This window comes from Allobosea sp. 10L417, assembly GCF_056395485.1.
On sequence record NZ_JBFTJP010000004.1, the window covers coordinates 1 to 55771 of the forward strand.

Annotated in this window: 54 protein-coding genes and 1 tRNA gene (1 of these 55 cut by a window edge); 25 read left to right on the plus strand and 30 right to left on the minus strand. The window is 66.6% G+C overall.

Annotated elements, in window-relative coordinates:
* The coding region (locus AC1DE3_RS12350; RefSeq protein WP_476852408.1) for a hypothetical protein at positions 1-234 on the plus strand (234 nt) is incomplete at its 5' end.
* 97 nt (positions 235-331) lie between these two features.
* Here AC1DE3_RS12350 and AC1DE3_RS12355 read toward each other — a convergent pair.
* Positions 332-973: an NrsF family protein gene (locus AC1DE3_RS12355; RefSeq protein WP_476796829.1), complete on the minus strand. Its 642-nt coding sequence runs from the start codon at positions 971-973 to the stop codon at positions 332-334.
* Positions 974-1048: 75 nt separating this feature from the next.
* A complete protein-coding gene (locus AC1DE3_RS12360) occupies positions 1049-1633 on the minus strand; it encodes a sigma-70 family RNA polymerase sigma factor (RefSeq protein ID WP_476852409.1) in 585 nt (194 codons plus the stop codon).
* A 157-nt stretch (positions 1634-1790) separates the two neighbouring features.
* Between AC1DE3_RS12360 and AC1DE3_RS12365 the strand changes: the two genes are divergently transcribed.
* From AC1DE3_RS12365 to AC1DE3_RS12390, 6 genes are all read left to right on the plus strand, one after another.
* The gene (locus AC1DE3_RS12365; RefSeq protein ID WP_476796831.1) at positions 1791-2681 is read left to right on the plus strand and encodes a CE1 family esterase; all 891 of its coding nucleotides are present in this window, start codon (positions 1791-1793) and stop codon (positions 2679-2681) included.
* A 71-nt stretch (positions 2682-2752) separates the two neighbouring features.
* Positions 2753-4399: a thiamine pyrophosphate-binding protein gene (locus AC1DE3_RS12370; RefSeq protein WP_476796832.1), complete on the plus strand. Its 1647-nt coding sequence runs from the start codon at positions 2753-2755 to the stop codon at positions 4397-4399.
* 17 nt (positions 4400-4416) lie between these two features.
* Positions 4417-5595, plus strand: a complete 1179-nt coding sequence (locus AC1DE3_RS12375) for an OpgC family protein (protein WP_476796833.1) — start codon at positions 4417-4419, stop codon at positions 5593-5595.
* Between the two features lie 71 nt (positions 5596-5666).
* Positions 5667-7064, plus strand: coding sequence for a tetratricopeptide repeat protein (locus tag AC1DE3_RS12380; protein WP_476796834.1), 1398 nt, complete (start codon positions 5667-5669; stop codon positions 7062-7064).
* A gap of 21 nt (positions 7065-7085) precedes the next feature.
* A complete protein-coding gene (locus AC1DE3_RS12385) occupies positions 7086-7577 on the plus strand; it encodes a hypothetical protein (protein ID WP_476796835.1) in 492 nt (163 codons plus the stop codon).
* Complete coding sequence (locus AC1DE3_RS12390) at positions 7577-8074, plus strand: YHS domain-containing (seleno)protein (RefSeq protein ID WP_476797095.1); 498 nt, start codon at positions 7577-7579, stop codon at positions 8072-8074. Before AC1DE3_RS12385 ends, AC1DE3_RS12390 begins: the two co-directional genes overlap by 1 nt.
* Before the next feature lie 95 nt (positions 8075-8169).
* Here AC1DE3_RS12390 and AC1DE3_RS12395 read toward each other — a convergent pair whose 3' ends face one another.
* Positions 8170-8496 carry a hypothetical protein gene (locus AC1DE3_RS12395; RefSeq protein ID WP_476796836.1) on the minus strand — a complete coding sequence of 109 codons (327 nt, stop codon included), beginning with the start codon at positions 8494-8496 and terminating at the stop codon, positions 8170-8172.
* 116 nt (positions 8497-8612) lie between these two features.
* On the opposite strand from AC1DE3_RS12395, the gene AC1DE3_RS12400 reads away from it, so the two are divergent.
* Complete coding sequence (locus AC1DE3_RS12400) at positions 8613-11150, plus strand: arylsulfatase (RefSeq protein ID WP_476852410.1); 2538 nt, start codon at positions 8613-8615, stop codon at positions 11148-11150.
* A 517-nt stretch (positions 11151-11667) separates the two neighbouring features.
* Here the strand turns inward: AC1DE3_RS12400 and AC1DE3_RS12405 are convergent.
* The 3 genes from AC1DE3_RS12405 to AC1DE3_RS12415 form a co-directional block, all read right to left on the minus strand.
* Positions 11668-11744, minus strand: a tRNA-Arg gene (locus tag AC1DE3_RS12405).
* A 137-nt stretch (positions 11745-11881) separates the two neighbouring features.
* The gene (gene hisE / locus AC1DE3_RS12410; RefSeq protein ID WP_476779392.1) at positions 11882-12256 is read right to left on the minus strand and encodes a phosphoribosyl-ATP diphosphatase; all 375 of its coding nucleotides are present in this window, start codon (positions 12254-12256) and stop codon (positions 11882-11884) included.
* Positions 12257-12379: 123 nt separating this feature from the next.
* Complete coding sequence (locus AC1DE3_RS12415; protein WP_441511850.1) at positions 12380-12586, minus strand: hypothetical protein; 207 nt, start codon at positions 12584-12586, stop codon at positions 12380-12382.
* A 305-nt stretch (positions 12587-12891) separates the two neighbouring features.
* Here AC1DE3_RS12415 and ykgO point away from each other — a divergent pair, with 305 nt between their 5' ends.
* The gene (ykgO, locus tag AC1DE3_RS12420; RefSeq protein ID WP_038363015.1) at positions 12892-13017 is read left to right on the plus strand and encodes a type B 50S ribosomal protein L36; all 126 of its coding nucleotides are present in this window, start codon (positions 12892-12894) and stop codon (positions 13015-13017) included.
* Between the two features lie 188 nt (positions 13018-13205).
* The gene (locus AC1DE3_RS12425) at positions 13206-13856 is read left to right on the plus strand and encodes a tetratricopeptide repeat protein (RefSeq protein WP_476796838.1); all 651 of its coding nucleotides are present in this window, start codon (positions 13206-13208) and stop codon (positions 13854-13856) included.
* Between the two features lie 33 nt (positions 13857-13889).
* On the opposite strand, the gene pyk is transcribed toward AC1DE3_RS12425, so the two are convergent.
* The 3 genes from pyk to AC1DE3_RS12440 form a co-directional block, all read right to left on the minus strand.
* Positions 13890-15329: a pyruvate kinase gene (gene pyk / locus AC1DE3_RS12430; RefSeq protein WP_476796839.1), complete on the minus strand. Its 1440-nt coding sequence runs from the start codon at positions 15327-15329 to the stop codon at positions 13890-13892.
* Between the two features lie 124 nt (positions 15330-15453).
* A complete protein-coding gene (locus tag AC1DE3_RS12435; protein WP_476796840.1) occupies positions 15454-15903 on the minus strand; it encodes a DUF1036 domain-containing protein in 450 nt (149 codons plus the stop codon).
* Positions 15900-17204: a glycerate kinase type-2 family protein gene (locus tag AC1DE3_RS12440; RefSeq protein ID WP_476852411.1), complete on the minus strand. Its 1305-nt coding sequence runs from the start codon at positions 17202-17204 to the stop codon at positions 15900-15902. The genes AC1DE3_RS12435 and AC1DE3_RS12440 overlap by 4 nt, the downstream gene beginning before the upstream one ends.
* Before the next feature lie 238 nt (positions 17205-17442).
* Between AC1DE3_RS12440 and AC1DE3_RS12445 the strand changes: the two genes are divergently transcribed.
* Positions 17443-17685 (plus strand): DUF2312 domain-containing protein, encoded by a 243-nt coding sequence (locus AC1DE3_RS12445; protein ID WP_038363023.1) that lies wholly within the window; start codon positions 17443-17445, stop codon positions 17683-17685.
* A 34-nt stretch (positions 17686-17719) separates the two neighbouring features.
* Here the strand turns inward: AC1DE3_RS12445 and AC1DE3_RS12450 are convergent, their stop codons facing one another.
* Positions 17720-18439, minus strand: coding sequence for a ribonuclease activity regulator RraA (locus AC1DE3_RS12450; protein ID WP_441511846.1), 720 nt, complete (start codon positions 18437-18439; stop codon positions 17720-17722).
* A 201-nt stretch (positions 18440-18640) separates the two neighbouring features.
* On the opposite strand from AC1DE3_RS12450, the gene AC1DE3_RS12455 reads away from it, so the two are divergent.
* From AC1DE3_RS12455 to AC1DE3_RS12465, 3 genes are all read left to right on the plus strand, one after another.
* Entirely contained in the window at positions 18641-19324 is a 684-nt protein-coding gene (locus tag AC1DE3_RS12455; protein WP_476796842.1) for a FadR/GntR family transcriptional regulator, read from the plus strand.
* 258 nt (positions 19325-19582) lie between these two features.
* Positions 19583-20548: an ABC transporter substrate-binding protein gene (locus AC1DE3_RS12460; protein ID WP_476797096.1), complete on the plus strand. Its 966-nt coding sequence runs from the start codon at positions 19583-19585 to the stop codon at positions 20546-20548.
* A gap of 34 nt (positions 20549-20582) precedes the next feature.
* Positions 20583-22319, plus strand: a complete 1737-nt coding sequence (locus AC1DE3_RS12465) for a cache domain-containing protein (protein WP_476852412.1) — start codon at positions 20583-20585, stop codon at positions 22317-22319.
* Between the two features lie 6 nt (positions 22320-22325).
* Here the strand turns inward: AC1DE3_RS12465 and AC1DE3_RS12470 are convergent, their stop codons facing one another.
* Positions 22326-23030, minus strand: coding sequence for a Crp/Fnr family transcriptional regulator (locus AC1DE3_RS12470; protein ID WP_441511843.1), 705 nt, complete (start codon positions 23028-23030; stop codon positions 22326-22328).
* Between the two features lie 156 nt (positions 23031-23186).
* Between AC1DE3_RS12470 and AC1DE3_RS12475 the strand changes: the two genes are divergently transcribed.
* The 4 genes from AC1DE3_RS12475 to AC1DE3_RS12490 all read left to right on the plus strand — a co-directional run bounded on the left by AC1DE3_RS12475 (position 23187) and on the right by AC1DE3_RS12490 (position 27501).
* The gene (locus tag AC1DE3_RS12475) at positions 23187-23435 is read left to right on the plus strand and encodes a hypothetical protein (protein WP_441511842.1); all 249 of its coding nucleotides are present in this window, start codon (positions 23187-23189) and stop codon (positions 23433-23435) included.
* 250 nt (positions 23436-23685) lie between these two features.
* Positions 23686-25440: an adenylate/guanylate cyclase domain-containing protein gene (locus AC1DE3_RS12480; protein WP_476796844.1), complete on the plus strand. Its 1755-nt coding sequence runs from the start codon at positions 23686-23688 to the stop codon at positions 25438-25440.
* Positions 25441-25490: 50 nt separating this feature from the next.
* Positions 25491-26495 carry a phosphatase PAP2 family protein gene (locus AC1DE3_RS12485; RefSeq protein WP_476779400.1) on the plus strand — a complete coding sequence of 335 codons (1005 nt, stop codon included), beginning with the start codon at positions 25491-25493 and terminating at the stop codon, positions 26493-26495.
* A 10-nt stretch (positions 26496-26505) separates the two neighbouring features.
* Positions 26506-27501, plus strand: a complete 996-nt coding sequence (locus AC1DE3_RS12490) for a G1 family glutamic endopeptidase (protein ID WP_476796845.1) — start codon at positions 26506-26508, stop codon at positions 27499-27501.
* A 38-nt stretch (positions 27502-27539) separates the two neighbouring features.
* Here the strand turns inward: AC1DE3_RS12490 and AC1DE3_RS12495 are convergent, their stop codons facing one another.
* On the minus strand, positions 27540-28493 hold the full coding sequence (locus AC1DE3_RS12495) for a carbohydrate kinase family protein (RefSeq protein ID WP_476796846.1): 954 nt from the start codon (positions 28491-28493) through the stop codon (positions 27540-27542).
* Positions 28494-28890: 397 nt separating this feature from the next.
* Between AC1DE3_RS12495 and AC1DE3_RS12500 the strand changes: the two genes are divergently transcribed.
* Positions 28891-29727, plus strand: a complete 837-nt coding sequence (locus tag AC1DE3_RS12500; protein WP_476796847.1) for an alpha/beta fold hydrolase — start codon at positions 28891-28893, stop codon at positions 29725-29727.
* A gap of 65 nt (positions 29728-29792) precedes the next feature.
* Here AC1DE3_RS12500 and AC1DE3_RS12505 read toward each other — a convergent pair whose 3' ends face one another.
* The 5 genes from AC1DE3_RS12505 to AC1DE3_RS12525 all read right to left on the minus strand — a co-directional run bounded on the left by AC1DE3_RS12505 (position 29793) and on the right by AC1DE3_RS12525 (position 35643).
* Positions 29793-31571 (minus strand): ABC transporter ATP-binding protein/permease, encoded by a 1779-nt coding sequence (locus AC1DE3_RS12505; RefSeq protein ID WP_476796848.1) that lies wholly within the window; start codon positions 31569-31571, stop codon positions 29793-29795.
* Positions 31572-32075: 504 nt separating this feature from the next.
* Complete coding sequence (locus AC1DE3_RS12510; protein WP_476852413.1) at positions 32076-32765, minus strand: ankyrin repeat domain-containing protein; 690 nt, start codon at positions 32763-32765, stop codon at positions 32076-32078.
* Between the two features lie 74 nt (positions 32766-32839).
* The gene (locus tag AC1DE3_RS12515; RefSeq protein WP_476852414.1) at positions 32840-33331 is read right to left on the minus strand and encodes a GlcG/HbpS family heme-binding protein; all 492 of its coding nucleotides are present in this window, start codon (positions 33329-33331) and stop codon (positions 32840-32842) included.
* Between the two features lie 156 nt (positions 33332-33487).
* Positions 33488-34093 carry a response regulator transcription factor gene (locus AC1DE3_RS12520; RefSeq protein WP_476796851.1) on the minus strand — a complete coding sequence of 202 codons (606 nt, stop codon included), beginning with the start codon at positions 34091-34093 and terminating at the stop codon, positions 33488-33490.
* Positions 34090-35643: a sensor histidine kinase gene (locus tag AC1DE3_RS12525; RefSeq protein ID WP_476796852.1), complete on the minus strand. Its 1554-nt coding sequence runs from the start codon at positions 35641-35643 to the stop codon at positions 34090-34092. The genes AC1DE3_RS12520 and AC1DE3_RS12525 overlap by 4 nt, the downstream gene beginning before the upstream one ends.
* 168 nt (positions 35644-35811) lie before the next feature.
* Between AC1DE3_RS12525 and AC1DE3_RS12530 the strand changes: the two genes are divergently transcribed.
* The 4 genes from AC1DE3_RS12530 (at position 35812) to AC1DE3_RS12545 (ending at position 40122) form a co-directional block, all read left to right on the plus strand.
* Positions 35812-36834 carry an amino acid ABC transporter substrate-binding protein gene (locus tag AC1DE3_RS12530; RefSeq protein WP_441511872.1) on the plus strand — a complete coding sequence of 341 codons (1023 nt, stop codon included), beginning with the start codon at positions 35812-35814 and terminating at the stop codon, positions 36832-36834.
* Positions 36835-37018: 184 nt separating this feature from the next.
* On the plus strand, positions 37019-38191 hold the full coding sequence (locus tag AC1DE3_RS12535) for an amino acid ABC transporter permease (RefSeq protein ID WP_476796853.1): 1173 nt from the start codon (positions 37019-37021) through the stop codon (positions 38189-38191).
* Position 38192: 1 nt separating this feature from the next.
* Positions 38193-39314 carry an amino acid ABC transporter permease gene (locus AC1DE3_RS12540; RefSeq protein WP_476796854.1) on the plus strand — a complete coding sequence of 374 codons (1122 nt, stop codon included), beginning with the start codon at positions 38193-38195 and terminating at the stop codon, positions 39312-39314.
* A gap of 124 nt (positions 39315-39438) precedes the next feature.
* Positions 39439-40122 (plus strand): lysophospholipid acyltransferase family protein, encoded by a 684-nt coding sequence (locus AC1DE3_RS12545; protein WP_476796855.1) that lies wholly within the window; start codon positions 39439-39441, stop codon positions 40120-40122.
* A gap of 21 nt (positions 40123-40143) precedes the next feature.
* Here AC1DE3_RS12545 and AC1DE3_RS12550 read toward each other — a convergent pair whose 3' ends face one another.
* On the minus strand, positions 40144-40824 hold the full coding sequence (locus tag AC1DE3_RS12550; RefSeq protein WP_476796856.1) for an EipA family protein: 681 nt from the start codon (positions 40822-40824) through the stop codon (positions 40144-40146).
* Between the two features lie 198 nt (positions 40825-41022).
* Between AC1DE3_RS12550 and AC1DE3_RS12555 the strand changes: the two genes are divergently transcribed.
* Positions 41023-42366 (plus strand): ATP-binding protein, encoded by a 1344-nt coding sequence (locus AC1DE3_RS12555; protein WP_476796857.1) that lies wholly within the window; start codon positions 41023-41025, stop codon positions 42364-42366.
* A gap of 6 nt (positions 42367-42372) precedes the next feature.
* Here the strand turns inward: AC1DE3_RS12555 and AC1DE3_RS12560 are convergent, their stop codons facing one another.
* The 8 genes from AC1DE3_RS12560 to AC1DE3_RS12595 all read right to left on the minus strand — a co-directional run bounded on the left by AC1DE3_RS12560 (position 42373) and on the right by AC1DE3_RS12595 (position 50511).
* Positions 42373-43056, minus strand: a complete 684-nt coding sequence (locus AC1DE3_RS12560) for a response regulator transcription factor (protein ID WP_476779413.1) — start codon at positions 43054-43056, stop codon at positions 42373-42375.
* Between the two features lie 144 nt (positions 43057-43200).
* Positions 43201-43845: an outer membrane protein gene (locus tag AC1DE3_RS12565; protein ID WP_476796858.1), complete on the minus strand. Its 645-nt coding sequence runs from the start codon at positions 43843-43845 to the stop codon at positions 43201-43203.
* A 225-nt stretch (positions 43846-44070) separates the two neighbouring features.
* Positions 44071-44946, minus strand: a complete 876-nt coding sequence (locus AC1DE3_RS12570) for an alpha/beta hydrolase family protein (RefSeq protein WP_476796859.1) — start codon at positions 44944-44946, stop codon at positions 44071-44073.
* Positions 44943-45962, minus strand: coding sequence for an ABC transporter ATP-binding protein (locus AC1DE3_RS12575; RefSeq protein ID WP_476852415.1), 1020 nt, complete (start codon positions 45960-45962; stop codon positions 44943-44945). The genes AC1DE3_RS12570 and AC1DE3_RS12575 overlap by 4 nt, the downstream gene beginning before the upstream one ends.
* Positions 45959-46939, minus strand: a complete 981-nt coding sequence (locus AC1DE3_RS12580; RefSeq protein WP_476796861.1) for an ABC transporter ATP-binding protein — start codon at positions 46937-46939, stop codon at positions 45959-45961. Before AC1DE3_RS12580 ends, AC1DE3_RS12575 begins: the two co-directional genes overlap by 4 nt.
* Positions 46936-47844 (minus strand): ABC transporter permease, encoded by a 909-nt coding sequence (locus AC1DE3_RS12585; RefSeq protein ID WP_476796862.1) that lies wholly within the window; start codon positions 47842-47844, stop codon positions 46936-46938. The genes AC1DE3_RS12580 and AC1DE3_RS12585 overlap by 4 nt, the downstream gene beginning before the upstream one ends.
* Positions 47841-48818, minus strand: a complete 978-nt coding sequence (locus AC1DE3_RS12590; RefSeq protein WP_441511820.1) for an ABC transporter permease — start codon at positions 48816-48818, stop codon at positions 47841-47843. The genes AC1DE3_RS12585 and AC1DE3_RS12590 overlap by 4 nt, the downstream gene beginning before the upstream one ends.
* Positions 48819-48897: 79 nt before the next feature.
* On the minus strand, positions 48898-50511 hold the full coding sequence (locus AC1DE3_RS12595) for an ABC transporter substrate-binding protein (protein ID WP_476796863.1): 1614 nt from the start codon (positions 50509-50511) through the stop codon (positions 48898-48900).
* A gap of 92 nt (positions 50512-50603) precedes the next feature.
* On the opposite strand from AC1DE3_RS12595, the gene AC1DE3_RS12600 reads away from it, so the two are divergent.
* On the plus strand, positions 50604-51476 hold the full coding sequence (locus AC1DE3_RS12600) for a MurR/RpiR family transcriptional regulator (protein ID WP_476796864.1): 873 nt from the start codon (positions 50604-50606) through the stop codon (positions 51474-51476).
* A gap of 117 nt (positions 51477-51593) precedes the next feature.
* Here the strand turns inward: AC1DE3_RS12600 and AC1DE3_RS12605 are convergent, their stop codons facing one another.
* The 4 genes from AC1DE3_RS12605 to AC1DE3_RS12620 form a co-directional block, all read right to left on the minus strand.
* Positions 51594-52571, minus strand: coding sequence for a MurR/RpiR family transcriptional regulator (locus AC1DE3_RS12605; RefSeq protein ID WP_476796865.1), 978 nt, complete (start codon positions 52569-52571; stop codon positions 51594-51596).
* 106 nt (positions 52572-52677) lie between these two features.
* A complete protein-coding gene (locus AC1DE3_RS12610; RefSeq protein ID WP_476779422.1) occupies positions 52678-53523 on the minus strand; it encodes an ABC transporter permease in 846 nt (281 codons plus the stop codon).
* A gap of 10 nt (positions 53524-53533) precedes the next feature.
* Positions 53534-54475, minus strand: a complete 942-nt coding sequence (locus AC1DE3_RS12615; protein ID WP_476796866.1) for an ABC transporter permease — start codon at positions 54473-54475, stop codon at positions 53534-53536.
* Positions 54476-54570: 95 nt separating this feature from the next.
* Positions 54571-55771: the 3' portion of an ABC transporter substrate-binding protein gene (locus AC1DE3_RS12620; protein WP_476852416.1), read on the minus strand. It continues 365 nt past the right edge of the window; 1201 of the gene's 1566 nt are visible here — the last part of the coding sequence; its start codon lies off the right edge, out of view — the gene reads right to left on this strand; it ends in the stop codon at positions 54571-54573.

Genomic DNA, 55771 nt, shown 5'->3' on the forward strand with positions numbered 1-55771 from the left:
CTCTTTCTGTCTTCAATTTTCAAACAGCAGGGCTTCAACAAAACAGCAGGGCTTCAACAAAACCGACAGAACTTCACCCGGCGAACCGGCCTCAGCCCCAGCGTCCTTAGGAAGCGCAGAAGAGGCGCCGCTCAGCGGCGGCGCCGTCTCGATGGGTGGCTTATAGGCGGAACTCGTTTTGCCTGTCAACACGTCTCGATCACGATTCTCGGATTTCTGCTTCTGCGCACATGACGGGCGCTCGCCGCGGCCCGGCCGCTGCAGGGTTTTCACCCGGCCCGGGCTGACGGCACCCGAGATCGACCCGCCGGATAGAGCGGTGAATGGCGGCTCACCACCGCAGTAATCTGGGAAAAGTCAGCGCTCCCAGAACCGTCACCGCCGCGATCGCGATCGTATACCACGTCGCCAGGAACGGGGCGGCGTCATCCGGGCAGTGCAGACTATAGGCGACGGTGGCGAGACCGGCCGAAGCCAGGCCGGCGCAGGCTCCGGTGAGCGCGCCATCCACAGGCGCTCCACGGCGCGCCACCCCGAACAGCACGATGAGCGGCACGAGCGCATAGAGCGGAACTGCGATGAGGCAGGCGCGCCAGTAGCGCCCGAAGATCAGCGCGCTCCATTGCTCGGCGGGCGCCTGCGCCAATGTGAACAGGGCGAAGGCAATCGTGAGCAGAATCGGCAGGGCGATCAGCGGCAGATCCCGGCCTGGCCTCAGGCCGGGGCGAAGGCTGCGCTGGAACAGCGTGAGCGCAATGCTCGCGACGCTGGCGCCGAGCAATACCTTGGCGATCACGGGACCCGAGAACCAGGCGCGGGCGAAATCCGGCCGCAAGCCGAGCGTGAGCACGACAAGCAGGGCCGTAGCCGCCAGCGCCGCCACCGCGCCGAACCAGACGGCGCGGCGCAGCCAAGCCGTATCCACCGGCCGGTGGCTCGCGGTCATCAGTGAAATCAGGTCGTCGGTCTGCATGTCATTCCGTTCCGCTCGGACAGAAGTTCGCCCCGGGCCACCGAAAGGTTACGCGCGTGCGGCATTGCGAGGAGATCACCCCGGCCTCTCCCCGCGCCGCGAGAGAAACCTGGCCATCGCTTGCAGGCCGCGATGGATCGCGACCTTGGCGGCGGTCTCGGTCATGCCCGCCGCGCGCGCTGCCTCGGCCACCGTCGCGCCCTGGAGCTTGACCCGGTCGATCAGGCCGCGCGTGCGCCGCGGCAGCGCCGCCATGGCGCGATCGAGATCGAGCCGCACTTCCGAGGCGGCGCCTTCGGGCGGGCCGGCAAGCTGATGAGCCTCGTCGTCGAGTGGCAGGTTGCCCGCATGGCGCCCCGTTCGGCGCAGATGGTCGACGAGCTTGTAGCGGGCGATGGCATGCGCCCAGGCCGTCACCGGGCTCGCCGGATCATAGGTGTGCTGCGAGAGATGGAGTGCCAGCAAGGTCTCCTGCAGCACGTCTTCGGCCTCGCTGGCCTCCGCGCGCCCGGCACGGGCCAACATCTGGTGCAGATAGCTGCGCAGCCGCGCGCTGATCGTATCGAGGAAGAAGCGGTAGGCGGCAGTGTCGCCGGCAAGGGCGGCGAGGAAAACGGGCCGGAGCTGTTTTTCGAGTTCGTCGAGCGACAAGGCTGCCACGTCTTCCCGGGAGGCCGCGAGGTCCGGCCGGCTTATTCCGTCGCATGCGGATGAACGCCTCACAAGGCCGTGACCGGCCGATGAAGTGGCTCAGGCGGCCCGATACGCTCGCATCTCGGTCGGAGCGCGGACGTCCGGCACGCGCGGGAAATCCGAGATGGTGCCTTCAATTCGCCTGGCCTTGCCCATCGTCTTCACGCTTCTGGCCGGCTCGTCCCCCGGGCCGCAGCCACTTGATGGCCAGCGCGGCGGGGATGCCTGCCCGGCGGCCGACGGCTGCCAGGTCGCGAGCGGCCATTACCGCATCGTCCTGCCGCCCGGCAGCGAGGCGCCGCCGACCGGTGCCATCATGTATTTCCATGGCTATCAGGGCTCGGCGGAGGAGACGATCGCCGATCCCGGCCTCGTCGCGGTCGCGCAGCGGCTCGGCGTCGCGCTGATTGCACCGGACGGCGCAGGCCGCTCCTGGTCGTATCCCGGCTCGCCCGCGCATAACCGCGACGAATTTGCCTTCGTCGGGCAGGTTCTCGACGATGCGGTGCCGCGCTTCGGCATCGATCCCCATCGCATCATGGCGAGCGGCTTCTCGCAGGGCGGCTCGATGGTCTGGTACCTCGCCTGCCGGATGCCCACGCGCTTTTCAGCCTTCGCCCCGATCGCCGGCGCCTTCTGGGAACCGCTCCCCGCGAGCTGCGAAAGCCCGCGACCGCCGTTGATCCATGTCCACGGAACGAGCGATGCCACCGTGCCTATGGCCGGGCGCGCGCTGCGGCAGGGTTACAGGCAGGGCGATCTCTTCAAGAGCCTCGCCATCCTCGCGCCGGCCGGCTGTACGGCAGCATGGCCTGATGCCGCCCGTGCCGGTGCCACCGGAAGCGCCCTCGCCTGCCTGCTTGCGAGCGGCTGCGGCAGCTCGGCACGGCTCGAACTCTGCCTGCATGGCGGCGGCCATATCGCCGATGCGGCCTGGGTCGAGCGGGCCTGGCGCCTGACGATGCCAGCGGGGCGAGCGCCCCTCGCCTCCGGCTCCAGGCTCACGTCTCCGTGATCATGTAACCAAGACGCTCCTCTGCGCGATCTCTCTTGCAGCGCCGCCAAGGCGCCGAGCCGGAGACGACCATGCGCCCTGTAGGGATATCGACCGCGCCGGGGGGAACTGTCCCGAGCGAATTCGTAACGGGCGCCGATCTCCTGGCCGGCCGGCTGGCCGCGGCCGGCGCGACCCACGCCTTCGGCATTCCCGGCGGCGAGGTGCTGGCTCTGGTCGATGCGCTCGAACGCGCGGGCATCCATTTCATGCTCGCCCGGCACGAGAACGCTGCCGGCTTCATGGCCGAGGGGCTCTGGCATGCGACCGGCGCCCTGCCCGTTTTGGTGGCGACGCTTGGGCCCGGCGTCGCCAATGCGGTCAATGTCGTCGCCAACGCGCAGCAGGAGCGGGTCCCCCTGATCTTCGTGACCGGCTGCGTCGATCAGGCGCTCGCTGAGAGCTATACCCATCAGGTTTTCGACCATCAGGCCGTGCTGCGTCCACTGGTCAAGGCAAGCTTCCGCGCCGCCCCCGGAACCGAGGATCTGGTTGCGGCGAAGGCCGTCGCCCTCGCCCGGCGCGGCCGGCCGGGACCGGTCCATATCGATCTGCCGATCGCCGTAGCGGAGGCCCGCACGCCGCCACGCAGTGCGCCTGCCATACCACCTGTCACGCCCTTGATCCCCGCCGATCTCCGGCCCGCGCGAGAGCTGATCGCTGGAGCGCAACGACCGCTGGTTATCGCCGGTCTCGACCTCGTCATCCAGAACGGCGCAGCCGCGCTCGACCGCTTCCTGACCCGCACCGGAGCGCCGCTGCTCACCACCTACAAAGCCAAGGGGCTGGTGCCGGAGGATGACGCGCGCGTCATCGGCGGCATCGGCCTCTCGCCCAAGGCCGATGCGATCGTCCGCCCCTTGATTGAAGCCGCCGATCTGATCGTGCTCGCCGGCTACGATCCGATCGAGATGCGCCAGGGCTGGCGCCAGCCCTGGCCAACCGACAAGCAGGTCGTCGATATCGTGGCCGAGCCCGTTCAGCACGGCATGCATCACTCCAGTCTGCTACTCGAAGGCGATGTCGGCGCGATCCTGACGCGGCTGACCGAGGGGCTCGAAGCGAAGACCGCCTGGCCGGGCGGCGAGCCGGCCACCATTCGCCAGGCCTTCCGGACCGCCTTTGCCGCACCCGCCGGGTGGGGTCCGCACGCCGTCTTCGAAACGCTGCGCCGCATCGCACCGGCCGGAACGGTCGCGACCGCCGATTCCGGCGCGCACCGTATCCTGCTCAGCCAGATCTGGAGCTGCGACGGGCCGCGCCGCCTGCTGCAGTCGAGCGGGCTCTGCACCATGGGCTGCGCCCTGCCGCTGGCGACGGGCGCCGCACTCGGCACCGGTCGCCCGACCCTCTGCTTCGTCGGCGATGCCGGCCTCGAAATGGTCCTGGGCGAGTTGGCGACGCTGCGCGATCTCGGCCTGTCGGTGATCGTCGTCGCACTTGTCGACCAGGCGCTCGGGCTGATCGCGCTGAAGCAACGCCAGCTCGGCCTGCCGCGGGCCGGGGTCGATATCGGCGCAACCGATTTCGCCGCCGTCGCGCGGGCAATGGGCGGTCACGGCGCAACGATCGAAGATCGCGAAACCCTCGCGCGCGAAGCCGAAGCCGCGTTCCGGCGCGAGGGCTTCACGCTGCTCGCCTGCCGGATCGATGCCGAGAGCTATGAGGGGGCCTTCTGATGCCCGCGCTGGCGCCCATGACAAAGAAGCGACCGCGCGACGAGCGGCTCGACCTCTTCCGCGGCCTGACGATGTTGATCATCTTCGTCGCGCATCTGCCGGCGAACAGCTGGAACGCCTGGATCCCCGCGCGTTTCGGCTTCTCCTCGGGCGCCGAGCTCTTCGTCTTCTGCTCCGGCATCGCCAGCGCACTCGCTTTCGGCAGCGTCTTCAAGCGGCGCGGCCTGTGGCTGGGCACCGCGCGCATCGCCTACCGGATCTGGCAGGTCTACTGGGCGCAGATCGGCCTGATCCTGGCGCTGATCGCGCTTGCGGCGGCCCTGGATCGCGTTTTCGGCCTGGCCGTGCTGGCGCAGCAGTTCCCGCAATTGCTCGGCGATCCCGCGCGTGCGCTTCTTGGCCTCGCGACGCTGACCTGGCAGCCGGATTACCTCGACATCCTGCCGATGTATCTCGTCATCCTGGCGCTCGTGCCGATGATGATGCTCGCACACCGCCTCCACGCCACCCTGCCGTTCCTGCTCACCGCAGCGCTCTATGCGGCGGTCTGGTCCACAGGCTTCAACCTTCCCGGCAATCCCTGGAGCGGCGCCGGCTGGTTCCTCAATCCCTTCGCCTGGCAGCTCATCTTCTTCATCGGCTTCTTCATCGCCATGAAATGGCTGCCCTTGCCGCCGCTCGGCGATCGACGGCTGATGATCGCGGCGGCGCTCTTCATCCTGCTTTCGGTGCCGCTCTCCTTCTGGGGCATCCTCGAGCATTGGCCGCTGGCGCAGGCAGCCCGCGAACTCATCATCCCCGCCAGCGAAAAGACCGACCTGCACATTCTGCGCGTGCTGCATTTCGTGGCGCTCGCCTATCTCGTGCTCAGCCTCGTCGAGCCCTGGCGCGAGCGGCTCGACAGCGGCATGGGCCATCTCCTCATCCTGATCGGCCGGCAGTCGCTGGCCTGCTTCCTGGCGAGCGTCGTCCTGGCGCGGCTCCTCGGCGTCGTCGCCGATACGGCCGGCCGCAGCGAACCCCTGGTGGCGCTGCTCAATCTCGCCGGCTTCATGCTCATTCTCGCCACCGCGCTCGCGGTCGGCTGGTTCAAAAGCGCGCCCTGGGCCGGCCCGGCAGCGAGCTTCGCTCCGGGGCCGACAAGCGCCTCTACCGCTGGCGCCCCGCCGACAACACGGGTCCGTGAAGCGAGTTGAACGCCGTTTGATCGGCGCGCTGCGAACTCCCTGAAGAACGCCCCTCGCGGGGCGCCGCAATGGAGCAGCCAATGTCCTACACCACGCATCACGACCTCTCCGGCGACCCCATCAGCGTCGCCAGCGACGGCGCTCGTGCCGCCTGGAACGATACCCTCGAAGCGCTCATGGCCCATGCCGCCTCGACGCCCGAGCATCTCGCCCGGACTCTGGCCGCCGACCCCGATTTCGCACTCGCCCACGCCGCCAAAGGGTTGATGCTGCTCTCGCTGGCCCGCGCCGAGCTGGTGCCTCCGGCACGTGATTGCCTCGCAAGAGCGCGGGCGGCGACACGCCTTCGCCCGGCGACGCGGCGCGAAATGATGGTCGTCGAGGCGCTGGCGCTCTGGCTCGGTGATGCGCCGCGCCAGGCGGCAGAGCTGTTGGAGTCGATCCTCCATGCCCACCCGCTCGATGTGCTGGCGCTCAAGCTCTCGCACGGGCTGCGCTTCATGCTGGGCGATCAGGCGCAGATGCTCGCGAGCCTGCGCCTGATCGCGCCGGGCTTCGGCGAAACCCATCCGCTCGCAGGCTTCGTCCATGGCTGCCACGCCTTCGCGCTCGAGGAACGCGGCTTCTACGCCGAGGCCGAGCGCGCCGGCCGCCGCGCCGTTGCCTTGAGCCCGCGCGATGCCTGGGGCCGCCACGCCGTAGCCCATGTCCTCGAGATGACCGGGCGTGTCGACGAGGGCATCGCCTGGCTCGGTGACGGACACAGCGTCGCTCATGCCAATAATCTGCGCTTCCATATCTTCTGGCATCTCGCCCTGTTCCGGCTGGAGCGCGGCGAAAGCGGCGAGGTGTTGCGGCTATATGACGAGCAGATCCGCGCCGAGCCGACAGACGATTACCGCGACATCGCCAACGGCGCCTCGCTGCTGGCACGGCTCGAATATGCCGGCATCGATGTCGGAGATCGCTGGGAGGAGCTGGCGGCGAAGGCCGAGGGACGTGTCCATGACGGGCGCCTCGTCTTCGCCGATCTGCATTATGCGCTTTCGCTGCTCGGCGCCGGCCGCGCCCACGGGGCCGAGGCGATCGCCCGCAGTCTGATCGAGGATGCAAAAGCCCATCCCAGCGGCGAACGGCGCGATGCGGCGCGCAACGGCGCCCTCGCCGCCTTCGGGCTGATCGCCTTCCATGAGGGTGATTATGAAGAGGCCGCTCGCCTGCTCGCCAGCGCCCGGCGCGGGCTCACCGCCATCGGCGGCAGCCATGCCCAGCGTGACCTGTTCGAGCAGGCCTATGCCGAGAGCCTGATCCGCGCCGGCCAGCATGACCGTGCCGCCGATGTTCTCGACGAAAGGCTGGCGCGACGGGGCGGCGCGAACCGCTTCGCCACGCGGCGGCTGGCGCAGCTGCGCAGCCGTGGCGTCGGACGCCTGGCCGTGCTCGCCGTCGCCTCCACACCCCTCGCAATCGCCCATTGAACACAAGAAAGGACGACAGCCATGACAACCGCAGCCATGACCCACGGCTTCGCATTGCCCTCGACCCGCACCGTGATCAACCTGGCCCTCGGCGGATTCGCCGGCCTCGGTTTCTGGGAATTGTTCTCGGCCGTGCCCACCGCCTGGTTAGCCGAATTTCCGCTGGAGCCGCCGGAGCTGGTGAAGTCCCTGTTCTACCACCAGCTCGGCCTGACGATCTCGACCCCGACCGCCAAGCTGCTGCACTTCACGACCGGATTCCTGTTCTATCCGCTGGGCTACTGGGTGCTGACACGCCGGGTGAAGAGCTTCGGCATGCCGGCAGACGGCTGGATCTGGGGCGTGATCACCTATTTCATCGCGCTCGCCTTCTTCGCGCCGCTGGCCGGGCAGCATTTCCTGCTGAACGACGTGCCGCGCCTCTCCTTCATGAGCCTCGTCGGCCACGCGATCTACGGTTACCTGGCGGCCTATGTCTTCGAGGCGCTCGAGTCTCGGGAGAGCGGGGCGTGATGGAAGAACTCCTGTTGGACAGGCGCGGCCTGCTCATCCTTGCCACAGGCGCGGTTGGCCTGCCCACCCGAGCGCTGGCAGCCGAGCCAGATCGAACCAAGACAACGCCCGTCAACACATTGGGGTCGGACGAGGCCTTCGCGATCCGCGGCTACGATCCGGTGGCCTTTTTTCGCGAGGGCGCGCCTCGACTGGGCCTCGCCGAGCATGCCCTGATCCGGGACGAGGCAGTCTGGCGCTTCGCCAGCGCCGAGAACAAGGCGCTGTTCAAACACGATCCGCAGCGCTATCTGCCGGCCTATGGCGGCTTCTGCGCCTATGGCACGTCGCGCGGCTATCTCGTCAAAATCGAGCCGGAGGCCTGGTCGATCGTCGGCGGCCGACTCTTCCTGAACTACGACCTCGCCACGCGTAGCACCTGGCTCTCCGACACCGAGGCTTACATCACGCGCGCCGACAGGTTGTGGCCGGGGCTTTCGGACCGCGACATCCGCTGAGTTGCGCAGGGCTGCAGAACGCAGCCCCCGCCGGGTGCAATACGAGGCATCCGGCGGGGCATTTTTTTGACGCCTTGCGCCGACAAGAATTCAGCTCAGGCGCTCCGCGCCGTCTGATCGAAGAGGATCTTCTTGCCTTCCTCCGTCACCGCGGGCCGCGACGAAAGGGCCTCGCCCTTCGCCCAGGCGCCGATCGTTGCCTGGGCGAAGGGCGAGGCCGAGCGGTACGGCTTGCCGTTTGCCCGGATCGCGACCGCGCCGGGGAGCAGGATTATGTTCGGCACGCCCAAGAAAGAGGCGGAGACGGGATTCGTCCGGCTATTCTCGACGAGGGCGCCGGGGATGCCGAAACCAAGGATGGGCCCGGTGCGGACCAGTGCGGCTTTCGAAGAGAAAGACAGCGACCGCTGTTTGTCTTTCAATTCGGTTTCCCCTGGGATAACTTAGCGTATTGGCCGGCGGCGTTACGCGCCCGTGAAGAGTTCGCAAGCAGTCAATTCAAATTTTCTCGAACCAACTGCGTTTCAGGAGGCGATCGATGACTTGTCTCTCGAATTGGCATGGCGGATCCGTCTCGCGTGGGTTGCTCACCTCGCTCTTGTTGCTACCGCTGAGTGTATTGAGCGCCCATGGACAGCAGGCCACGGGGGTGTCGGGTTCGCCCAGCGCCACGACGATGATCGACGGAAAGCAACTCCCGCCCCCCGACCCGAAGTTCGGCGGCGTGATCAAGGACGACGCGCTGCAGTCGAAACCATGGTGGGCGCCGCGCGTGGTCCCGCCCAAGAACGCGCCGAACGTGCTTCTGATCATCACGGACGACGCCGGCTTCGGCGTGCCGAGCACCTTCGGCGGCGTCATCCCGACCCCGACGATGGACCGGATCGCGAATGAGGGCCTGCGCTACAACCGCGTCTTCTCCACTGCGTTGTGCTCGCCGACCCGTGCTGCGCTTATCACCGGGCGCAATCATCATTCGGTCGGTTTCGGCGTGATCTCCGAGCAGTCAACCGGCTTCCCCGGCTACAACAGCATCATCGGCAGAGACAAAACGACGGTGGGCCGGACCCTGCTCGACAACGGCTACGCCACGTCGTGGTTCGGCAAGGATCACAACACGCCCGCCTTCGCGGCAAGCCAGGCCGGTCCGTTCGACCAATGGCCGACCGGGATGGGCTTCGAATATTTTTACGGTTTCGTTGGCGGCGACGCGAACCAGTGGGCGCCAAATCTCTTCCGCAACACGACGCAGATCTACCCCTTCCAGGGGAAACCGCCCGGTACTTGGAACCTTGTGACCGCGATGGCCGACGACGCCATCGACTGGATGACGCGATTGCACCAGACCGATCCGTCGAAGCCCCTCTTCATCAAATACGCGCCCGGCGCCACGCATGCGCCGCACCATCCAACCAAGGAGTGGGTGGACAAGATCAGCGCGATGCACCTGTTCGATGACGGCTACGAGAAGCTGCGCGAGCGCATCCTGGAGAACCAGAAACGGCTTGGCGTGGTTCCGAAGGACACGAAGCTGGCGCCTTGGCCGGCAGAGATGCTGAAGCCCTGGGACCAGTTGAGCGCCGACGAGAAGAAGCTCTTCATCCGCCAGGTCGAGGTTTTCGCCGCCTACGCTGCCTATAGCGACCATGAGATTGGCCGCGTGATCCAGCACTTCCAGGATCTTGGCCGGCTCGATAATACGCTGGTCATCTACATCAACGGCGACAACGGCACCAGCGCCGAGGGCGGACCGCTCGGCACGCCAAATGAAGTGGCGTTTTTCAACGGCCTCAATGAATTGCCCGTCGATGTGCAGATGAAGTTCTACGACGTCTGGGGCACCGAGCAGACGTACAACCACATGTCGGCCGGGTGGTCGTGGGCGTTTGACACGCCGTTCGACTGGTTCAAGCAGAATGCCTCCAGGTTGGGGGGCATCAACCAGAACATGGTGGTGTCATGGCCGGCGCGCATCAAGGACAAGGGTGCACTGCGCCAACAGTTTGTCCACGTAATCGACGTCGTTCCGACGATCCTCGAGGCCGCCGGCATCCGTGCGCCCGCAATGGTCGATGGCATCAAGCAGGCACCGATCGAGGGGACAAGCTTCGCCTACACCTTCGACGCGGCAAGCGCGAAGGCCGCCTCGCGCCACAAGACCCAGTATTTCGAGATGTTCGGGCAATGGGCGCTGTATGACGAGGGTTGGATGCTTTCCACCAAGGTCAACCGCGCGCCGTGGCAGGCTTTCGGCCCGGCGAACCCGGATCCGCTCAACAATCAGGTCTTCCAGCTCTACAATCTGAACAAGGATTTCAGCCAAACCGACGACATCGCGGCGCAGAACGCGCAGAAGGTGAAGGAGATGCGGCAAAAATTCCTCGCGGAGGCCAGGAAGTACCAGGTCTTCCCGCTTGATGCGTCGGTCGCAGCCCGCATCGTCGCGCCGCGACCGAATATCAGCGCCGGCCGCACCGAGTTCGTCTACACGCGGCCGATGACGGGACTGCCGCAGGGCGACTCTCCGTCGCTCCTCAACACCTCCTACACGATCACCGCCGACATCGACGTGCCGCAGGGCGGCGCCGAAGGGATGATCCTGACCTCGGGAGGCCGTTTCGGCGGCTATGGCTTCTACCTGCTGCAGGGCAAGCCGGTTTTCCTGTGGAACATGGTCGACCTGGAGCGGATCAAATGGGAAGGGCCGGACGCGTTGTCGCCCGGCCGGCACACGGTCGAGTTCGACTTCAAATACGACGGCATCGGTGACGGTACGCTCGCGTTCAACAATTTCAGCGGTCTCGGCCAGCCCGGCACCGGCACGCTCAAGGTCGACGGCAAGGAGGTCGCAGCGAAGCGAATGCCGAAGACGCTGCCGATGATCCTGCAGTGGGACGAAAGCTTCGACATCGGCTCCGACACGCTCACCGGCGTCAACGATGCCGACTACAAGCCCCCGTTCCCGCTGACGGCCAACCTCAACAAGCTGACGATCAAGGTGGACCGCCCGCAACTTACACCCGCGGACATCAAGAAGCTCCAGGCTGGGATGCAGGAGAAGGCCACGGCCGATTGATCTCACGGCGGCCGGGCACCCGGGGTGTGCCCTCAAAGCAAAGCCCGCGTCCCAGGGCCGCTCGGGCGAAAGGAGCCTTGACCGCTGTCGCGATAGGCGAAGGTCGACGACCCGCACTCGTTAATGTCGAAACGGGACCGACTGCGCATCAAGAGGGGAGGTCTGCTTTCGCGAAGACCCGGTTTCTGCTTCGCCCGGCAGGATGCGGCAAGTGACACGGCGGACGTCCACCAAGGCGGTCGTTTTGGTTTGGCAAGAACTCAGGGGCGCGCTGCGCCATTGGGCTAGTCCGCTATCGCGGCAAGGGAGTCGACGAGAGGCCAAGCGCACAACTCGCCAGCGTCGTTCAGCACCATCGGTGCCCTTCATCATGAAGTAGCGGCTTGGCCCGTGGCGCCGTTCTGCGTTGGCAAGAAGACCAGCCGCGGCTAACCTGCCGAGCTAATGGGCGCACTATCTCTGACTGAGAGCCGGATTATATGCGACCAGTCGCACCAATTGCGACTTACAAGAAAAATGGCGCGCCCGAAAGGATTCGAACCTCTGACCCTCAGATTCGTAGTCTGATGCTCTATCCAGCTGAGCTACGGGCGCGTCTCAGAACGTCAAGACGCTAGTGCGTCTGGCCTGATGAAGGCGGAGATAAAGGCTTCGTTTCGTCTTGGCAACCCTCAAAATAACCGGAGGGCCGAAATCGTCGGTGGCTGTGGATAGTCGGCGATTCCGCATCATCAGGGCAGCGGTGCAATCGCGGTGGAACGCTGTCGCGGTGCCTTCCTGCGCTGCCCGTCGCCGCGCTTGGGCAACTTCTCGGCCATGCCGTACAAGCGCTCCCGGCGATCCAGCTCTTCCCATATATCAGCCGGCTCTATGCCGAGGGCGGTCCAGAGCACCGTCAGATTGTAGATCAGGTCGGCGCTCTCGAGGATGGCGGCCGGGCGGTTGCCCTGCAGCGCCTCCAGGCTCAGCTCGACGGCCTCTTCCGCAACCTTCTTCGCCATCTTGGGCAGGCCGTCGGCAAAAAGCTTCGCCGTGCGCGAGGTTGCCGGATCGCGAAGGCGAGAATCCAGGACGGCGGCATGGAGGCGGCGCAGCGAATCGGACATCCACGCAGCATTCGGCTGCCAGATGAGAGTTTGATGACAGTCAGCCGGGCGCTCCAAAGCCCGGCGAAGCGGCACTGCCCTGCACCCCAACAGGCACAGGGCAGGAGGGACGCCGCTGTGCCGTCAATAAGAGGCGCGGCGAACCGCACGCGAGACGGACGGACCGGTGACCGCGCCGGCCGCACCGCCCACCACGGCTCCGACCGGACCGGCAACGATCGCTCCGGTGCCGGCACCGACGGCCGCGCCGCCGATACGCTGCTCGACGGTGTTGCCGCAGGCGCCGAGCGTCAGAGCGGCCGCGAAGAGAGTGAGAATCGATAGGCGCATGTTCAGGTCCTTGGATCGGGCGGCCGGGCGATTCCCAACCTAGCTGCCGTCAAAGCAGACACAGTCGGGCTTTTGCATGGCCAAGCGCTTCCGGCACCGTGTTCGCACTTGCGGTCCGCCGAAAAATCCGTATACAGCCGGCATCGCATCAGTCGCACCATTGCCATGGGCGGCGAGGGCTCCCATGCATCGGCCCGAAAACTGGAACCCGGTTTTCGGGATAGCCGATGCTGACAGAACCCGCGTCGCAGGCTGAAGGTTTTTGACCGGCACGTCCGCGAGGACGGGTCGATGGAGTTGAGACAATGAAGATTCGCAATTCGCTGAAGTCGCTTCGCGCGCGTCATCGCGACAACCAGCTGGTGCGCCGCAAGGGCCGCGTCTACATCATCAACAAGGTCCAGAAGCGCTTCAAGGCGCGCCAGGGCTGAGCTTCTGCGCGACCTAGATCGCCGCGCGTCCTATTGGACGCGATTACGGTGATCTACAGTTTTGTTATCGCGCAGAGCCTGACCGGACCTTGCAAAGCGGGGCGCCAGCCGGCGCGCCCGCTTTTTTGCGTTGCGTGCTCGCCTCGGCGTGATTTGACCTGCGGTGCCTGGCGGCTACACTCCCCGGCATGAAGCGCTTTCCCTCGCCTTCCGTCCTTGCTCTGGGGCTGGCCTTGACGGGTGCCCTCGGCGCAAACGCAGTCTTTGCTCAAACGGCCGGATCGCCGCGGCCGGGCGCAGTCGCGCCGTCCGATAAGGCCGAAAACCCCGTCACGCCTCCCATCCCGCAACGCAGTCCGGCTGCGACGCTCGATCGGCTGTTCGAGCGGCTTCACGACGCTTCGACACAGGAAGAGGCCGAGGGCGTGGCCCGGCTGATCCAGCGCCGCTGGGCCCGGTCCGGCTCCGATACGGCCGATCTCCTGATGAGTCGCGCGCAGCAGGCCCTGCAGGACAAGCAGACGGAACTCGCGATCGAACTGCTCGACCGCGTCATCGCCCTGCAGCCCAACTGGGCCGAGGCCTGGAACCAGCGCGCCAACGCGCTCTATCTCGCCGGCGATTCGATCCGCTCGATGATCGATATCGGCGAGACGCTCAAACGCGAGCCGCGTCACTACGGCGCAATGATGGGGCTGGGGATGATCCTGCGCCAGCAGGGAGACGACAAGGGCGCCATGATCGCCTTCCGCAAGGCGCTGGCGCTCTATCCGCAGTTCGATGCCGTGAAGAAGGCGGTGGACTCGCTGAAGAGCGAGGTCGACGGGCGCGACGCCTGACGCTTGGCGTGACCGCCCTCTCCCCCGCCCAGCTCAAGCCTTGGCGACGTGCTCCTGCGCGATGAAGGCGATGCGGACCATATTGGTCGCGCCCGGCGTGCCGAAGGGGACGCCGGCGACGACGATGATCCGGTCGCCCAGCTTGGCATAGTGCTCGCGCACCGCGAATTTGCAGGCGCGGAAGGCCATATCGTCGGCGTCGCTGGCATCCTTCGTGACGATGGCGTGCACGCCCCAGACCAGAGTCAGGCGGCGCGCAGTGGCGCGGTTCGGCGTCAGTGCAATCACGGTTGAATTCGGGCGCTCCCGGGCGATGCGGAAGGCGGTGGAGCCGGACGAGGTCCAGGCGCAGACCGCCTTGAGATGCAATGTCTCCGCGATCTCGTGGGCGGCCTTGGCGATGGCATCCGCGCCGGTGGCCTCGGGCTCGGTGCGCTGCGCCTCCAGGATCGAGCGGTAGACCGTCTCGCCTTCGACCTCCTCGGCGATGCGGTTCATCATCGTCACGGCCTCGACCGGATATTGGCCGGCGGCGCTCTCGGCCGAGAGCATTACGGCGTCGGCGCCCTCAAAGACCGCGGTCGCGACGTCCGAGACCTCGGCGCGGGTCGGCACCGGGCTGGTGATCATGCTCTCCAGCATCTGCGTCGCGACGACCACAGGCTTGCCCTTGCGCCGCGCCATGCGGATCATGCGCTTCTGCGTGCCCGGCACCTTCTCCAGCGGCATCTCGACGCCGAGATCGCCGCGCGCCACCATGATCGCGTCGGAGGCATCGATGATCTCCTCCAGCCGCAGCACGGCCTGAGGTTTTTCGATCTTGGCCAGCGCGAGCGCCCGGCCACGCACGATCTTGCGCAGTTCCGCCATGTCTTCGGGACGCTGCACGAAGGAAAGCGCGATCCAGTCGACGCCGACCTCGGCCGCGACCTCGGCATCGGCGCGGTCCTTCTCGGTCATGGCCGATACGGCAATGGTGGTATCGGGCAGGCTGACGCCCTTGCGCGATGACAGGCGCCCGCCGACTGTGACGCGCGTGACCGCCTCCTTTTCCGAGGCACTCTCCACGACGAGCCGCAGCTTGCCGTCATCGAGGATGAGGTTATGGCCGGGCTCCAGCGCGCTCAGGATCTCGGGATGGGGCAGGTGGACGCGCCTGGCATCACCGGGCGCAGCGTCTGAATCGAGGGTGAAAATCGCCCCCTTTTCCAGCATCGCGCCGCCATCGCCGCCGAACTGGCCGACGCGCAGCTTTGGACCCTGGAGATCGGCAAGGATGCCGACCGGGCGCCGGAATTTGGTTTCCAGACCGCGCAGCATCGCAATCTTCTCGGCCAGCGTCTCGCGCTGGGTGTGGCTCATATTGATGCGGAAGACGTCGACGCCGGCCTCAAAGAGCTTGGCGCACATCTCCTCGGTCGACGATGCCGGCCCCAGGGTGGCGATGATCTTGATCCGGCGTTCACGCTTCATTGTCAGTCCCCATGAAGCCGGCCCGCTTTCGGTTCCGGCCTGTCAGCACCTTCGTTCCGCCCAGCGGCCGGTAAGCACCCGCCCCGATCGTTGCCGTCGCGACGGCCCTGTTCCGGTATTCCGGTCAGGGCCGCGGCGGCGCAGCCCCGCCGGTATCGGTGAGCTGGATGGTCCAGCTCTTCTGCTCGCCGGTGTCGACCTCGAAGAAGCCGGCGCGATCATAGCCGCGCGCCAGGCAGTCCTCGATGCCGCGAATCGTGAATTCCTTATTGCGGACGCACATGACCGATTTTCCGGTCCATTCCCCGCCCTTATCGTAATCTACGGCGTGGACGTAATAGAAGCGCGCCGCAAGCGTGCCGCGCAGCAGGGTCTCGCAGCCGCGCGGGCTGATGTTCCACCAGCCCTCGGTGGTCCAGCCCTGCGCGTCGCGGTAGCCGATGGCGACGCCGATTCGGCTCGACGTGGTGTTGCACATGCGCAGATCAGCCTTCGCCGGCAGGGCGCCCGCGATGGAGGCCGCAACGCAGCAGGCGGCCAGAAGGCCCAGTCGCTGATGTCCAGGAAATCTCACGGCTCGATCAGGATCACGCGGCAGTCGTTGACATTGGTCAGGGTCGGCCCCGGCTGCAGCAAATCGCCCAGCGCTTCGAAGAAGCCGGTCGAATCGTTTTCGGCGAGGGATCGGGCGGGATCAAGGCCGATCTCGGCGGCGCGGGCCAAAGTTTGGGGATCGATCAGCGCACCGGCCGGGTCTGTCGGCTCGCCGACGCCGCCATCGGTGCCGTCGGTGTCGCCGGCCAGCGCGACGATGCCGGGCTCGCCCATCAGCGCGATCGCCAGCGCCAGCGCATATTCCTGGCTCGGGCCACCCCGGCCGGAGCCGCGCAGCGTCACCGTAAGCTCGCCGCCGGAGAGGATCGCAGCCCGCCTGCCCTCGCGCTTCAGGCGGCGTGCAAGTGCGGCATGATCCGCCGCGACCTCGCGCGCCTCGCCTTCCAGATCAGGGCCGAGATCGTGCACCTCGTAGCCTGCGGCTTCGGCGGCAGCGCGGGCGGCGGCCAGCGCATCGGCCGGGCGAGCGATGATGCGGAATTCGCTGTTGGCGAAGGCCGGGTCACACGGCTTCGGTGTCTCGTTTGCGGGATCGTCGAGCAGGGCGAGGGCGGCGGGCGGCAGGTCGAGCCCGTACCGGGCAACGATGGCGCGGGCCTCGGCCGTCGTCGAGGGATCGGCAACCGTCGGCCCCGAGGCGATCGCTGTCGGCTCGTCGCCGGGAACATCTGAGATCGCGAGCGTCAGCAGCTTCGCCGGAGCGGCTGCCAGCGCGAGCCGGCCGCCCTTGATGCGAGACAGGCGCTTGCGGACAATGTTCATCTCGCCAATCGGCGCACCAGAACGCAGCAGGGCCTTATTGACCGCCTGCTTCTCCGCCAGTGCCAGCGAACCCGCGGGTGCGACCCAATTGGCCGAGCCGCCGCCGGAGAGCAGGACGAGGACGAGATCGTCAGCGGTCGCGGAAGCAGCCAATGCCAGCGCGCACTCGGCGGCGTCGATGCTGCCCTGGTCAGGCACGGGGTGGCCGGCCGCGACCATCGGAATCTGTCGGGTCGGAGCGGTGTAGCCGTGTCGGGCGACGGCATGGCCGAGCAACCGTTCGGGCGGAAAGCCGCCATCGAGATAATGCGCCTCCGCAAGCGCGGTCATGCTGCCCGCAGCCTTTCCGGCGGCGAGGAGGATCAGGCGGCCGGTCGCCGGGGCGGTTGGGAGATGCTGCGGCAGGCATCCGGACGGATGAGCCCGCGATACCGCGGCGTCGTAGATCTTCCGCGCCGTCTCGCGCAGCTTCGCTGTCTCGGTTGCAGGACTGTGCACGTTGCCCATTTCCACCCGGCGCGGCCGTTGATCGCGGCAGTTCTCTCGATCCTTCTTAGGTGGCGCGAAGGTCGGCGTCATCTGCCTTATGGCGATTAAGTCATACTTTTCTCAGCTGCTTCTCCTGATGGAATTGCGGCATCACAGCTGTTGAGGGCCGGGCGTTTGCGGCTTGACGCCCTGCCCCAATCCGGGCGAACGCTGCCCGCCGAATTTTCATACCCCGGAAGGATATCAGATGGACGATCCGGTTCAGGGCGATCAGCTCAAGAGCATCGTCGAGCGCATCGAGCGGCTCGAGGAAGAGAAGAAGACGATCGCCGACGACATCAAGGAGGTCTATGCCGAAGCCAAGGGCAACGGCTACGACGTCAAGGTGCTCCGCAAGGTCGTGGCTCTGCGCAAGCGCGACCTCGAGGAGCGCAAGGAGGAAGAGGCGATCCTCGACCTCTATCTGCAGGCGGTCGGCGAGACGGTCTGAGCCGGGTTACGCTTCGGGCTGCAGCGGGAGACTTTCATCGGCTCCTGGCCTTGCGCCACGCGGCGAAGTCGATCCTGGTCTGCTCCTCGGTCGCGGGGTAGAGGCCGAGGATCGAGCGGCCCTTCATCACCTCTTCAGTGACGAAGTCCTCGAAGGCGGTCATCTCGACCGCCTCTTCCGCCACCTCATCGGCGAGATCGGCGGGGATGACCACGACGCCCTCGCCATCGCCGAGGACGACGTCGCCCGGCCAGACGGCGACATCGCCACAGCCGATCGGCACGTTGATATCGACAGCCTGGTGCAGCGTCAGGTTGGTCGGCGCCGCCGGCCGGTTGTGATAGGCCGGGAAGGGCAACTGCGCGATCTCCGGGGAATCGCGGAAACCGCCATCGGTGACGACACCGGCAACGCCCCGCTTCATCAGCCGCGAGACGAGGATGCCGCCCGCGGAAGCCGCGCGCGGATCCTTGCGGCTGTCGATCACCATTACCGCATCGGGCGGACAGTCCTCGACCGCCTTGCGCTGCGGATGCGCCCGGTCCTGGAACACCGAGAGCGGGTTCAGATCCTCGCGCGCCGGGATATAGCGCAGCGTGAAGGCCTCGCCGACCATCGTGCCCGTATCCTGGCTCAACGGCCGGACATCCTGAATGAACTGGTTGCGGAAGCCGCGCTTGAAGAGCGCCGTGCAGACCGTGGCGACGGAGACGGTGCGGAGCTTCTCGCGCGTTTCCGGCTTGAGCTTGGGCATCGGTTCATTCCCGAAGAGATGCGCCGCCCACTCGCGGCATCGACCTGCGAGTCCAAAGCGGTACGGCGCCGGTTGCAGCACACTTCAATGAAACGCCTATAATTTGTAAAATAAGTTGTAAAGTAGCATTCTCGGAATGCAAGCCGACTTTGCGCGGCGACATGCGCTTGACGCGATCAGGACGAACCCACGGCGGAGACAATGAGCACCGGCAAACTCGGCGACCGCGTCTACGAATATATCCTGAGTCAGATCATCACCGGGGAGTTCGCGGTCGCGGCGCGGCTGCCCTCCGAGAGCGAGCTTGCCGAGCGCCTGGCCGTTTCCCGCCCCATCGTGCGCGAAGCTCTGGGCCGGTTGCGCGAGGACGGGGTGGTCGAATCGCGGCGCGGGTCGGGCTCCTATGTCCTGCGTCGGCCGGCGCCCGATGTCCGCAGCTTCGCGCCGATCAGCAGCATCGCCGACATCCAGCGCTGTTTCGTCTTCCGGATCGCCGTCGAGGGGGAAATCGCCGCGCTGGCCGCGAAGATGCGCGACGAAGACGGCCTTCTGAAACTGCGCCATGCCTTCATCGCGCTGGAGATCGTCAGCGAACAGCGCCGGCTCGGCGTCGAGGAAGACATCGCCTTTCACCGCGCCGTTGCCGAAACCACCGGCAACCATTTCTTCGTGACGACGCTCAACGCCCTGCATGAGCAGATCGCCACCGGGATCAATCTGAACCGCAACCTCTCGCTGATCCAGCCACGGCCGCGCCTCCTGAGCGTCCAGCGCGAGCACAAGGCGATCCTCGATGCGATCGAGCTGGGGGACGAGGCCGCCGCGCGCCGGGCCATGCAGCTCCATCTCGAAAACGCGCGCAGGCGCGTTTTCGACGGCAGCTGAACGGGAGATTGGCTCCGGCGGCCCCGCTGCGACGCAGCAATATCCGCCGAACGTCATCTGCCTCTGGGGTCGGAGAAAGCTGCCGGGCCTGGCACGGCTTCCCGGCTTCGGGTGCCCCAACGCGACTATGCCTGTGCCGCGTGACTGCGGTAGTATCCCGCCGCTCAAGATGAATGGACGATGTCGGCAGGAGAGAGTGCCTTGCGCTTCTTGCCCTTCGCTTTGGCGGGTCTCGGCGACCGCATCAACCGGCGCCGGATGCTCGTGCTCGCCGGCGGCGCTGCGGCATGGGCCAGCGCCGCCCGCCCGCAGCAACCCGCAATGCCCTTGCTGGGCTATCTCGGCTCGGAAACCCCGGAGCGTTACGCCAGCCGCCTTGCCGCCTTCCGTGCCGGGCTGGCCGAAACCGGATTTGCCGAGGGGCACAATGTCGCAATCGATTTCCGCTGGGCGGAAGGCCAATATCAGCGCCTGCCGGCGCTCGCGAAAGATCTGGTCGGTCGCCGGGCGAGCGTGATCGTCGCGCCCGGCGGCGCCGAGGTCGCGCTCGCTGCGAAATCGGCAACCACGACCATTCCGGTCGTGTTCGAGCTCGGTGGAGATCCCGTAGCCCTTGGGCTTGTGGACAGCCTCTCCCGGCCGAGCGGCAACCTCACCGGCGTGTCCAGCCTGAGCGTCGAAGTTTCGCGCAAGCGCCTGGAGTTCATGGCGGAGCTGCTGCCGAACGCCAAGCTCTTCGCCATCGCCGTCAACCCGGCCAGCCCGACCTCGAACTCACAATTGGCGAACCTCAACAGTGCCGCAAGCAGCCTGGGGCTCGCCTTGCACCCGCTGACGGCGAGCACGGAACAGGAATTCGGCGCGCTCTTCGCCGGCGCGGCTCAGACCGGCGTGGGCGGGCTCGTCTTCACCTCCGACCCCTATTTCGCCTATCGCAGCCCGCAGCTCGCCGCGCTCGCCGCCGCCCATGGGACGCCTGCGATCACGCAATCCCGCGACTTTCCCGTCGCAGGCGGGCTGATGAGCTATGGCGGCGATTTCGAGCAGTCGCACCGTCACACCGGGATCTATGCCGGCCGTATCCTGAAAGGAATGAAACCTTCGGAGCTGCCGGTCCAGCGCGTCACCAAGGTCGAGATGTTCATCAACCTCAAGGCTGCGAATGCCCTGGGCCTGTCGGTCCCACCTTCGCTTCTGAGCAGCGCCGACTTCGTGATCGAATAACCCCGGCCCGTGAACCGCCGAGCRAGCCAACGCGATGTCCAACAAGCCAGCGGCGCCTCGCATATCGTTATTCTGGAAGTATTTCCTCGCCCTGTTTGCCGCCGTCGTGGTGCCCCTGCTCTTTGCCGGCAGCGTCGAAGCATGGTTCGGCTATCGCGACCAGCGCACCGGGCTGAACAATATGCTCGACGCCGAGGCCAGGGGCGCCGCAGCCAAAATTCAGGATTTCATCGAAGGGATTCGCGATCAGCTCGGATGGGCGGTGCTGCTGCCCTGGCCGGAGRGCGCAGATGAGAAGCGCAGGCTCGACGCCTTTCTCGTGCTACGCCAGGTGCCGGCCATCGAAAGTCTCAGCCTGGTCGACGCAGCCGGCCGGGAAAGGCTGTTCCTGTCTCGCATCGGCCTGAACAGAATCGAGAGCGGCAGAGACCAGTCCGGGGAGCCCGCCGTCGCGGGTGCGCGCTCGCATCGTACCTGGTTCGGCCCCGTCACGTTTCAGCGCGGCTCGGAGCCCTTCATGACCATCGCGGTTGCCGGAAACCGTCCAAGCGCCGGCGTGGCCATGGCCGAAGTCAACCTCAAGCTCATCTGGGACGTGATCTCGGCGATACAGGTGGGGCGTACGGGGGAAGCCTTCGTGCTCGACCGGCCGGGGCGCCTCATTGCCCACCCCGATATCAGCCTGGTCCTGCGCGCCGATGAAGCCGCGACGAAGCCATTGCGGGACCTGCGGGCCTCGATCCTGACCCGCCCGGGGGAAGCGATCGCTGGCCGGGACGTGACGGGAGGCAAGGTGCTCGCTGCGACGGCGCCGATCTCCGGCGTGGACTGGAGCGTCATCGTCAAGCAACCCGTCGTCGAGGCCTTCGGCCCGATCTACGCCGCCCTGTGGCGCACGATCGCCCTGCTCATTGCCGGCGCGGGCCTTGCCGCCATGCTCGCCTACTGGCTCTCCCGACGCATGGTCGAACCCATCATGCTGCTGGAGGAGGGCGTCGGCCGCATTGGCGCCGGACATTTCGAGCACAGGATTCACCTTGAGACGGGCGATGAGTTCGAACGGCTGGCGACCCGTTTCAACGAGATGGCGAGCGAGCTGGCGGTCTCGCAGGAGCGCTCGGAGCGCATCAACCGGCTGAAGCGCTTTCTCGCCCCGCAAGTGGCGGAACTCGTCGAACGGACCGGCGACGATCACTTGCTCGACGGGCGGCGCGTCGACGTGGTCGTCGCCTTCTGCGATCTGCGGGGATTCACCGCCTTCTCGGCGCGTGCCGAGCCCGAGACCGTCATCGGCATGCTCGGAGACTATTATTCCGCCCTGGAAACGGTGGTCGCCACCCACGGGGCCACGCTGACGAACTTCTCCGGCGATGGCGCGATGGTGCTGTTCAATGCGCCCGTGCCCTGTGATGACCCCGCACTGGGCGCTCTGGAAATGGCCAGGGACATGCAAATCGGGGTGCACGAACTGTTGGCCAGCCGGCACAGCCTCGACCATCGCCTCGGATTCGGCGTTGGCCTTGCGATGGGCCCGGCGACCGTCGGCCGGATCGGCTCGGAAGGCCGCCTCGACTACACCGCGATCGGCAATGTCGTGAATCTCGCCTCGCGCCTGTGTTCGATCGCGGATGATTTCGAGGTTCTTTGCGATCGGGCAGCGGCCCAATCGGTAGGTTCGCGCTTGCCTCTTGTCGCACTGGAGGCGCGGGTGCTGAAAGGATACGACCGGCCCGTCGCGATCTATTCCCTCGTGATGGCCGGAAAAGCGTAGAGCCGCTCAGGCGCTGCCGGGGCTCGGCTTGGGCGCCGCGACCTTCGCGAGCCTGCGAAACGCTTCGATATCGAGGATCGTCAGACGTTCGCGCCCGAGCTCGATGACGCCCATCCGCTTCCAGCTCTGAAGCTGGCGGTTCACGGTTTCGCGCGTGATGCCGCTGAGCGATGCCAGTTCGTCCTGCGTCGCATGCACCTCCGTCCCGTAGTCGATCGCGAGCGTGAGGATGCGCCGGGCCAGCCTCATTGCCGCCGGCAGGAAGGTCGTCTCCTCCATGCGCTGCAGGACGTCCCGCAGCCGCGCGCAGAGAAGCTCGATGAATTGCAACGAAAGCGCAGTGTCGGTCGCGAGCAGCTTTAGAAAATCCCGGCGGGGCAGGAAGAACATCTCGGTATTTTCCATCGCGACCGCATCAGCCGTTCGCGAGCGGCCGTCGAGAAGTGCGATTTCCCCGAAGATGTCGCCGCCTCCGAGCAGGTTGACCGTCATCTGCTGCCCCAGATCATTCGTCGTGCCGATGCGGATGAGGCCACGCCGGATGGCATAGAGGCCATCGCCCGGATCGCCTTTCAGGAACAGCACCTCGCGCGCTGCGAGGTGCCGTGGGCGGCAGACGAGTGCGATCTCTTCCAGCGTTCCCGGGAGCAAACCTGCGAAGAACGGGTTCACCGCCAGGAGGCTCACGATACGAAGAGGCCCGTCATTCATCTGGCGCCTCCGACATTCGGTTTTCCGGCGCAGCCTGATCCTGTGTGATCCAGCGCACAGAATCGGCGTGCCGATCGGTAGAGAACTCCGTCGCGACAGGCCGCCACGGCCGCATCCCGCGACCTCGGTGAGAGCCCGACCGAACGGAGCTCAATCGTGCACGACGCTCTGCACCCCTCTCATGCAGTCTCAAGCCTAGCAGTTCCGGCCTCGCTGCGCGACGGCGCGGCAGCAGCATCGCCGACGAGCCCGTCGGCGCGCGCCGCCGCGGGCCTGCTTCGCTGGCTGAACCCAGCCCATATCCTCTGGCGCCACGAGGCGGACCCGGCCCCCCTCGACGAACACACCTTGAGCGACATCGGGCTGTCGCGGATGGAGATGCTCTATACCGCTTCGAAGAAATAGTCGCAGGCGGACAGCCTTGCCAGCCGGCTCCGGCTGCCCCAACAGCAGGAGCTCCAGCCCGGAGACCACATCGCGATCTTTCTGCATTGGCGGACAACCGCCGCGTTTTCGCTTCATGACCCAGACATCGGTCGGGCGACGCTTGCGGTGGACCTCGCACCACTCTCATGCCAGCATCGACAAGGCTTGATCCATCATGGTGAACCCGGCCCCTGCGGGGTCGGTTTCGGGTGTGAGAGCGTCAGCGAAGATGCAACGTCGCCTGGCCGCCATTCTCTCAGCCGACGTGGTCGGCTACATGCGCCTGAGCGAGGCGGCGGAGGAGCCGACGCATCATCGGCTGATGAGCCTGCGCGCCGATCTGATCGATCCTTGCGTGCGCGAGCATGACGGACAGATCGTCAAGAACACCGGCGACGGATTTCTCGCCACGTTCGATAGCGCGTCTACGGCGACCCACTGCGCCCTGTCGCTCCAGCAGGCGCTCGCGGCAGCCACTACTGATCAGCCCATCTCCCTGCGGATCGCATTTCGGATGGGCATCCATCTTGCCGACGTCATTTTTGAGAATGACGATATTTTCGGAGATGGCGTCAATGTCGCCGCCCGGCTGCAATCCTATGCGGAACAAGGTGGCGTCATCGTTTCGGAAGCTGTTTTCGAGCAGCTCGACATGGCGGAGAGGGTGCTCGGCTCCGATATGGGGGAGATCTTCCTGCGCAATCACGAGCGCCCAGTGCGCGTCTTCGCCCTCCGCTCCGAGCCTGGGCCGGTTCCAGCCCGCAAGATCGGCGAAAGCCACGCCGGCGCCGATGCGCGGGCCTCCATCGCCGTTCTGCCGTTCCGCATGAACGGCACCCGATCGCTCAAGGTCTCCATCGCCGATGGCGTCGTGGACTCGATCATCCAGTCGCTGTCGGGGCTCAAGGAACTGTTCGTCATCTCGCGCGGATCGACGCTGGAATTCGGCCGGCAGCGGGCCGACCCGGTCTCTGTGGGGCGCAAGCTCGGCGTCCGCTATGTCATGGACGGCACCGTCTCGCTGTCTCACAGTCGCGTCCGCATCAGCACCGAACTCATCGCCAACGAGAACGGCGCGGTGGTCAGCGCCGATCACTACGACGGCAAGGTCAGCGAGCTGTTCGACCTCCAGGACCGCATCGCGCTGAAGCTCGTCAGAACCGTGGCGCCCCATGTCCGGGAGCGCGAGCTGCGGCGCGCCTTGCGTCAGCACCCGCAGAACATGACCGCCTACGACCTGCTGCTCCAGGCGCTCGACCTGCTCTACAAGATGGACGCCGACAGCTTTGCCCGGGCGCGCGGTCTGCTGCAGCAGGCGATCGCGCTCGACCCGTCCTACGCTCCCCCCTTCACCTACACCGCGCTGTGGCATGTCTTCCGCGTCGGCGAACTCGGCTCGCCCGATCCCGATGGCGACGCGCAGGCGGCGGTCGACCGGGCGCGGGCCGCCATCGAGCGCGACGGCAACGACCCGCTCGCACTTGCGATCTACGGGCACGTCCAGGCCTTCTTCCTGCGCGATGCCGTTACGGCGCAACGCTTTCTCGACCAGGCGATCGAGGCCGGGCCAAGCGTGGCGATGGCCTGGACGATGAGCAGCGCCGCGCGCGGCTTCGTCGGCGACGGCTCGCTGGCGGTCCAGCACGGCGAGACCGGGCAGCGCCTCGCCCCCGCAGATCCCTATCGCTTCTGGCACGAGGGCATCCTGGCCCAGGCGCACTATATCAACCGCGACTATGATCAGGCGGTCGGCTGGGCGCGCAGTGCTGTTGCGCATAATCCTTCAATCCGCTTTACTTTGCGTACGCTTGCCGCCAGCCTGATCGCAGCAGGACGACACCGGGAGGCAGCGAGCGCCGCCGATCGCCTTCTCTTGCTCCAGCCCGATTTTAGACTGACGCCTTACGCGCCGCGCTGCCCGTTCGCTCCACCTATTCTGGAGACGTGGATCGGGCACTTACGGAAGGCAGGACTGCCTGACTGAGCCGAAGCCTAACGAGTTTGCCGCAACAGCAACCGTGCAGGGTTCATGCGATGACCGGCAATACAGGCAATACCGGCAACACCGGCAATACCGGCAATACCGGAAACTCCGGCATCAGCGGCGACGACGGAAACTGGTTCGTACCCGACCGGGCCGATTTTCCGTTCTCGATGGAGTCGACCACGGCGGCTGGTGGACGGATCCGGGATCTGCAGAAATCGGTGCATATCCGCCTCGACCCGGCATCTGGGCCTTACAAGAAGATCCTTTTCATGAACGCTGCCGTCGGCGGCGAACCGGCGACATTTGCGGACCGCCATTGGGCGGCGCGCTGGTATGCCTTCCGGGGGCTGACGGAGTTCGCCGCGACGAACTGGAACACCAACCAGTTGAACGACACGCTGGCGGACATCCTGATCGGCCTTAACGGCAAGGAGGGGGCTGAAACCAGGCAGGCGCGCGAGATCAAGAACCTGCTTGCCGCCGCGCGCGACGAGCGCGCGTCGGCCCTGGGCGAAATACTCGTGCAGGATGGCGAGTTCATCTCCACCTTCATGGCGGCGCTGGCGATGACGCCGGCCTCCCATCCGCAGACCTTCCGGGTCCTGCACATCGCCAGCCTGGTCGCGTCTTTCAGTGCCCTCTACTACAAGCAGGTCTTCCAGCGCCCGCGCCCATCCTGGGAATGCCCCGCGCTGATGCCGCCGATCCCCGTACCCGGCCATTCATCCTATCCCAGCGGCCATGCCACCCAGGCGCATCTCATGGCAGCCTGCATGGCGCACATGCTGAAGATCGTGACTCCGGCACTGCCCCAGGCTGACCGGACAGCCCTGACGGAAACGCTCATGGCGCTCGCACGGCGTGTGGCGCGCAACCGCGAGATCGCCGGACTGCATTTTCCAAGCGATTCCGAAGCCGGCGCCGCAATCGCCTCCGCGGCCTTCGCGAAACTGTCGGAGCACAGCGACACCGGGCAGAGCGCGGATCATTACACGCTCAAAACATTCGGCGAGACCGTGACGAAGGCCGCCGCCGAATGGAAACCAGAGTGAGGAGGCGGCAATGGCCGACCCGCCTAACGGCGCCATCGCGCCCTATCCTTTGCCACCGGAGACCTTCGATCCCGCGGATGCGAGCGACAGGGAATTGCGGCGCTATGGCCTGCCGACCCCTGCGGAATTCAGGGCCAATCCGGCGGCGGCAGCATTTCGCCGGGCCTTCCTGCGCCGGCGCCCCAACGCTCCGCCCTTGCGGTTTCTCAGCGCGTCCAAGGCCGCCAACGTGGCCCCGCGGCTGCAAATTCTGCGCTTTGCCGCTCAAGCCGCCAGGCCGGTGCAGAAGAGCATGAACTGGTCCGGCGGCTATGTGACACCCCGTGACGGCCGCAGCTTCGTCTCCGTGATGGCGAACTGGACTGTGCCCGAGGTCTCCGCACCGCCCGGCGGAACCGCCCCGGAATACCAGAGCTCGACCTGGATCGGGCTCGACGGGCAGAGGCTCTATGCGGATTCCTCTCTCCCTCAGATCGGCACGCGGCAGCGCTGGCTCACGGAACCTGTCCCTCATGCCGAGTATTCGAGCTGGTTCCAATGGTGGGCGCGGGGGCAGGATCTCCCGATTCAGGAGCTCGCACTGCCCGTCGATCCCCGTGACAAGATCAGCGCGATCATCACGGTGCGCGACGAGAGGACAGTGCGCTGTAATCTGAAGAACGTCAGCAAGGGCATCATCCTGCAGGCCTTCAACGCCTCGGTGCCAGCGGGCCTGCGCATCAGCGGCGCCACCGCCGAGTGGATCATGGAACGGCCAAGTCCGATGGGGTCGGATGGGTGGGAGCCCTATGCCTTTCCCATTTACCGGTCCTTCGCCTTCACCGGTTGCGTGGCCGAATCTGCCGAGCCGGAGAGGCCCGACCTGTGGCAGCACGACCTCGAAAGCGCGCGGCTGATCCGGATGTCCGAAATCCATCGGAATCCGACGAGCGTCCGAACCATCTCGACCGCCAGTCGCGTCCTGGGACCGCCGCAGCGCCTCGAACTGAGCCGCGTCGTGCCCTGAGCGGGAATGGCGCTCGCCTGCGCGGCCGACGATGGCAGCTACGCCGGCGTCGACAGCAACGCCTCCACCTCCGCGGCGGTCGGCAAGACCGCGCCCCGGCGTGCGACCGAGAGCGCCGCCGCGGCGCTGGCATAGACCAGCAATTCGCGAACGGACGCGATATCGAGCTCGGCCAACCCCGACGGGTGCAATCGGCCGGTTTGGGCGAGCCGCGCCAGCAGCGCCGCATGGAAGGCATCCCCGGCACCAACCGTATCGCAAACCGCGACAGGCCGCCCGGGCACCGAGATCCGCCCGGCAGACGAGAAGGCCGTCGCGCCTCGCTCCCCCTCGGTGATGACCACCAGTTGCGCCCCGAGATCGAGCCAATAGGCGGCGGCCTCAGTGATCGTGACTTGCCCGTCCCAGCCGATCCGCACATCTTCCTCGCTGGCCTTGATCAGGTTCGCGGCGCGGTAGAAGCGCTCGGCCGCCATATGCCAGCCCGCCAGCCCGCCGAGCGCCGTCGGTCGCAAATTGGGGTCGACGCTGATGAACCGCCTGCCCTTCTCGCGCTCGGCCAGCGCGGCGAGGCTCGGCCCCACCGGCTCGGCCGCCATGGTGAAGGACCCGAAAGCCAGCGCCTCGACGGTGCCGGGCAGTTCGGAGGGCAGATCGGATGGCAGCAGAGAGCGGTCCGCGGCGCCCTCGCCATGGAAGCTGTAGCGGGGTTGGCCATTGCCGTCGGTGGCGATGACGGAGAGCGTGCTGAGCCGGTCCGTCCGTACCAGATAGGCGCAATCGACCCCTTCCCGGGCCAGCATCTCGGCCAGCAGCGAGCCGAACGCATCGCGCGAAACGCCTCCGAGAAACCCCGCTTCGATGCCGAGCCGGGCGAGGCCGATCGCGACATTGAACGGCGAACCACCGGGAACCGCTCGCGCCGGCATCTCGCCGCGATCCGGCGCACCGACGAACAGGTCGATCAGCGCCTCGCCACAGACCAGAATCATGATGTCTCCTCAAACGCGACCTGCCGCAATCTACAGCACCTTCAAGGGCGGGAAGCAGAAAGTCGACGCCATCAGCCAGACGGCACTTTCGTCTCTCTTGACGACCGCCCCCGATTGCGGCGCTGATGATCGGGTCATTCGCACACGCCTTCACGCGCTGCGCCGGAACCCCGCGGGGGGCATGGCACAGCCAGCTTTGACGCATCTCTGCCAAGTCGAGACGATAAACCACAAAAAGCCGGGCAGTCGGACAAGACGGCCCCAAAATGCCGTTGCAGAGTGCAGCCTGCCGTGCGCTGCCTTCCGGTGGCGGGCATCGCGACGAAATTTCGACGGAACCGATGGATTTGGCGCCGTCGCCGCAAAGACCATGTTTGGCACACCGAAGGAGACTGACATGCCATTCGTCACAACCAAGGACGGGGTCGAAATCTTCTATAAGGATTGGGGACCGAAAGACGCCCAGGTCATCATGTTCCACCATGGCTGGCCGCTCTCCTCGGATGATTGGGACGGGCAGATGCTCTTCTTCCTGTCGAAGGGCTATCGCGTCGTCGCCCATGACCGCCGCGGCCATGGCCGCTCCGCCCAGGTCTGGGACGGGCACGACATGGATCATTATGCAGCGGATGCCTCGGCGGTCGCGCAGCACCTCGATCTCAGGAACGCGGTCCATATCGGCCACTCCACCGGCGGCGGCGAGGTTGCTCGCTATGTCGCCAGGCATGGCGAGCCGCAGGGCCGCGTCGCCAAGGCGGTGCTGGTCAGCGCCGTGCCGCCTTTGATGGTCAAGACCGACAAGAACCCGGGCGGCCTGCCCATCGAGGTCTTCGACAGCTTCCGCAAGGCGCTCGCCGACAACCGGGCGCAATTCTTCCTCGACGTCCCGACAGGCCCCTTCTACGGCTTCAATCGGCCGGGTGCGAAGATCGACCAGGGCGTCATCCGGAACTGGTGGCGGCAGGGCATGGAGGGCGGTGCCAAGGCCCATTACGACGGCATCAAGGCCTTCTCCGAGACCGATCAGACGGAAGATCTCGAGGCGATCGGCGTGCCCACCCTCGTCCTGCATGGCGAGGACGACCAGATCGTGCCGATCGGCGCCGCCGCGCGCGAGTCGATCAAGCACCTGAAGAACGGCAAGCTGAAGACCTATCCAGGCTTCGGCCACGGCATGCTCACCGTGAATGCCGACGAGCTCAACGCCGACCTGCTCGCCTTCGTGCAAAGCTGACATCGCCCCCTGCGGCTGGCCAATCCCGGCCGGCCGCAGGCTCGGAAGCGCAAGCCTCGCCCACCTCAGTCTGCAGTATCTTCATTGGCCTCCCGGCGCCCCCGGAAAAGGCGCCACAGCGACCGCCCGATCGGCTTGGACGTAAGATGGGCTCCGGCCGGGCGGCGTTCGAGCGTGATCTTCTGCTCGTGATAGTCTTCGAGCCCCGGGCGGTGTCCGACGCTGATGAGCGTCGCGTCGGCCAGTTCGCTGTCGAACAGCCCCAGCAGCGCTTCCTGGCTCGCCTCGTCGAGCGCGGACGTCGCCTCATCCATCACGATGATGTCCGGCTTCTGGATCAGCAGGCGTGCGAAGGCGACCCGCTGGCGCTCTCCTCCGGAGAGAATGCGGTCCCAATCATCCTCCGCGTCGAGCCTCCTGGACAGATAGCCCAGGCCACAGCGCTGCAGCGCTCCGATCATCGTCTCCTCGTCGACCGGCCGCTCCGAAGCCGGGTAGAGCAGGATCGAACGCAGCGTTCCCCGCGGCAGATACGGCTTTTGGGGAACGAAAGCGATCGATTGCCCCGCGGGCACGCGGATCGAGCCTGATCCCCAGGGCCAGAGCCCGGCCAATGCCCGGATGAGCGTGCTCTTGCCGGAGCCGCTCTCCCCTGCAATCAGAACCTTCGCACCGCGCTCGATGGCAACAGTCGCATCCGCGACGACGACGCGGCCATTGCTGTGCGCGAGCGACAAATTCTGGATATGGATCGCCTCGTCCTCGCTCTCCCCGAGTTCGATCCGCGTATCCGCCTCCATGATCGTGCCGATATCGAGCGCCTGCAGTTCCTCGACCAGCTCGTCGACGCGCCTCACGGAGGCGAACCACTCCGCCAGCCTGACGAAGTTGTCGACGAACCAGATCAGCGCGGCCTGCACGGCGCTGAAGGCGGCCACGACCTGCACCACCGCGCCGAGGGTGACACCGCCGGCCAGATACTTGGGCGCGATAAGCAGGAGCGGCACGATCGGGAACAAGGCCCCGTTCGTATTCAGGACCAGCGCGATGATGCCTTGCTGGCGGATGATCCGGAGCCAGGCGGCAACGACGCGTCCGTAATCCTCCCCCACCGCGCTGAGTTCATCGGCATCGCCGCGGATGAGTGCGATACTCTCGGCGTTCTCGCGCAGCCGCGTCATCTCGGCCCTGAACTGGGCTTCCATCTCGTTCTTGTGCGAGACGAGGCCCACCAGCGGCCGCCCGGTCAGATAGGCTGCGAGCGACGCGATGGCGGCGTAGAGCACTGCGGCGACGGCCATATAGCTCGGGATGACGATCGTGACGGTTCCCAGCGTCACCTCGGCCGAGCCCGCAACCTGCCAGAGGATCGCTGCGAAGGTCGCCGCCGTGATGAAGGCGCTGATCAGCCCGATCGCCAGCTCGACCAGTGGCTCGATCGCGAGGCGGGCATCCTCTGCGATTCGATACTCGGGTGCGGTCAGCCTCTTGGTCAGGAAGCCGAGGCGATAATAGCGCTGGTCCGCGATCCACCAGCCCGCGACGCGCCGGGTTAGGTTCTCGCGCCAGCGCGTCTGCAGCAGCATGCGGCAGACCACCAGTCCCGACACGGAAAGCGCCGTGGCCACGACCAGAGGGGGCAGCCACCCAGTTGCCGCCCATACGCCCGTGACGTCCCGCTTCTCGAGCGCGTCGAAGAACAGGCGGTTCCATTTGTTGATGCCGACTGCGCTCGCCGTTTGCGCGGCAACGAAGAACAATACCGCGGCCGTCAGCCCCCAGGCCCGCCAGCGCGTATCCTGGTCGCGCCAGTAGCGCAGGGCCACCCGAAAGAACTGGCGCATGCGTGAACGTTGAGGGACAGGCGGAGCATCGGTCATCTGCTGTCCCGCCACGCGGAAAATCTGGCGCACAATTCTGGGCCGCAGGGTTGGCCAGCGTGCCGCTCAAGCCCAATGCGCAAAGGGCTCATCCTTGCAGCGGCGAAGGCGAGTTCCGCTCGGCATCAGGAAACCCTCGTTATCGACACGCACGAGGGATGTTCCGTCGAGAAGGGTGAACCGCGCGATTCCGTCGGTGTCGGACCACACCGCGACGACATATCTGTTCCCGTCGGTATCCTGGCATCGTTCATATCGCGCCGGATTCATGCGGACATCCGAACGGCGCAATTCCATCGCTCTCGAGGGCATGTCTCACCTCTCCCACTGCCTGCTTCAACGGGAAGCCGCAGGCGGGGTTCCATCCTGGCGCGTCGGATTGCCGGTCGGTCTGGGAAACGAGAATGAGCATTGGCGGCCGCCAAACCCTGCGCTGGAGCGCAATTGAGGCCTTCGAGCGGCGCGTATTCAGCGCCTCTGCGCGCTTTCCAGCAGCGCCGCCATCGCCCGATCGCCGCGCGCCCGGGCGTGCTGCAGCGGCGTGATGCCCTGCCCGTCCGCGATAGTACGATCCGCGCCCGCGGCAAGCAGAGCGCGTGCCGTCTCGACGTGACGGGGGCCGCCATCGCCCAGCACTACCGCCTCCATCAGGGCGGTCCAGCCGAGATTGTTGACATGGTCGAGCGGCGCCCCGGCCTTGATCAGTTCGCGGACCACCTCGTCATGGCCGAGATGTGCGGCCGCGATCAGCGCCGTGCCGCCATAGCGGCTCGTGATCAGCTTGGCCGAAGCGCCGGATGCCAGCAGCGCCTTGACCATCGGCACGTCGTCACGCACCGCCGCGATCGTCAGCGCATCGTAACGCTGCTCGTCGAGCGGTCCCGGCTTGGCACCGACGGCGATCAGGAGACGCGAAGCCTCGGCCCGCCCCTGGAATGCCGCGACATGCAGAGGCGTGCGGCCATTGCCGTCGCGCGCATCGAGGTCACCCCCCGCCGCGGCCAGCCGGCGGATGGTCGTGGCATCGCCCGCCGCAGCCGCCGCATGCAAGCCGCGATAGGCGGCAAGTTCGGCCGGGCTCGGCGGCGTCTGCGCCGTCGCTTCACCGGACCCGATGGCGGCCAGAAGCGCCAGCGCGCCCAGCAACATCCTCGACATGGCAACGTTCCCCGGTGGCGGGCAGGCGGCCGGCGCAGCGGCCACCTGCTTCACAATGACGGCAATCGGCCAATTCAGCGCAGCTTCGCCTGCACCTTCTCGATCCCGGCCTTGGCGCAATCCTCGTCCAGATTGGCGCCCGGGGCGCCGCCGACGCCGACCGCGCCGATCACGTCGTCATCGACCTTGACCGGGACACCGCCGCCGAGCAGCAGGAAGCCCTCGATCGAGGCGACATGGCGCGCCGCCCGGTTCTTCTCCGCGCCCTCGGCCATCGCCAGGGTGCCATTGCCAGCGGAAGCCGAGGTGTAGGCCTTGTCGCGGCTGGCAGCGACGGTGTGCGGACCGGCCCGGTCGGCGCGCAGCATGGCAAGAGGCACTCCGGCCCGGTCGACCACCGTGGCGGCGATGTAGAAGTTCTTGGTGGCGCAGGCCTCGACGGCGGCCTGCGCGATCTCCTGCGCGATGGCGAGCGGCATGTTGCGCTGCTGCAAAACCTGGGCGCCGGCGACGGCCGGCACGAGAGCGAGGGTGGCAGCAGCGGCGGCGAAAGCGGTCTTGAACATGGTCTCTCCGATGCGGGGCGTGGCGAGCCCTGAGCTCGACGGGGCCACGCTACCGAACCGCGAAGCGAAAAAAGATCGGTACGGCGCCGGAGACCTCTCAGTAATCCTACGGAGCAAGGCGGCAATGACAGCCGCGAGAGCGAAGCTGTCGGAGCCCTACCCTTCGAGGGCGATACGAACCATCTCCGCAACCGAGCCGGCGCCGAGCTTCTCGGCAATATTGGCGCGATGGGTCTCGACCGTGCGCGGCGAGACGGCGAGCACGCGAGCGATTTCCTTGGTCGAAAGCCCTTCGGCGATGAGATCGAGGATCTCCCGCTCGCGCTGTGTCAGCCTGGCCAGCTGTGCTTCCCGGCCGGCGCGCGCGGCGTGAACCCTGCTGCGTTCGTCGAGCTGCGCGAAACCCGCCTCGATCGCCTCGAGCAGCACCTGCTCGTCGATCGGCTTTGTCAGGAAGTCGACGGCGCCGGCCTTGAAAGCGCGGCGACAGGCCGCGACATCGCCATGGCCGGTGACGATGACAATCGGCATGCGCTCGGCTTCGCTCGCCATGCGCTCCAGAAGTTGCAGGCCGGATGTCCCGGGCATGCGGATATCGGCGACGATGCAGCCATCCTGCCGCAGGTTCGGGCGCTCCAGGAAGGCCTGGACGCCGGCGAAGGGCTGCACCGCGAAGCCCATGGTCCGCAGCAGCAGCGTGAGCGCATCGCGGACATCGTCATCGTCGTCGATCAGATAGACCGTACGGGCGGCGGGCTTCATTCAGCCGCGATCCGCTGTTCCAGGGCTAGGTGCGGCAAGCGAACCGTGAACACGGCGCCCCGGCCGGCCTCGCTGCGCGCAGCGATGTGCCCGCCGGCCGACTGGACCAAACGCTCGCAGAGCGGCAGCCCGAGCCCCATGCCGCCGCTCTTGGTGGTGAAGAACGGCTCAAACAGCCGTGCCAGATCGGCCTCCGCGATGCCCGGGCCGGTATCGCTCACGGCGATCTCGACATCGCCTCCAACGAGCCGGGTCGTGAGTGTGATCTCGCGTCGCCCTCCGCTCTCGCCCGCTATCGCCTCCGCCGCGTTGCGGACGAGATTGTGAACCACCTGCTCGATCGCGACCCGATCGACCCGCGCCGGCAGCGGCGAGGGGCCGAGTTCAAGGTTGAGGCCGATCCCGCGCTCCTGCAGGTCGCGCTGCGTCAGGGCAACGACATTGCGGACGATGCAGTTGAGGTCGTTCGGTTGGGGCTGCGGCTCGCGGCGCGTCACATAGGCCCGCAGCCGCTCCAGGATTTCGCCGGCCCTCAAGGCGTGCCGCACATTCGCATCGAGCACGCCGATCAGCGCGTCCGGTTGCCCCGCCGCGGAGCGCATGAGCCGCAGGCCGGCCTGGCTCTGGCTGAGGATAGCCGTCAGCGGCTGCGTGATCTCATGAGCGATGCCGGACGCCATCTCGCCGACCGTGTTCACCCGCATCGCATGGGCGAGTCGCGCATCCTGCTGATGCAGGCGCATCGCCTCGCGCGCCCGCTGGCTGGCGCGCTTTTCGCGCAGAACCGCGAGCAGCAGCAGCACCGCAAGCGCGGAGGCCAGCGGCCAGCCGATCAGCAGGATCGGCGGCAGGATCTCGGCGACGGAAGGCCGCCGCTCCAGGGTCAGGACGAGCGGCTGGGAGCGGCTTCCCAACGCCCGTTCATAGGTGAGTTTCGGCAGGCCCATGCCGGGCGGACGTTCCCGTCCTTGGCTGACGATCCTGGCTCCGGAGCTATCCCGCAGCGCCAGCACGGTCTCCTCAGGCAAGCCGCCTTCCGGTTCGGCCATGCGTGTGGCGTCGATGACGAGCACCAGCGCCCGCGGCTCCGAGCCGTTGTCCGGGATGCGCTTGACGAGCGCATAGAAAGGCTTCCCTCCCCGGCTGGGCAGCGTCCCGGCGTGGCCCGGCGCAAGCTCCCTGATGCGCGCCGCAAGCGCGAGCGGATCGAAGTCCTTGAGATTCTCCGCAGCTTTCCCCTCGAGCCCGTCAGGGGGAGCTCCTGATCCTGCCAGCTCGACCGCCGCGATCCGCGGATAGAAGCGCTGCATCGCTTCCACGACGGCGCGCCACGTGGCGGAATCCGCGGTCGAACTCGCCAGCACCGCCGCGAGGCTGGTGAGATGCGCGTCATGCTGCTCGGCGCGCTGCGAGAGGACGCGATGCAGCGTCGCTCCCTCGCGGTGGAGCGCGTCGCTTGCCCGTGTGAATTCGATCGCGGCCTCCAGCCCGAGGCCGATGAGCGCAAGCGGAACCCACAGCAGCAGGAATGTGGCCAGTCGGGACTTCAAGGGCGCAATCCGGTTCGCGCCCAGCCTATCGCGCCGGCCTCGTGCCGTCACTCCACGCCGTCAAGGGATTTGGCGCGGAAGGTCCTTGCGGCGGCAACCGCAGCTCAATAGGCTCCCTGTCGACGCGCCGACGACAGGCACGCACCAGGGGAAACGCCTATGCCAAAAATGTTCTGCAAGCTGGCCGCGCTCGGTCTCGCCGCGGCCGCCTTTTCAGTGTTCGCCGCTCCCGCCTCGGCGCAAGCGACGCTCGAGGCTGTGAAGAAGCGCGGCAAGATTCTCTGCGGCGTCTCCCCCACGGCTCCGGGCTTCTCCTATGCCGACGACAAGGGCGTTCGCCAGGGCTTCGACAGCGACATCTGCCGCGCCGTGTCATCCGCCGTCTTCGGTGTTCCGGACAAGGTCGACTTCGTTCCGCTCAACACCAATGTCCGCTTCCAGGGGCTTCAGTCCGGCGAGGTCGACCTGCTCTCGCGCCAGACGACGATGACCTTCTCGCGCGACACATCGCTCGGCCTCGATTTCGCGCCGGTCGTTTTTTATGACGGCCAGGGCCTGATGGTTTCGAGCAAGCTCGGCGTGAAGAGCGCGGCGGAGCTGTCGCAGTCGGCCGTCTGCATCCTGCCGGGCACCACGACGCTGCAGAATCTCGAAGACTACTTCAAGCCGCGCAACATCAAATACGAGGCGGTCGTCTTCGAGAATCCCGACGAGTGGCGCAACGCCTTCTTCTCCGGCCGCTGCGACGTCATCACCACCGACCGCTCGGACCTCGCTTCGGTGCGCGCGATCGCGAACGACCCCAAGCAATACGTCATCCTGCCCGAGACGATCTCGAAGGAGCCGCTTGCGCCCGTCATCCGCCAGAACGACAGCAACTGGCGCGACATCGTCTCCTGGACGGTCAACGCCCTGATCGCGGCCGAGGAGTACGGCATCACCAAGGCCAATATCGACGAGCAGCTCAAGAGCAAGGACCCCGAGATCCAGCGCCTGCTCGGCGTCAACGGCGATCTCGGCAAGATGCTGAACCTCGACAACAAATGGGCCTACAACGCCATCAAGCAGCTCGGCAATTACGGCGAGCTCTTCGAGCGTCACCTCGGCGAGAAGACCCCGCTCGGCCTCACCCGTGGCCCGAACCAGCTCTGGACCAAGGGCGGGCTGCTCTACTCCCCACCCTTCCGGTGATCCCGGCCATCGCATCGGACCGAAAAGTGGCTTCCGCTTTTTAGAAAAATCCGATGCAGTATCAAATGAATAGATCGCCGTCGTCGCGTCCGGTGGGACGCGCGGCGATCTGGCGTTCCTTCGATTGACCTGAGACCGCCGGCCGTCGCGCGCGGCCGGTGTGTCTCCAGCACGGAACAGCCCGATGGCCTCTCCAGCATCCAGCCCGCTGCGGCTCATTTACGATGTGCGCGTGCGCGCCGTGCTCTATCAGGTCGTGGCCGTCGTCCTCGTCGTCGGGGTCGGCCTCTACCTCTTCGGCACGGTCTCGCGGAAGCTCGCCGAACAGAACATCGCGACGGGCTTCGCCTATCTCTCCCGGCCGGCGGGCTTCGTCATCAGCCAGTCCTTCATCAGCTACGAATCCAGCGACACCTACGGCCGCGCCATTCTCGTCGGGCTGCTCAACACGGTCTGGGTTTCGATCTTCGCCGTTATCCTCTCGACCGTGCTCGGCCTGATCGTCGGCATCGCCCGGCTGTCGCGCAATCCGCTCCTGTCCTTCCTCGCCCTGATCTATGTCGAGGCGCTGCGCAATGTGCCGCTGCTACTCTACCTCTTCCTCTGGTATGCGCTGATCGTCGCGGTGTTTCCGCCGGTGCGGGACGCCTGGCAGGTGCTGCCCGACGTCTTCCTCAGCAATGGCGGCCTGATCGTCCCTTCGCTGCGCTGGTCCGCCGCCCATACCGGCGTGCTCGTCTCCGCCTTGGCCGGCATCGTGCTCGCCTTCGTGGTCGCCGCGTTCATGCGGCGCCACCGCGTCGCGTCCGGCCACGCCAGGGCCGCCTGGCCCTATGTGATCGTCGCCCTCCTCGCGCCACCGCTTATCGGCCTCTTGCTGTTTCAGCCGGATCTCGTGGTGAACTGGCCGGAAAAGGGCCGCTTCCGCATTACCGGGGGCCTGCAGGTCACCCCGGAATTCACCGCGCTTCTGGTCGGGCTCGGCCTCTCAGCTTCCGCCGGCATCGCCGAGATCGTCCGTGCCGGCATCCTCGCGGTCGGGCGTGGCCAATGGGAGGCTGCGCGTGCCGTCGGGCTGCACGACCGCCAGACGATGCGGCTGGTCGTGCTGCCGCAAGCGCTGCGCGTGATCATTCCGCCGCTGACCAGTTCCTATCTCTCGACCTTCAAGAACTCCTCGCTCGCCATCGCGATCGGCTACCCCGATCTCGTGATGGTTTCCAACACCACGATGAACCAGACCGGACAGGCCATCGAGGGCATCGCGATCTTCATGCTGGTCTATCTCGGCCTGTCGATCACGATCTCGCTGCTCATGAACTGGTACAACGCCCGCGTCGCCCTGGTGGAGCGCTGAGATGTCCGAGCTCACCAATACGGCGATGCTTGGCGTCGAACGAGCCGACCGCCCCTTGCAGGGACAGCGGCGTTGGCTCGCTGGGCTGAAGCCCTTTGTCGGCTCCCCGCTCAACGCCGCCATCACCCTCGCCTGCCTCTGGCTGATCTATCGCCTGGTGACCGGCGCTTGGGGCTGGCTCGTCACCCGCGCGGTGACGGAAGGCGGGCCCCAGGCCTGCAAGGCCGGGAACGGGGCCTGCTGGCCCTTTCTGGCGGCGAAGCTGCGCTTCATGATCTTCGGCTTCTATCCTTACGAGGAGCATTGGCGCCCGGCGCTCGCGGTGCTGCTGTTCCTCGCTGCGGTGATTATCTCGATGATTCCGCGCTTCTGGTCGCGGCGCCTGCTCTGGCTCTGGCTCGCTGTCGTTATCGTCTGCGCCGTGCTGATGTATGGCGGGCTGTTCGGCCTCATGGTGGTGAGCACCACGAACTGGGGCGGCCTGCCGCTCTCCTTCATGCTCTCCTCGGTCGGGCTCGCCTTCGGCTTCGTGCTTGGCGTGCTGCTGGCGCTGGCGCGCTCCTCGAAGCTGCCCGCAATCCAGGTCATCGCCGTCATCTTCATCGAGACGGTGCGCGGGGTGCCGCTGGTCTCGATCCTGTTCATGGCCTCGGTGATGCTGCCGCTGTTCATGCCGGACGGTGTCACCATCGACAAATTGCTGCGGGCGCAGGTCGCAATCATCATCTTCGCCGGCGCCTATATCGCCGAGACCGTCCGCGGCGGTCTGCAGGCAGTGCCGAAGGGCCAGCACGAAGCCGCCGCCTCGCTCGGCCTCGGCTATTGGCTGTCGATGCGCAAGATCGTGCTGCCTCAGGCGCTCAAGATCGTCATCCCGCCGCTGGTCAACATCTTCATCGGCTTCTTCCAGGACACGACACTCGTCACGATCATCGGCCTGCTCGACTTCCTCGACACGGTGCGCTCAGCCATGCGCGATCCGGTCTGGCAGGGCATCGCCGTGCTCGAGGGCTATGTCTTCGCGGCGCTGGTCTATGCCCTGCTCAGCTACGGCATGGGCTCCTATAGCCGCTTCATCGAGCGCCGCCTGCGGACGGACCATGGCCATGGCCGGAGCGCCTGACGGGGCGGCAAGCGCGTTCAAACCCTGATTTTGTGCGAAGCCGGCCTCCCCGCCGGCGGCCGCGCAATGTTCCAGCAAGCCGGGGCACCGACCACTCCATGTGTTTCATCATGGAGAGCGGAAGATGCGTCCCAGCTCAGGCCAGTCAGCGGCGCTCGCCGGCCGCGCACTGCACGGCTATATCAACCTCGTGCAGCGAACCACCCGGTTCAGGCCGGTCATTCCCGGGGCCTGTCCTTGGGAGCGCAGCCGCGAGCCGTTCATCGCCCTGACATGGCACGGCCAGCAGATGCTGAGCCTTGCGGCGCTCGAGGGCGCATCGCGCGTGGCAATCCTGGCCTCGCTGCATTTCGATGGCGAGGTCGTCGCCTCCGTCGTCGAAAGGGCCGGTTTCCGGACCATCCGTGGCTCGGGGACTCAGAGCCGCCCGAAAATTCGGACCAAGCGGGCAATTCCAGCGTTCTTCGAAATGCGGGACGCGCTCCGCGACGGCACCAGCGTCGTTCTCACGGCAGACGTGCCGAAAGTGTCGCGCGTGGCCGGCAAGGGCGCCGTGCAGCTCGCCCGCGTCACCGGTCGGCCGATCTACCTCTTCGCCGCCGTCACGAGCGCGCGCTTCGATCTGACAAACTGGGACCGGTCCAGCATCGCCCTGCCCTTCGGCCGCGGCTGCATCCTCTGGTCGGAGCCGCTCTATGTCCGAAAGGGTGCCGACGATCGCGAGGTCGGCCTCATCGCCATGGACATCTCGGCGCGCCTCGACGAGCTCCACTCTGCGGCCTACCAATCACTCGAGCGGGCCCGCTGAGCCTGTCCCCCCATCGTCCCGTCAGGGGCGTCCCGGCAGCGGACAATCGGCCGGATTGCCGCAGATGTTTGCTGGTGGGCGCAGAATCTCCGGCGCGCCCGCCGGCTCGATGCGGATGCGGCTGAGATCGCCCGAGAAGCGCAGGCCAAGGCCCGACGAAATGAGGACGATCCGCGCGCGCGGCGAGGCGAGGATCGTCGCGTTGGCTCCAGCCAGGAAATGGGCGCTGCCGCCGAGGCTGGCATAGTCTCCGAATACATCCTCCCGCCGGTCAAGCCCGTAGACCAGCATGATCACCCGGCCGTAATCGGCGCCGAGTCCGATGCCGACCGACAGCGCCGACCAGATCACCGGCTCGGGGGACCCGTCCGAAAAACGCAACTCGCCGCTGCCATGCCGCCCGCCGACAACGAAAGAGCCGCTCAGCTCACCACCGACGATATAGGCATTGGGCTCGCCGAAGAGGGCGAACGCACGTTCGATCGGAAGGCTGACCGTTTTCGACGCGGTGTCGAATACCCCCTCGACCAATCGCAAGATATCGTTGCGCGATGTCGTCGGCAGTTGCCCGGGCCGGATCTGTTCCTTCGCCGGCGGTTTGCCCTGTGCCAATGCCGTGGTTTCGATCGGCGCGGCCGCGAGCAGCGCCGCCAACGCCCAGACCGGACGGCTCCCCCTTGCCACGGTGCGCAACACAGGCATCAGGTTGGCAGATCCATGGAAGAGTTGAACGGCAACGCTATTACGGTCCATGCAGAGCGAGCCAGAGCAGCGCGCCCTGTCCGACAAGCCATACCCGCACAGAGGCTCCGTGACGACCCGCAACATTGAACCGATTTCCGTGAGGCCGTCGCCGGCGACTTCGAACGCTCACGGCCTTCGTGAGAACGGGGGCCTGGCGTGACCTCGCTGTCGCGCGCCCTTACGCTCCGGCTGGGCCTGCTGGGCATCGTCCTGTTCGTGGCATTCATCGCGGCCGTTCTGGCATTCACCTTCATCACCGAAGACCCTGGCGCCCTACGCAACGACGTCACCTCACAAATCATCCAGCAAGGCGTACGGCCGTCGACGGGCAGCGGACTGCAGGTCGAGAAGACCGCGGGACTTGTGCAGATCGAGCATGCCAGCCCCCGGCTCTGGTATCTCGTCTCCGATGGACGTTCCGTCGTCGAGTATGCGCCAGAGTTGCGTCCGGGGTTGCCCATCGACATCCGGTTGGATGGCCCGACGATCGCGGCTCAGATGCGCGTCGGCGGCGACAACGCACTCGCCTTCGACGTGATCGAGAAGGATGGCAGCCGCGTCATTGTCGCGACCGGCGGCGGCGTGCCGGGTTGGGACCTGATCCTCGGCTATTTCCTGCGCGCGATCGCCGGTCCGGCCTTCGCGATCTCGGTGGTCTTCGGCATCATGATCGCTGCAGCGATCGCGATGTCGGTCTCCTATATCAGCGCGCGGCTGCGCAGCGCCGCCGAAGCGGCGGCCCGCATCGATCCCCGCGCGCCGCGCGGCCTGCTGCCGACCGAGGAGACCCCGATCGAGCTCATGCCCCTGACAACCGCGCTCAATTCGGCGCTCGACCAGATCGCCGGCAACATGGAGGGACAACGGCGCTTCATGAACAATGTCGCGCACGAACTGCGCACCCCGCTTGCGGTGATGCGCAGCCGCGTCGACGCGCTTCCGGACGAGCCGGCGCGCCTCCAGCTGACCACGGATCTGAGCCGGCTGACCACCATCGTCTCCTCGATGCTGCAACTCGCCCGCCTGCATGCCACCGAACTGCCCTTCGAACCGCTGCAGCTCAACGCGCTCGCTCGCTCCGTCCTGGCCGAGCTCGCTCCGCTCATCCTCAGCCACGGCGTCGATGTCGCGCTGGAAGAGGAAGGCGATCTGAATGGGGTGATCGATGCCAATGAGCCCACGGTCCGGGCCGCGCTCGCCAACCTCGTCGACAACGCCCTGCGCCATGCGAAGGCAAGATCGACCATTCTGGTCCGCGTCCTCGACGGAGCCGTCCTGGAGGTCATCGATGATGGTGTCGGCATCGCGGCGGCGAAGCGCCCGCAGGCGATGGAACCGTTCAACCGTATGTCGCCGAGTTCGACCGGCGCCGGTCTTGGCCTAACCATCGTGCGCGACATCATGGCCGCCCATGGCGGCTCCATCGCCATTCTCGGCAATGAGGACGGCGGCACAACGGTGCGCCTGGCATTCCCGCCGGACGGCACCAGCCGCGATTGAGAGGCGCTAGAGCGCCGACACTGTCGTCTTCAGCATGTAGCCGATGCCGCGCAGCGAGGTGATCTCGACCTGGGCACCGGCGTCGCGAAGCTTGCGGCGCAGGCGCGAGATCTGCGCTTCCAGCGTGTTCGATTCGATCAGATCGTCGAAGCCGTAGACCGCCTCGATCAGTACATCGCGGGTGACGACGCGGCCGACGCGCTGCACGAGGGCTTCGAGGATCAGCGCCTCGCGCCGGCGCAGGTCGAGAGGCTCGGCTCCGACACAGGCGCTGCGGCCCTCGAGGTCGAGCGAGAGGTTACCGGCCGCAATGACCAGGGATCGCTTGGGATGACGCCGCCGCACGATCACCCGCAGGCGCGCAAGCAGCTCGCCCGGCTCGAAAGGCTTGACCAGATAGTCGTCGGCGCCGCCATTGAGGCCTTCGATGACGTCGGCCTTGGCGTCGCGCGCGGTCAGGATCAGGAAGGCCGGACGCGCATCGTCGGCGCTGAGCGCCTTGACGATCGAAAGGCCGTCGCCGTCCGGCAGGCGCCTATCGACGATGGCGATGTCGAAGGGCGCGGTCCGCAGGGCGGCCAGTGCGGCATCGATCGTCGTGGTCCGATCCACGATCAACCCCGCATTCGTGAGAAGCGAGGACAGGAAGCTCATCAGATCCGGCTCGTCCTCGACGATCAATGCGCGCATGTCTGTCCTGTAGAGGTGCAGGGATGGAACGTGATGCCGGACAAGGGACGGGATTTCCGAACACCCTGCCCCATCCCTACCAGAGAACGGCCAAGAAGGCCGTGAATCAGGACCGGCCTTGCGAAACCGGCCGCTATGGCGGGGTCAGAAACGGTAGTTGAGGCCGGCCTTGACGAGATGCTCGGTGACGCCGATGCGGCTGCGCGTATTGCCGAACTGGAAGTCCTGCTTGCCGAGCGAGACGTAGTTGTATTCGAGCTTGGCGGAGAGGTTGTCGGTGATGCCGTATTCGGCGCCGGCACCAACCACATAGCCGATCTTGCTCTTGGTCTTCGACAGCAGACCGTCCGTGGCCTTCAGGCTGCCATAAGCGAGACCGCCGGTGCCGTAGATCAGCACACGATCGAAGGCGACACCGGTGCGTGCCTTCAGCGTGCTGACATATCGCATGTCGGCGCCGGTGCCGGCACCGCGCTGCTTGGAGCTGTTGCCGAGGCCGTTCATCGACATGTCGCCCTCCATGCCGAAGACCATGCTGCCGAGCTGCAGGTTGTAGCCGAGCTGGCCGCCGAGCAGCACTTCGTTGCGGCTCTTCTTGGCGGCGCCGTCGAAGCGGTCGAATGCTGCGCCGGAATGGATACCGGCATAGATGCCGTTCCAGTTGTAGGTGCGCGGCGCGGTATAGGCCGGCCACTCCTGAGTACGCGGCAGCAGGCGGTCCGCCGCCGCCGCGGGCACCGCGAACAGGGCCAGCAGGCCGAGGCCCGCCATCGAGATGGTGCGAAACATGACAACAACTCCTTGCGGCGGCTTTCCCCGCCGCCGACGCATCTGCCTGCGCCCTGGCTCCGTGAATCGGAGCGGGTCGGCATCCGCAGATCGCGTGCGAAGATTACGGGAGCGTTGCCCATGGACGAGGCGGTGACGGGGCGCTCAAACGCCCCGCGCGGGAAGCCCGACCAACCCCGGCGGCCCTCGCACCGGGTCAGCAATATTGCGCCGCAGCAGGAGTTGTCAGAGTACGGGTTCGACCTGCTTTCCAAGTTCCTCCACCGGTGGAATCCGGCCGGCTTCGAACCAATAGGCCGCCGCCGCGCGCGACATCGCCCCGCCGTCATGGCCGATCCCCGGCACCGTGATCAGCTGCCAGTTGCAGGGCACGCCAAGACGCGCGGCCTCGGCCCGGGCGAAGTCGAGCATGAAATGGGCGCGGCCATAGCGATGCGGCCCCTGAGCCAGCGCCTCGGCCTGCGCCGGCAGGTTGGGATCGTCGGTGACGATGTCGCGGTCCCCGGCGAAGAGCATCATCGGATAGGCGAGCCAGCGTGTGAGCGCACTACGGTCGAGATCGAGCCCGCCGAGCCCTTCCGGAAAGCGCCGATCGAACGTCGGCAGCGTGTACCAGCCCGGATTGGAAGCCATCGCCGCCGCGAAGAGCTCACCGCCCTCCGTCGCCAGCATCCGGTGCACGAACTGGCCGCCGGCCGAATGGCCGAAAATGCGGATGACGGGGCTATCAATCACGCCGCCGGCCCGGAGCGCATCCAGCACGCGCTCGGGCACCGCGTAGAGCCACTGCTCGCGCGGAGCGATGGCATCGTCAGCGGAGACGACCAGACCGTTGTTGTAGCCTTCGGCTTTGGGGAAATGCTCGTCGGGAAAGGTCGGCGCGACGATCAGCAGATTGTGCTTCTCGGCCGCATCGATCCAGAAATCCCTGTAGTCGTCGCCGTTGCGCATCATGCCGTGCTGCACGACGATGACCGGGTCGTTCGGCTGGTGGCGCTCCGGGCGGTAGAAGTTGACAACCAGCGGCCTGTCCGGATGGCGCCGGTCGATGAAGGGCAGCGCGCTGCGCCCAACCGGCGGGTTGAGGGTGGTGGTGGTCATGCGGCCTCCGGAGCCTTGTGCAGATGACATGCGGCGCTGCGGCCGGGCGCGATCTCGGTGAGCTTCGGCCGGACCTCGCGGCAAACCGGCATCGCCTGCTCGCAGCGCGGGTGGAAGGGGCAGCCGGGCGGCGGTGCCAGCGGTGACGGCAATTCGCCCTTGAGCGGCTGGAAGGCGCGCTTGCGCCGCGCCGCCGAGGGGATCGCGGCGATCAGCGCGGCGCTGTAGGGATGCGCCGGTTCTGCGAAGACCTCCGCCGCCCGCCCAACCTCGACGATGCGGCCGAGATACATGATCGCGACCCGGTCGCTGATATGGCGGACGAGGCCGAGGTCATGGCTGACGAAGAGATAGGTCAGCCCATGGCGCTCGCGCACATCCATGAACAGGTTGACGACCTGCGCCTGGATCGAGACGTCCAAGGCCGAAACCGGCTCGTCGCAGACGAGGAAATCCGGCTTCACGGCCAGCGCCCGCGCGATGCCGATGCGCTGCCGCTGCCCGCCCGAGAACTGGTGCGGATAGCGCTCGCGATAGGCGAGATCGAGCCCGACCTCGCTCAGCGCCCGGTCGACCGCCCCATCGATCTCCGCCTTGGGCAGGAGCTTGTGGACGCTCAGCGCCTCGCCGACGATGCGGCTGACCTTCATGCGCGGATCGAGCGAGGCGTAGGGGTCCTGGAAGATCATCTGGACCTTCAGCAGGAAGTCGAGTCGCTCCTTGCCCTTCAGGCCAGCCACCGGCCGCTGCTCGTAGACCACCTCGCCGGTCGTCGGCTTCAGGATGCCGGTGACGACGCGCGCCAGCGTGGACTTGCCGCAGCCGGATTCGCCGACGAGGCCGAGCACCTCGCCGCGCTTCACGCTGAGATCGATACCGTCGACGGCGCGCAGCACCGGCGGTGCCTTGCCGCGGCCGGTCGCCATCAGGATGCGCTCGGCCAGCGTCGGCTTGCGGCGGAAATGCTTGGTGATGCCCTTGAGCTCGATGATCGGGGCGCTGGTTTGGGCATTCATGCCGCTTCTCCCACCGGCACCGGATTGTGGCAGCGGAAGCTGCGGGCGCCCTCCCCCACCGTTTCGGGATCGCGCTCGGCGCAGACCGGCTGCACGCGCAGGCAGCGCGGCCGGAACGGGCAGCCGCTCGGGCGCGCATCGATGCGCGGCGCGACGCCGTCGATCTGGTTCAGGCGCTCGCCAGGCGCGACATTGGCGGCCGAGGAGTTGAGCAGGCCGAGCGTGTAGGGGTGGCGCGGCGCATCGAGAACCTGATCGACCGGGCCGATCTCGACGACGCGGCCGGCATACATCACTGCGACCCGGTCGGCGAGCTCGGCCACAACGGCAAGATCATGGGTGATCCAGAGTACGGCCGTGCCGGTCTCGCGGGCGAGCTTCTGGACCTCGAACAGGATCTGGCTCTGGATGGTGACGTCGAGCGCCGTCGTCGGCTCGTCGGCGATGATCAGGTCGGGCGCGTTGAGCAGCGCCGTCGCGATCGCGACCCGCTGGCGCATGCCGCCGGAGAATTCGTGCGGGAACTGTTTCAACCGCGCTTCCGGCGAGGAGATGCCGACGCGCGCCAGCGCCTTCGCCGCCTCGGCCAGCGCCTCCATTCGGGTGCATTGACGATGCTCCAGGATCGCCTCGCTCATCTGCTCGCCGATGCTGAGCACCGGGTTCAGCGTCATCAGCGGGTCCTGGAAGATCATCGCGATGCGGTCGCCGCGCAGATCGCGCAGCCGCTCTTCAGTCGCGTTGCGCAGATCCTCGCCGTCGAAGCGGATCGCGCCAGAGACGATCTCGCCGGGTGCATCGATCAGCCGGACCAGCGAGAAGCCGGTCACCGACTTGCCGGAGCCGGACTCGCCGACGAGCCCCAGCACCTCGCCGCGCGCGACGCTGAGATCGACACCGTCGACGGCAGGCCAAGCACCGTCGAGCGCATGGAAGACGGTCCTGAGACCGCGGACATCGAGCAGGGCGTTGGTCATGAGCGCACGTTGAAGCTGCGGCGCAGCCGGTCGCCGACGAGGTTGAGCGAGACGATCAGCAGCACCAGCGCGATACCCGGGAAAACCGCGATCCAGTATTCGCCCGAGAGCAGGAACTCGAAGCCGTTGGCGATGAGCAGGCCGAGCGAGGGCTGCGTCACCGGCACGCCGACGCCCAGGAAGGAGAGCGTCGCCTCCAGCGTGATCGCGCTGGCAACGCTGATCGAGGCGACCACGAGCACCGAGCCGACCGAGTTCGGCAGCAGATGCGCGATCATGATGTGCCGGGTCGGCAGGCCGAAATTCAGCGCCGCCTCGATATACTCCTTGCGCCGTTCCACCAGCGCGGAGGCGCGCATCAGCCGGGCATATTGCGCCCATTGCACCAGGACGATGGCGAGGATGACCTTGTCGACGCCGCGCCCGATCGAGGCGAGCAGCACGAGCGCGACCAGGATCGACGGAAAGCCGAGCATGAAGTCGACGACGCGCATGATGACGGCATCGACGGCTCCGCCGAACTGCGCCGCGAGAAGCCCCGCGGAAATCCCGATGAAGAGTGCGCCGAGCGTCGCCGAGAGGCCGACCATCAGGCTGGTGCGCAGCCCGTAGAGGATCGCGCTCAGCATGTCCCGACCCTGCGACTCCGTGCCGAGCCAGTAGGTCATGCCGTTCATGCTGGTCTCGCCCGGCGGCAGGCGATTGTCCATCACGCTGAGCGCGGCGAGATCGTGCGGGTTCTGCGGCGCAATGACCGGCGCCAGCAGCGCGAGAAGAACCATGATGCCGAGCAGGATCGCGGCACCGCGCGTCGTCGGCCGGTTGCGGATGCGGCGGAGCACCCTCTCCCGCAACGGTGTGTCGGCATAGGCGGGAACGGCGGGCGCCTTGCTTTTTGCGCTCATGCCATCTCTCCCGTCAGCTTCACCCGCGGGTCGAGCGCGGCATAGAGGATGTCGACGAGGAAGTTCACCGTGACGAAGAGCAGCGTCGCCAGCAGCACATAGGCGACCACGACCGGCCGATCGAGCTGGTAGACCGAGTCGATCAGGAGCTTGCCCATGCCCGGCCAGGCGAAGACCGTCTCGGTGATGGTGGAGAAGGCGACGAGGCTGCCGAACTCGATGCCGACCACGGTGACGACCGGGATGAGGATGTTGCGCAGCACATGCCGGCCGACAATGCGCCGGGGACGCACGCCCTTGGCGCGGGCATATTTGACGTAGTCCTGGGTCATCGTCTCGGTCGTGCCGGCGGCGACGAGGCGGATCATCAGCGCCATGTTGGGAATGGCGAGGTTGATCGCCGGCAGCGCCAGATGCTTGAGCCCGTCCAGCGTCAGCAGGCTGGTCTTGAAGCCGAGGATGGATACCGTCTCGCCGCGCCCCGCCGTCGGCAACCAGCCGAGCAGCACGGCGAACAGCAGGATCAGCATCATGCCCTTCCAGAAACTAGGCAGAGAAAAGCCGAGGATGGTGCTGCCGAGGATGATGCGCGAGGGACGGCTCTCCGGATCGAGCCCGGCATAGAGGCCGAGCGGCACGCCGGTCACGATCGCCAGCGTCATCGCCAGCAGCACGAGCTCGAAGGTCGCGGGCAGACGGGCGAGGATCAATTCGATCGCCGGCACGCCATGGACGAAGGAGCGGCCGAGATCGCCCTTCAGCGCATTGCCCATAAAGACGAAATATTGCTGCCAGATCGGCAGGTCGAGGCCGAGGCGCCGGATCAGCGCCTCGCGCTCGGCCGAGCTGGCCGAGGGCGAGACCAGAAGCTCGATCGGATCGCCGATGCCGTAGACGGCGAAGAAGACGACGACCGAAACCGCGAGCAGCACGAGCGCGCTCTGGATCAGCCGTTGCAGGACATAGGCGGTCATGGCTGAGACCGGCTCCGCTACATGTTCCGAACGGGCGGTCCAGCAGACCGCCCGTCATTTTTGGGGTGATCGGCGAGGCCTACTTGGCGGCCGGCCTGACTGACATCGCCAGCATGTATTGATCGGCGCGGCCGGTGACTTTGAGGTTCGACTTGAAGGCCCAGACGCCGCTCTCGAAGTGCAGCGGGATGAAGGCGCCGTCGGCGAGCACGAGCTTGCCGGCCTCCTGCAGCAATTCAGCGCGCTTGGCGTCGTCGAGCGTGGTGACGGCTTCGCGGATCACCTTGTCGAACTGGTCGTTCTTGTAGCCGCCATAGTTCGAGCCGCCTAGCGTCTTGGTCTCGTTGGGGGTCGGCGGCCACTGGCGCAGGAAGGACGCGGCCTCGCCGGTGCCGGAGCCCCAGCCGCCGAGCGCGGCGCTGAATTCCTTCTTGGCACGGCGCGGGAAGTAGATCGCCCGCGTCATCGCGTCGACCTCGGTCTTGATGCCGATCTGGGTCAGGTACTGCGCGACCGCCTGGGTGATCTGGCTGTCGTTGATGTAGCGGTCATTGGTGGTCGACAGGGTGAGCTGGAAGCCCTTGGCATAACCGGCCTCGGCCAGCAGCTTCTTGGCCTGCGCGGGGTCATAAGCCAGCTTCGGCGGGTTCGGCAGCGTGCCGAACATGCCGGTCGGCAGATACTGGTAAGCCGGCTCAGCCGCGCCATCCATGATGCGCTTGACGATGGCGTCGCGGTCGATGGCGAGCGACATCGCCTTGCGAACGCGCGCATCCTTCAGCGGGTTCTTGCCATCCTCGGCCTTGACGAATGGGCTCTGGTCGCGGGCGACGTCGAGCTGGAAATAGATCACGCGGGTCGAGGGCGTGATGACGTGGCCGAAGCGCTTGTCATCCTTGATCCGGCCGAGATCGCGCGCGGCCGGATTTTCGATCACGTCGTAATCGCCGGCGAGCAGGCCGGCGAGGCGCGGCCCGGCATTGGTCACCGGCAGCAGACGCACCAGCTCCCAGGGCTCGGCCTTGCCCCAATAGGTCGGGCTGCGCTCGAGCTCGATCGCCGAGCCCCGCACATAGGATTTCAGCTTGTAGGGGCCGGTGCCGATGGCGAGCGAGCCGTCATTGAAGCCGCTGACGGTCGGCCAGGGCCCCGTCACGCCGCAGTTCTTGGCGATGTCGTAGCTGATCGGCCCGTGCTCGACGATGGAGGCCGAGAGGATGGGAAGCGCCGAGAGCAGGTTCGGCAGCAGCGGCTCCGGATTGATGGTGTTGATGACTAGCGTCTGCGGATCGGGCGACTCGACCGAGGCGAAATTCCCGGTGACGTCGGCAAAAGAATCCGACACCTTGGTCTCGTTCTTCAAGGTGCGGCAGAAGGTGAAGACCACGTCCTCGGCGGTAAACGGCTTGCCATTGGAGAACTTCACGCCGTCGCGGAGCTTGAAGGTCCAGCGGTTCTTGCCGTCGTTTTCCCAGGAGGTGGCGAGGCTCGGATGGAGCTTCTGCTTCTCGTCCTGGGCGACGAGCGAGTCGAAGATGTGCTGCGCCAGGGCGTTGTTCGGGGTGAGGTCGTGGTAATGCGGATCGACGGCGGTCGGCTCGGAAGCCAGCGCGATGCGCAGGGTTTGCGCCGAAGCCGCCGTGGCGGACAGGCACGTTGCGGCGAATGCCGCGACGAACAGGGATTGACGCATGATGGTATCCGCTCCCGCTTGTCGTTTTGACAGGTTTATTTTCGTCGGGTAGCAAACATGAAAATTTTTGAACGTCAACAGGGCGGAGGCACATGTCCCAGGGCCTGAGGCCTTCGACGGATCTCTCGAACCGGATCGCGCAGATCTACCCCTCCCTCAGCAACGGCCACCGCCGCGCGGCCGATTTCGTGCTGCAGCACCCGCTCGACGTCGCGACGATGACGATCGAGGGGCTGGCCGAAGGGAGCGGCACCTCCAACGCGACGGTGACCCGCTTCGTCCGGGCGCTCGGCTATGGCGGCTATGGCGAGTTTCGTGGCGCGCTCTCGGCCGCGCTGAAATTCGCCCATGCTCCGGTCGACAGCTTCGCCGGCGCCCGCTCGGCCGCCGGCTCGACCTTCGCGACCGTCGAGGCTGCTCTTGCCGACCAGGCCGCCAATCTGCAGGCGGCCCGCGAAAGCCTGACCGAGGAAGCCGTGACGCGGGCGGTCGAACTGCTGCTCAAGGCCCCGCGCGTCTTCATCGCCGCCTCGGGCGCGAGCCACCACGTCGCTTCGTTCCTCGAAGACGGGCTGGCGCTCTATCTCGGCGCCGATGTGATCTTCGCCTCCGCACGCACCGGCCCGGAGCGCGCGGTCCGCCACATGATGTCGGCGCGGCCGGACGATCTCCTGGTGGCGATCTCCGTCCCGCGCTACTCGCGCTCGACGCTGGATCTGGCGAGCTTCGCCAAGAAGCGCGGCGCGAAACTGCTGGCACTGACCGACGGCCCGACATCGCCGCTCGCGTCGATCGCCGATGTCACGCTCTTCGCGCCGGCGCGCAGCCGCCTGCTGCCCAACTCCCCCACGGCCGTCTTCGCGATCGCGGACGCCCTGATCGCCGCGGTCGCTCGCGAGCGGCCGGACGCCGTCGAGGCGCTGAAGGAATTAAGCGAGAGCCTGCTCTGGACCTTTCACCAGTAGCAGCACGAGCATTTTCAAGCGAAGTGGATACCGGTTCTCGTGAAGAAAATGATATAAAACAAAGGCCTGAGCATTTCCGCGCTTCGAAGAAACGCGGAAATGCTCTAGCGGGCCGCGTCAGCCCGTTTCGGACGACCCCGGATCGGAATCCAGCATCTGGCGCCAGCCGGCATGCAGGACGGACGGATCTTCGCGGTCGACCCCGTAGGTATTCAGGACGTGATGGAGATCGTTCATGCGGGCGATCAGCTCCGGGCCCTGACGCAGCCCGACCATGATCATCAGGATCTCGATGGCGATGAGCTGGACGACATAGGCGTCCGTTCCGACCAGCATGGTCGCATCGCGCGGCACATCCATCGGCAGGACGATGTGGCCGAGTTCGGCGAGCGGCGTGCGCGCCTGCGTCAAGGCGATGATCGTTGCCCCGCGCGCCCGGCCGACCTCGACGGCGCGCAGTAGCGCCGGCATGCGGCCGACGAAGGAGATCGCAACGAGCACGTCGGCCGAGGTCAGGGTCGCGGCGGCGACGAGCTGGAAATGGGCGTCGGAGAAGGCGTTCGCCGTCAACCCGAGGCGGAAGAGCCGCGCCTGCAGGTCCTGCGCCAGGAAATGCGAGGTCGCGCCGGTGCCGAGACAGTCGATCCGGCGCGCGCGCTTGATCGCGGCCGCGGCCCGGTCGAGCTCGGCCGGGTCGAGCCGGCGCTGCCAGTCGGCGATCACCGTCGTCATGCTGCCGGTGACATTGCGCACCACGTCAGCCGCGGTCTCGCCGACATGCACGGAGCGATGCAGGAAGGGCGCGCCCAGCGCCAGCGCCCCGGCGAGCTTAAGCTTCAGGTCCTTGAGGCCCTCGCAGCCGATCGCCCGAGCGAAACGCACGATCGTCGGCGCACTGACTCCGGCGCGCGCGGCGATATCCTCGACATTGGCCTTCACTGCCCAATCGGGATCGTCGAGGAAGAGCATCCCGACACGCCGCTGGCTCTCGGACATCTGGCCGAGGCCGGCGCGGATCGCGCTGAGGATGTCGGAGGCTCCGACCGTCTCCTCAAACCCTGCGGCCCTCGCCATGGGATCGGACTCGCCGGTCATGTCCGGTGAGCTCCGCCGAAACTGGCCTTGCGGATACCTGTCGTTCCGATCCTCACCCGCCGCGCGAGATCGCCGCAGGCCGAAGGGAAGAGCGGAACATCGGGCATCACAGAGCCTTTCTGAGGCGCGGATCGAGCATATCGCGCAGCCCGTCGCCAAGAACTTGCAACGACAATGCCACGAAGACGATGGCGAGACCCGGGAAAGCGACGATCCAGAAGGCATCGTCGGCATATTGCTGGCCGGAGGCGATCATGGTGCCCCAGGTCGGTGTCTCCGGCGGCACGCCGGCGCCGAGGAAGGACAGCCCGGCTTCCGCCAGCACCGCATAGGCGAAGATGAAGGTCGCCTGGACCAGCACGGGCGAAGCGATGTTGGGCAGGAGATGCACCGCCAGGATACGCGGCGTCGAGACGCCGATCGAGCGGGCCGCCTCGACGAAGGGCAGCTCGCGCACGACCAAGGTCGACGCCCGGATCACGCGCACGACGCGCGGCGTATAGACGATCGACAGCGCCAGGATGACGTTGCCGGCCGAGGCCCCGAGCACCGCGACGAGGAAGATCGCCAGCAGGATGTCGGGCAGCGCCATCAGCGCATCGACGAGGCGCATGATCGGCGCATCCAGCCGCTTGAAATAGCCGGCGATCAGGCCGAACGCGGTACCGACCGTCACCGAGATCGCCACCACGGCAAAGCCGATGCCCAGTGAGGCCCGCGCGCCCCAGACGATGCGCGAGAAGATGTCGCGGCCGAGCTCGTCGGTGCCGAACCAGTTGACCTCGCTCGGCGGGCGCAGGCGCCGCGCCACCCGCATCGCGCCGGGATCATAGGGCGAGATCCAGGGCGCGAGCACCGCAAGGACGAAGGCCACCGCGAGCACGAAGGCAGCGACGAGCACGAGCTTGCGCCGGAACAGGCTGCGGAGGAAAGCCATCACGGGAGAGTTCATCGTCGCTCCCTCAGTAGCGGACACGCGGATCGACGAGCGTGTAGATCAGGTCGATCAGGAGGTTGATCAGGACATAGATCGCGGCGACCGCCAGCAGCGCGCCCTGAATCACCGGATAGTCGCGCCTCAGCACGGCCGAGACGACGAGGTTGCCGATGCCCGGCAGCCCGAACACCGTCTCGGTCACGATCGCGCCGCCGATCAGCAGTGCCAGCGTCAGGCCGAGCACGGTGATGACCGGGACGAGCACGTTGCGGAAGGCGTGCCCGAGCAGGACGCGCCGCTCGGACAGCCCCTTCGCCCGCGCCGTGCGCAGGAAATCGGCGTCGAGGATGTCAAGCATGCTGGCGCGGGTGAAGCGCGTGATCAGCGCGGAATTGACGACGCCGAGCACCGCCGACGGCAGCAAGAGGTGCTGGAGCCGCTCAGTGAAGCTGGCTTCCGGCGATCCGTAGCCGGCGACCGGAAACCAGCCGAGCTTGACCGCGAAGAGCTGGATGAAGATCAGGCCGAGCCAGAAGCTCGGGATGTTCGCGGCCAGCATCGCAAGCCCGCTCACGGTCTGGTCGACCGGGCGTCCGCGCCAGACCGCCGAGGCGATGCCGGCGGGGATGCCGATCGCCGCAGCGATGGCGAGCGAGAACGTCGCTAGGAAGAAGGTCGGCTCTGCCCGCTCCAGCAGCGCCTGCGTCACCGGCCGCTGCAGGAAGATCGACTGGCCGAGATTGCCGCTCGCGACCTCCTTCAGCCACAGGAAGAATTGCAGCAGCAGCGGCTTGTCGAGGCCATAGGCGGTCCGCAGCCGCGCGATGTCCTCGGCCGTCGCCTGCTCGCCCAGCATCAGCGCCGCCGGATCGCCCGGTGCCAGCCGCGTCAGGAAGAAGACCAGCGCGGCGACGATGAAGAGCACGAGCAGCAGGCCGGCGAAGCGGCGTCCGATATGCGCGAGCATCCAATACGCTCCGTTGGCCAAATCGGCGTGTCTGAAAATGGCCCCGGCGCGGGCTCTGCCGCGCCGGGGCCGACTAGGGCCGGTAGCTCCAGCGGCTACTTGGTCAGGCCGACATTCCAGAAGGACGGCCACGGCATCGCGGCGTAGTCGGTCATCTTGGCCGAGGCGCCGGAGAGCGCGCCGAAATTGCCGGCGCGGATATAGGGCACCTCGTCATAAACAACCTGCTGGACCTTGCCCCAGAGCGCGCCGCGCTTGGCCGGGTCCGGCTCGGCGTTGAAGGCGGTGAGCGCGGCTTCCTTGGCCGGGCTCGACCACCAGCCCGGCGCGCCTTCGCCGAGCTGCGGCGGGGAGAGCATCGGCTCGGGCAGGAAGGCCGAATGGGTGATGTAGATGTCCCACAGCGCGGGATCACCGCGGCGCTGGATCAGCGTCGCCCAGTCGACGACGTCGAGCTGAACCTTGAAGCCGGCCGCCTTCAGCTGCTCGGCCATGACAAGCGCCATGCGGTGATGGAAGTCGTACTGCTTCGAGTTGAGGATGCGGATCGGCGTCCCGTCATACTTGGCCTCGGCCAGCAGCTTCTTGGCCCCGGCGGCGTCAGCCTTGCTGTACTTGTCCTTGCCTGCCTCGGAGAAGAAGGGCGAACCCTTCGGGAAATGCTCGGCAGCGGTCGCGAAGAACTTCGGCTCGCCGAAACCGGCCATCAGCACCTCTTCGAGGTCGAGCGCCATCTGGAAGGCCTGGCGGACCTTCAGATCGGCCATCGGGCCCTGCTTGGTGTTGGTCGGAAAATAGGGGAAGCCGAAGGGCATGGTCAGCATGGCGCGCGCCGCGCTCGCCCCGGACAGCTTCTTGAAGCTCTCGACCGCGAGCTGGTCGGAGAACTGGTACTGGCCGGCGATGACGCCCTCGAGCCGGGTATTGGCGTTCGGCACCGGGATGAAGCGGAGTTCGTCGATCTTGGCCTCGCGCTTGCCGGCATAGCCGGAAGCCGGCTCGCTGCGCGAAGCATAGCCCTCGTGCTTCACCAGCACGACGAACTGGTCGGGCTTGCGCTCGCGGAACTTGTAGGGGCCTGTGCCGACGAACTCGGTCAGCGGATTGGCGATCGTCTCCTTCGCCATGATCGCAGCGAAGCCAGACGGCAGCGCCAGATGCGCCAGCAGCGCCGGCTCTACCTTGTTCAGCACGATCTCGACCGTGCTCGGCCCCTTCGCGGTCAGGCTGGCGAGGCTCTTCGCCAAGCCCTTGCCGCGCGGCGTCATGTCGAACCAGCGCTTCAGCGATGCCACC

Bases quoted from the DNA above. Each gene is read 5' to 3' on its own strand.
- AC1DE3_RS12505 (WP_476796848.1), bottom strand. From the start codon at position 31,571: ATGCGCCAGTTCTTTCGGGTGGCCCTGCGCTACTGGCGCGACCAGGAT.
- AC1DE3_RS12520 (WP_476796851.1), bottom strand. From the start codon at position 34,093: ATGAAGCCCGCCGCCCGTACGGTCTATCTGATCGACGACGATGACGAT.
- AC1DE3_RS12500 (WP_476796847.1), top strand. From the start codon at position 28,891: ATGCCATTCGTCACAACCAAGGACGGGGTCGAAATCTTCTATAAGGAT.
- AC1DE3_RS12560 (WP_476779413.1), bottom strand. From the start codon at position 43,056: ATGCGCGCATTGATCGTCGAGGACGAGCCGGATCTGATGAGCTTCCTG.
- AC1DE3_RS12600 (WP_476796864.1), top strand. From the start codon at position 50,604: ATGTCCCAGGGCCTGAGGCCTTCGACGGATCTCTCGAACCGGATCGCG.
- AC1DE3_RS12445 (WP_038363023.1), top strand. From the start codon at position 17,443: ATGGACGATCCGGTTCAGGGCGATCAGCTCAAGAGCATCGTCGAGCGC.
- AC1DE3_RS12375 (WP_476796833.1), top strand. From the start codon at position 4,417: ATGACAAAGAAGCGACCGCGCGACGAGCGGCTCGACCTCTTCCGCGGC.
- AC1DE3_RS12425 (WP_476796838.1), top strand. From the start codon at position 13,206: ATGAAGCGCTTTCCCTCGCCTTCCGTCCTTGCTCTGGGGCTGGCCTTG.
- AC1DE3_RS12455 (WP_476796842.1), top strand. From the start codon at position 18,641: ATGAGCACCGGCAAACTCGGCGACCGCGTCTACGAATATATCCTGAGT.
- AC1DE3_RS12605 (WP_476796865.1), bottom strand. From the start codon at position 52,571: ATGACCGGCGAGTCCGATCCCATGGCGAGGGCCGCAGGGTTTGAGGAG.
- AC1DE3_RS12480 (WP_476796844.1), top strand. From the start codon at position 23,686: ATGCAACGTCGCCTGGCCGCCATTCTCTCAGCCGACGTGGTCGGCTAC.
- AC1DE3_RS12545 (WP_476796855.1), top strand. From the start codon at position 39,439: ATGCGTCCCAGCTCAGGCCAGTCAGCGGCGCTCGCCGGCCGCGCACTG.
- AC1DE3_RS12550 (WP_476796856.1), bottom strand. From the start codon at position 40,824: ATGCCTGTGTTGCGCACCGTGGCAAGGGGGAGCCGTCCGGTCTGGGCG.
- AC1DE3_RS12495 (WP_476796846.1), bottom strand. From the start codon at position 28,493: ATGATTCTGGTCTGTGGCGAGGCGCTGATCGACCTGTTCGTCGGTGCG.
- AC1DE3_RS12470 (WP_441511843.1), bottom strand. From the start codon at position 23,030: ATGAATGACGGGCCTCTTCGTATCGTGAGCCTCCTGGCGGTGAACCCG.
- AC1DE3_RS12510 (WP_476852413.1), bottom strand. From the start codon at position 32,765: ATGTCGAGGATGTTGCTGGGCGCGCTGGCGCTTCTGGCCGCCATCGGG.
- AC1DE3_RS12450 (WP_441511846.1), bottom strand. From the start codon at position 18,439: ATGCCCAAGCTCAAGCCGGAAACGCGCGAGAAGCTCCGCACCGTCTCC.
- AC1DE3_RS12535 (WP_476796853.1), top strand. From the start codon at position 37,019: ATGGCCTCTCCAGCATCCAGCCCGCTGCGGCTCATTTACGATGTGCGC.
- ykgO (WP_038363015.1), top strand. From the start codon at position 12,892: ATGAAGATTCGCAATTCGCTGAAGTCGCTTCGCGCGCGTCATCGCGAC.
- AC1DE3_RS12390 (WP_476797095.1), top strand. From the start codon at position 7,577: ATGGAAGAACTCCTGTTGGACAGGCGCGGCCTGCTCATCCTTGCCACA.
- AC1DE3_RS12370 (WP_476796832.1), top strand. From the start codon at position 2,753: ATGCGCCCTGTAGGGATATCGACCGCGCCGGGGGGAACTGTCCCGAGC.
- AC1DE3_RS12530 (WP_441511872.1), top strand. From the start codon at position 35,812: ATGTTCTGCAAGCTGGCCGCGCTCGGTCTCGCCGCGGCCGCCTTTTCA.
- AC1DE3_RS12615 (WP_476796866.1), bottom strand. From the start codon at position 54,475: ATGCTCGCGCATATCGGACGCCGCTTCGCCGGCCTGCTGCTCGTGCTC.
- AC1DE3_RS12585 (WP_476796862.1), bottom strand. From the start codon at position 47,844: ATGAGCGCAAAAAGCAAGGCGCCCGCCGTTCCCGCCTATGCCGACACA.
- AC1DE3_RS12415 (WP_441511850.1), bottom strand. From the start codon at position 12,586: ATGCGCCTATCGATTCTCACTCTCTTCGCGGCCGCTCTGACGCTCGGC.
- AC1DE3_RS12490 (WP_476796845.1), top strand. From the start codon at position 26,506: ATGGCCGACCCGCCTAACGGCGCCATCGCGCCCTATCCTTTGCCACCG.
- AC1DE3_RS12540 (WP_476796854.1), top strand. From the start codon at position 38,193: ATGTCCGAGCTCACCAATACGGCGATGCTTGGCGTCGAACGAGCCGAC.
- AC1DE3_RS12380 (WP_476796834.1), top strand. From the start codon at position 5,667: ATGTCCTACACCACGCATCACGACCTCTCCGGCGACCCCATCAGCGTC.
- hisE (WP_476779392.1), bottom strand. From the start codon at position 12,256: ATGTCCGATTCGCTGCGCCGCCTCCATGCCGCCGTCCTGGATTCTCGC.
- AC1DE3_RS12355 (WP_476796829.1), bottom strand. From the start codon at position 973: ATGCAGACCGACGACCTGATTTCACTGATGACCGCGAGCCACCGGCCG.
- AC1DE3_RS12385 (WP_476796835.1), top strand. From the start codon at position 7,086: ATGACAACCGCAGCCATGACCCACGGCTTCGCATTGCCCTCGACCCGC.
- AC1DE3_RS12460 (WP_476797096.1), top strand. From the start codon at position 19,583: ATGCTCGTGCTCGCCGGCGGCGCTGCGGCATGGGCCAGCGCCGCCCGC.
- AC1DE3_RS12485 (WP_476779400.1), top strand. From the start codon at position 25,491: ATGACCGGCAATACAGGCAATACCGGCAACACCGGCAATACCGGCAAT.
- AC1DE3_RS12595 (WP_476796863.1), bottom strand. From the start codon at position 50,511: ATGCGTCAATCCCTGTTCGTCGCGGCATTCGCCGCAACGTGCCTGTCC.
- AC1DE3_RS12400 (WP_476852410.1), top strand. From the start codon at position 8,613: ATGACTTGTCTCTCGAATTGGCATGGCGGATCCGTCTCGCGTGGGTTG.
- AC1DE3_RS12590 (WP_441511820.1), bottom strand. From the start codon at position 48,818: ATGACCGCCTATGTCCTGCAACGGCTGATCCAGAGCGCGCTCGTGCTG.
- AC1DE3_RS12365 (WP_476796831.1), top strand. From the start codon at position 1,791: ATGGTGCCTTCAATTCGCCTGGCCTTGCCCATCGTCTTCACGCTTCTG.
- pyk (WP_476796839.1), bottom strand. From the start codon at position 15,329: ATGAAGCGTGAACGCCGGATCAAGATCATCGCCACCCTGGGGCCGGCA.
- AC1DE3_RS12610 (WP_476779422.1), bottom strand. From the start codon at position 53,523: ATGAACTCTCCCGTGATGGCTTTCCTCCGCAGCCTGTTCCGGCGCAAG.
- AC1DE3_RS12580 (WP_476796861.1), bottom strand. From the start codon at position 46,939: ATGACCAACGCCCTGCTCGATGTCCGCGGTCTCAGGACCGTCTTCCAT.
- AC1DE3_RS12515 (WP_476852414.1), bottom strand. From the start codon at position 33,331: ATGTTCAAGACCGCTTTCGCCGCCGCTGCTGCCACCCTCGCTCTCGTG.
- AC1DE3_RS12565 (WP_476796858.1), bottom strand. From the start codon at position 43,845: ATGTTTCGCACCATCTCGATGGCGGGCCTCGGCCTGCTGGCCCTGTTC.
- AC1DE3_RS12575 (WP_476852415.1), bottom strand. From the start codon at position 45,962: ATGAATGCCCAAACCAGCGCCCCGATCATCGAGCTCAAGGGCATCACC.
- AC1DE3_RS12570 (WP_476796859.1), bottom strand. From the start codon at position 44,946: ATGACCACCACCACCCTCAACCCGCCGGTTGGGCGCAGCGCGCTGCCC.